67 protein-coding genes and 2 pseudogenes (2 of these 69 running past the window's edge) are annotated in these 57,671 nt (G+C 27.0%); 11 read left to right on the forward strand and 58 right to left on the reverse strand.

What is annotated here, in order from left to right; all coding sequences use genetic code 11:
• From ACYUEX_RS13765 to ACYUEX_RS13950, 38 genes and pseudogenes are all read right to left on the reverse strand, one after another.
• Window positions 1–373 carry the 5' portion of a DUF7674 family protein gene (locus ACYUEX_RS13765; RefSeq protein ID WP_460288698.1) on the reverse strand. It extends 8 nt beyond the left edge of the window, so 373 of the gene's 381 nt are visible here — the first part of the coding sequence; the start codon lies at window positions 371–373; its stop codon lies off the left edge, out of view.
• Window positions 374–449: 76 nt separating this feature from the next.
• Window positions 450–755 carry a hypothetical protein gene (locus ACYUEX_RS13770; protein ID WP_460288699.1) on the reverse strand — a complete coding sequence of 102 codons (306 nt, stop codon included), beginning with the start codon at window positions 753–755 and terminating at the stop codon, window positions 450–452.
• A gap of 255 nt (window positions 756–1,010) precedes the next feature.
• A complete protein-coding gene (locus ACYUEX_RS13775; protein WP_460288700.1) occupies window positions 1,011–1,559 on the reverse strand; it encodes a hypothetical protein in 549 nt (182 codons plus the stop codon).
• Window positions 1,560–1,781: 222 nt separating this feature from the next.
• Complete coding sequence (locus tag ACYUEX_RS13780; protein WP_460288701.1) at window positions 1,782–2,087, reverse strand: hypothetical protein; 306 nt, start codon at window positions 2,085–2,087, stop codon at window positions 1,782–1,784.
• A gap of 583 nt (window positions 2,088–2,670) precedes the next feature.
• Window positions 2,671–3,030 carry a hypothetical protein gene (locus ACYUEX_RS13785; protein ID WP_460288702.1) on the reverse strand — a complete coding sequence of 120 codons (360 nt, stop codon included), beginning with the start codon at window positions 3,028–3,030 and terminating at the stop codon, window positions 2,671–2,673.
• Window positions 3,031–3,149: 119 nt separating this feature from the next.
• Window positions 3,150–3,359: an EndoU domain-containing protein gene (locus tag ACYUEX_RS13790; RefSeq protein ID WP_460288703.1), complete on the reverse strand. Its 210-nt coding sequence runs from the start codon at window positions 3,357–3,359 to the stop codon at window positions 3,150–3,152.
• Window positions 3,313–3,468 (reverse strand): hypothetical protein, encoded by a 156-nt coding sequence (locus ACYUEX_RS13795; protein WP_460288704.1) that lies wholly within the window; start codon window positions 3,466–3,468, stop codon window positions 3,313–3,315. Before ACYUEX_RS13795 ends, ACYUEX_RS13790 begins: the two co-directional genes overlap by 47 nt.
• A gap of 235 nt (window positions 3,469–3,703) precedes the next feature.
• On the reverse strand, window positions 3,704–4,084 hold the full coding sequence (locus tag ACYUEX_RS13800; protein WP_460288705.1) for an immunity 22 family protein: 381 nt from the start codon (window positions 4,082–4,084) through the stop codon (window positions 3,704–3,706).
• A 14-nt stretch (window positions 4,085–4,098) separates the two neighbouring features.
• Window positions 4,099–4,422, reverse strand: coding sequence for a hypothetical protein (locus ACYUEX_RS13805; protein ID WP_460288706.1), 324 nt, complete (start codon window positions 4,420–4,422; stop codon window positions 4,099–4,101).
• A gap of 587 nt (window positions 4,423–5,009) precedes the next feature.
• Window positions 5,010–5,696 carry an SMI1/KNR4 family protein gene (locus ACYUEX_RS13810; RefSeq protein ID WP_460288707.1) on the reverse strand — a complete coding sequence of 229 codons (687 nt, stop codon included), beginning with the start codon at window positions 5,694–5,696 and terminating at the stop codon, window positions 5,010–5,012.
• Between the two features lie 23 nt (window positions 5,697–5,719).
• A complete protein-coding gene (locus ACYUEX_RS13815) occupies window positions 5,720–5,995 on the reverse strand; it encodes a hypothetical protein (protein ID WP_460288708.1) in 276 nt (91 codons plus the stop codon).
• 558 nt (window positions 5,996–6,553) lie between these two features.
• Window positions 6,554–7,015 (reverse strand): hypothetical protein, encoded by a 462-nt coding sequence (locus ACYUEX_RS13820; protein ID WP_460288709.1) that lies wholly within the window; start codon window positions 7,013–7,015, stop codon window positions 6,554–6,556.
• A 16-nt stretch (window positions 7,016–7,031) separates the two neighbouring features.
• On the reverse strand, window positions 7,032–7,526 hold the full coding sequence (locus ACYUEX_RS13825) for a DNA/RNA non-specific endonuclease (RefSeq protein ID WP_460288785.1): 495 nt from the start codon (window positions 7,524–7,526) through the stop codon (window positions 7,032–7,034).
• A gap of 108 nt (window positions 7,527–7,634) precedes the next feature.
• Entirely contained in the window at window positions 7,635–7,811 is a 177-nt protein-coding gene (locus tag ACYUEX_RS13830; protein WP_460288710.1) for a hypothetical protein, read from the reverse strand.
• A 67-nt stretch (window positions 7,812–7,878) separates the two neighbouring features.
• Window positions 7,879–8,274, reverse strand: a complete 396-nt coding sequence (locus tag ACYUEX_RS13835; RefSeq protein WP_460288711.1) for an immunity 22 family protein — start codon at window positions 8,272–8,274, stop codon at window positions 7,879–7,881.
• Between the two features lie 967 nt (window positions 8,275–9,241).
• Window positions 9,242–9,571 carry a hypothetical protein gene (locus ACYUEX_RS13840; RefSeq protein WP_460288712.1) on the reverse strand — a complete coding sequence of 110 codons (330 nt, stop codon included), beginning with the start codon at window positions 9,569–9,571 and terminating at the stop codon, window positions 9,242–9,244.
• A 13-nt stretch (window positions 9,572–9,584) separates the two neighbouring features.
• A complete protein-coding gene (locus tag ACYUEX_RS13845; RefSeq protein ID WP_460288713.1) occupies window positions 9,585–9,920 on the reverse strand; it encodes a hypothetical protein in 336 nt (111 codons plus the stop codon).
• 59 nt (window positions 9,921–9,979) lie between these two features.
• Complete coding sequence (locus ACYUEX_RS13850) at window positions 9,980–10,306, reverse strand: site-specific integrase (protein ID WP_460288714.1); 327 nt, start codon at window positions 10,304–10,306, stop codon at window positions 9,980–9,982.
• 488 nt (window positions 10,307–10,794) lie between these two features.
• A complete protein-coding gene (locus ACYUEX_RS13855) occupies window positions 10,795–11,373 on the reverse strand; it encodes a barstar family protein (protein WP_460288715.1) in 579 nt (192 codons plus the stop codon).
• Window positions 11,374–11,429: 56 nt separating this feature from the next.
• Window positions 11,430–11,798 carry a ribonuclease domain-containing protein gene (locus tag ACYUEX_RS13860; RefSeq protein WP_460288716.1) on the reverse strand — a complete coding sequence of 123 codons (369 nt, stop codon included), beginning with the start codon at window positions 11,796–11,798 and terminating at the stop codon, window positions 11,430–11,432.
• Between the two features lie 423 nt (window positions 11,799–12,221).
• On the reverse strand, window positions 12,222–12,710 hold the full coding sequence (locus tag ACYUEX_RS13865) for a hypothetical protein (RefSeq protein ID WP_460288717.1): 489 nt from the start codon (window positions 12,708–12,710) through the stop codon (window positions 12,222–12,224).
• 16 nt (window positions 12,711–12,726) lie between these two features.
• On the reverse strand, window positions 12,727–12,993 hold the full coding sequence (locus tag ACYUEX_RS13870) for a hypothetical protein (RefSeq protein WP_460288718.1): 267 nt from the start codon (window positions 12,991–12,993) through the stop codon (window positions 12,727–12,729).
• A 1,217-nt stretch (window positions 12,994–14,210) separates the two neighbouring features.
• Window positions 14,211–14,519: a hypothetical protein gene (locus tag ACYUEX_RS13875; RefSeq protein ID WP_460288719.1), complete on the reverse strand. Its 309-nt coding sequence runs from the start codon at window positions 14,517–14,519 to the stop codon at window positions 14,211–14,213.
• Window positions 14,520–14,901: 382 nt separating this feature from the next.
• A pseudogene (locus ACYUEX_RS13880) lies at window positions 14,902–15,327 on the reverse strand (SMI1/KNR4 family protein).
• Between the two features lie 25 nt (window positions 15,328–15,352).
• A complete protein-coding gene (locus ACYUEX_RS13885) occupies window positions 15,353–15,619 on the reverse strand; it encodes a hypothetical protein (RefSeq protein ID WP_460288720.1) in 267 nt (88 codons plus the stop codon).
• Between the two features lie 418 nt (window positions 15,620–16,037).
• A complete protein-coding gene (locus ACYUEX_RS13890; RefSeq protein ID WP_460288721.1) occupies window positions 16,038–16,502 on the reverse strand; it encodes a DUF6985 domain-containing protein in 465 nt (154 codons plus the stop codon).
• A 55-nt stretch (window positions 16,503–16,557) separates the two neighbouring features.
• Window positions 16,558–17,121, reverse strand: a complete 564-nt coding sequence (locus ACYUEX_RS13895; RefSeq protein ID WP_460288722.1) for an HNH endonuclease — start codon at window positions 17,119–17,121, stop codon at window positions 16,558–16,560.
• A 503-nt stretch (window positions 17,122–17,624) separates the two neighbouring features.
• The gene (locus ACYUEX_RS13900) at window positions 17,625–17,918 is read right to left on the reverse strand and encodes a hypothetical protein (protein WP_460288723.1); all 294 of its coding nucleotides are present in this window, start codon (window positions 17,916–17,918) and stop codon (window positions 17,625–17,627) included.
• Window positions 17,919–17,932: 14 nt separating this feature from the next.
• Window positions 17,933–18,352, reverse strand: a complete 420-nt coding sequence (locus ACYUEX_RS13905) for an RNase A-like domain-containing protein (protein ID WP_460288724.1) — start codon at window positions 18,350–18,352, stop codon at window positions 17,933–17,935.
• Window positions 18,353–18,724: 372 nt separating this feature from the next.
• A complete protein-coding gene (locus ACYUEX_RS13910) occupies window positions 18,725–19,177 on the reverse strand; it encodes a YrhA family protein (protein ID WP_460288725.1) in 453 nt (150 codons plus the stop codon).
• Window positions 19,178–19,194: 17 nt separating this feature from the next.
• A complete protein-coding gene (locus ACYUEX_RS13915; RefSeq protein WP_460288726.1) occupies window positions 19,195–19,458 on the reverse strand; it encodes an HNH endonuclease signature motif containing protein in 264 nt (87 codons plus the stop codon).
• Window positions 19,459–19,891: 433 nt separating this feature from the next.
• Window positions 19,892–20,305 (reverse strand): hypothetical protein, encoded by a 414-nt coding sequence (locus tag ACYUEX_RS13920; RefSeq protein WP_460288727.1) that lies wholly within the window; start codon window positions 20,303–20,305, stop codon window positions 19,892–19,894.
• Window positions 20,306–20,324: 19 nt separating this feature from the next.
• Complete coding sequence (locus ACYUEX_RS13925) at window positions 20,325–20,774, reverse strand: DNA/RNA non-specific endonuclease (RefSeq protein ID WP_460288786.1); 450 nt, start codon at window positions 20,772–20,774, stop codon at window positions 20,325–20,327.
• Between the two features lie 280 nt (window positions 20,775–21,054).
• Window positions 21,055–21,453 (reverse strand): Imm48 family immunity protein, encoded by a 399-nt coding sequence (gene imm48, locus ACYUEX_RS13930; protein WP_460288728.1) that lies wholly within the window; start codon window positions 21,451–21,453, stop codon window positions 21,055–21,057.
• A gap of 18 nt (window positions 21,454–21,471) precedes the next feature.
• Entirely contained in the window at window positions 21,472–21,966 is a 495-nt protein-coding gene (locus ACYUEX_RS13935) for a hypothetical protein (RefSeq protein ID WP_460288729.1), read from the reverse strand.
• Window positions 21,967–21,976: 10 nt separating this feature from the next.
• A complete protein-coding gene (locus tag ACYUEX_RS13940) occupies window positions 21,977–22,438 on the reverse strand; it encodes a hypothetical protein (protein ID WP_460288730.1) in 462 nt (153 codons plus the stop codon).
• A gap of 60 nt (window positions 22,439–22,498) precedes the next feature.
• On the reverse strand, window positions 22,499–23,335 hold the full coding sequence (locus ACYUEX_RS13945) for a hypothetical protein (protein WP_460288731.1): 837 nt from the start codon (window positions 23,333–23,335) through the stop codon (window positions 22,499–22,501).
• 24 nt (window positions 23,336–23,359) lie between these two features.
• On the reverse strand, window positions 23,360–23,596 hold the full coding sequence (locus ACYUEX_RS13950; RefSeq protein WP_460288732.1) for a hypothetical protein: 237 nt from the start codon (window positions 23,594–23,596) through the stop codon (window positions 23,360–23,362).
• Window positions 23,597–23,819: 223 nt separating this feature from the next.
• On the opposite strand from ACYUEX_RS13950, the gene ACYUEX_RS13955 reads away from it, so the two are divergent.
• Both ACYUEX_RS13955 and ACYUEX_RS13960 read left to right on the forward strand, forming a co-directional pair.
• On the forward strand, window positions 23,820–25,643 hold the full coding sequence (locus ACYUEX_RS13955) for an LTA synthase family protein (RefSeq protein WP_460288733.1): 1,824 nt from the start codon (window positions 23,820–23,822) through the stop codon (window positions 25,641–25,643).
• A gap of 187 nt (window positions 25,644–25,830) precedes the next feature.
• On the forward strand, window positions 25,831–26,163 hold the full coding sequence (locus ACYUEX_RS13960; RefSeq protein ID WP_460288734.1) for a hypothetical protein: 333 nt from the start codon (window positions 25,831–25,833) through the stop codon (window positions 26,161–26,163).
• 25 nt (window positions 26,164–26,188) lie between these two features.
• Here the strand turns inward: ACYUEX_RS13960 and ACYUEX_RS13965 are convergent, their stop codons facing one another.
• The 8 genes from ACYUEX_RS13965 to ACYUEX_RS14000 form a co-directional block, all read right to left on the reverse strand.
• The gene (locus ACYUEX_RS13965) at window positions 26,189–26,728 is read right to left on the reverse strand and encodes a YcjF family protein (protein ID WP_460288735.1); all 540 of its coding nucleotides are present in this window, start codon (window positions 26,726–26,728) and stop codon (window positions 26,189–26,191) included.
• A 60-nt stretch (window positions 26,729–26,788) separates the two neighbouring features.
• A complete protein-coding gene (locus ACYUEX_RS13970) occupies window positions 26,789–27,301 on the reverse strand; it encodes a GTPase (protein WP_460288736.1) in 513 nt (170 codons plus the stop codon).
• 82 nt (window positions 27,302–27,383) lie between these two features.
• Window positions 27,384–28,133 (reverse strand): hypothetical protein, encoded by a 750-nt coding sequence (locus ACYUEX_RS13975; RefSeq protein ID WP_460288737.1) that lies wholly within the window; start codon window positions 28,131–28,133, stop codon window positions 27,384–27,386.
• 231 nt (window positions 28,134–28,364) lie between these two features.
• A complete protein-coding gene (locus ACYUEX_RS13980) occupies window positions 28,365–29,687 on the reverse strand; it encodes a family 4 glycosyl hydrolase (protein ID WP_460288738.1) in 1,323 nt (440 codons plus the stop codon).
• A 28-nt stretch (window positions 29,688–29,715) separates the two neighbouring features.
• Window positions 29,716–31,272 (reverse strand): PTS transporter subunit EIIC, encoded by a 1,557-nt coding sequence (locus ACYUEX_RS13985; RefSeq protein ID WP_460288739.1) that lies wholly within the window; start codon window positions 31,270–31,272, stop codon window positions 29,716–29,718.
• Between the two features lie 194 nt (window positions 31,273–31,466).
• Window positions 31,467–32,207 (reverse strand): MurR/RpiR family transcriptional regulator, encoded by a 741-nt coding sequence (locus tag ACYUEX_RS13990; protein ID WP_411167577.1) that lies wholly within the window; start codon window positions 32,205–32,207, stop codon window positions 31,467–31,469.
• A 9-nt stretch (window positions 32,208–32,216) separates the two neighbouring features.
• Window positions 32,217–33,353 (reverse strand): NAD(P)-dependent malic enzyme, encoded by a 1,137-nt coding sequence (locus ACYUEX_RS13995; RefSeq protein ID WP_460288740.1) that lies wholly within the window; start codon window positions 33,351–33,353, stop codon window positions 32,217–32,219.
• 204 nt (window positions 33,354–33,557) lie between these two features.
• Complete coding sequence (locus ACYUEX_RS14000) at window positions 33,558–34,616, reverse strand: acyltransferase family protein (RefSeq protein WP_460288741.1); 1,059 nt, start codon at window positions 34,614–34,616, stop codon at window positions 33,558–33,560.
• Window positions 34,617–34,958: 342 nt separating this feature from the next.
• Between ACYUEX_RS14000 and ACYUEX_RS14005 the strand changes: the two genes are divergently transcribed.
• Window positions 34,959–35,357: a PTS sugar transporter subunit IIB gene (locus ACYUEX_RS14005; RefSeq protein ID WP_460288742.1), complete on the forward strand. Its 399-nt coding sequence runs from the start codon at window positions 34,959–34,961 to the stop codon at window positions 35,355–35,357.
• Between the two features lie 6 nt (window positions 35,358–35,363).
• On the opposite strand, the gene ACYUEX_RS14010 is transcribed toward ACYUEX_RS14005, so the two are convergent.
• From ACYUEX_RS14010 to ACYUEX_RS14040, 7 genes are all read right to left on the reverse strand, one after another.
• Window positions 35,364–36,029: a hypothetical protein gene (locus ACYUEX_RS14010; RefSeq protein ID WP_460288743.1), complete on the reverse strand. Its 666-nt coding sequence runs from the start codon at window positions 36,027–36,029 to the stop codon at window positions 35,364–35,366.
• A gap of 550 nt (window positions 36,030–36,579) precedes the next feature.
• Window positions 36,580–36,816, reverse strand: coding sequence for a hypothetical protein (locus tag ACYUEX_RS14015; protein WP_460288787.1), 237 nt, complete (start codon window positions 36,814–36,816; stop codon window positions 36,580–36,582).
• Window positions 36,817–37,123: 307 nt separating this feature from the next.
• Window positions 37,124–37,471, reverse strand: coding sequence for a hypothetical protein (locus ACYUEX_RS14020; RefSeq protein ID WP_460288744.1), 348 nt, complete (start codon window positions 37,469–37,471; stop codon window positions 37,124–37,126).
• A 173-nt stretch (window positions 37,472–37,644) separates the two neighbouring features.
• A complete protein-coding gene (locus ACYUEX_RS14025; protein WP_460288745.1) occupies window positions 37,645–41,922 on the reverse strand; it encodes a collagen binding domain-containing protein in 4,278 nt (1,425 codons plus the stop codon).
• A gap of 300 nt (window positions 41,923–42,222) precedes the next feature.
• A complete protein-coding gene (locus tag ACYUEX_RS14030; protein ID WP_460288746.1) occupies window positions 42,223–43,152 on the reverse strand; it encodes an AraC family transcriptional regulator in 930 nt (309 codons plus the stop codon).
• Between the two features lie 295 nt (window positions 43,153–43,447).
• Window positions 43,448–44,953 carry a carboxypeptidase M32 gene (locus tag ACYUEX_RS14035; protein WP_460288747.1) on the reverse strand — a complete coding sequence of 502 codons (1,506 nt, stop codon included), beginning with the start codon at window positions 44,951–44,953 and terminating at the stop codon, window positions 43,448–43,450.
• A gap of 149 nt (window positions 44,954–45,102) precedes the next feature.
• A complete protein-coding gene (locus tag ACYUEX_RS14040; protein WP_460288748.1) occupies window positions 45,103–45,684 on the reverse strand; it encodes a hypothetical protein in 582 nt (193 codons plus the stop codon).
• A 220-nt stretch (window positions 45,685–45,904) separates the two neighbouring features.
• Between ACYUEX_RS14040 and ACYUEX_RS14045 the strand changes: the two are divergent.
• The 3 genes and pseudogenes from ACYUEX_RS14045 to hisS all read left to right on the forward strand — a co-directional run.
• Window positions 45,905–46,116 (forward strand): annotated as a pseudogene (locus tag ACYUEX_RS14045) (IS1595 family transposase); the annotation flags it as partial.
• A 104-nt stretch (window positions 46,117–46,220) separates the two neighbouring features.
• Window positions 46,221–46,481 (forward strand): hypothetical protein, encoded by a 261-nt coding sequence (locus tag ACYUEX_RS14050; protein ID WP_460288749.1) that lies wholly within the window; start codon window positions 46,221–46,223, stop codon window positions 46,479–46,481.
• A gap of 313 nt (window positions 46,482–46,794) precedes the next feature.
• The gene (hisS, locus tag ACYUEX_RS14055; protein ID WP_460288750.1) at window positions 46,795–48,093 is read left to right on the forward strand and encodes a histidine--tRNA ligase; all 1,299 of its coding nucleotides are present in this window, start codon (window positions 46,795–46,797) and stop codon (window positions 48,091–48,093) included.
• Between the two features lie 44 nt (window positions 48,094–48,137).
• Here the strand turns inward: hisS and ACYUEX_RS14060 are convergent, their stop codons facing one another.
• The 5 genes from ACYUEX_RS14060 to ACYUEX_RS14080 all read right to left on the reverse strand — a co-directional run bounded on the left by ACYUEX_RS14060 (window position 48,138) and on the right by ACYUEX_RS14080 (window position 54,613).
• A complete protein-coding gene (locus tag ACYUEX_RS14060) occupies window positions 48,138–49,019 on the reverse strand; it encodes a Cof-type HAD-IIB family hydrolase (protein WP_460288751.1) in 882 nt (293 codons plus the stop codon).
• Between the two features lie 111 nt (window positions 49,020–49,130).
• Window positions 49,131–49,793: a hypothetical protein gene (locus tag ACYUEX_RS14065; RefSeq protein ID WP_460288752.1), complete on the reverse strand. Its 663-nt coding sequence runs from the start codon at window positions 49,791–49,793 to the stop codon at window positions 49,131–49,133.
• Window positions 49,794–49,808: 15 nt separating this feature from the next.
• Window positions 49,809–50,297, reverse strand: coding sequence for a hypothetical protein (locus ACYUEX_RS14070; RefSeq protein WP_460288753.1), 489 nt, complete (start codon window positions 50,295–50,297; stop codon window positions 49,809–49,811).
• A 15-nt stretch (window positions 50,298–50,312) separates the two neighbouring features.
• A complete protein-coding gene (locus tag ACYUEX_RS14075) occupies window positions 50,313–54,023 on the reverse strand; it encodes an AAA family ATPase (RefSeq protein ID WP_460288754.1) in 3,711 nt (1,236 codons plus the stop codon).
• A 383-nt stretch (window positions 54,024–54,406) separates the two neighbouring features.
• Window positions 54,407–54,613, reverse strand: a complete 207-nt coding sequence (locus tag ACYUEX_RS14080; RefSeq protein WP_322388505.1) for a DUF1657 domain-containing protein — start codon at window positions 54,611–54,613, stop codon at window positions 54,407–54,409.
• A 237-nt stretch (window positions 54,614–54,850) separates the two neighbouring features.
• Here ACYUEX_RS14080 and ACYUEX_RS14085 point away from each other — a divergent pair, with 237 nt between their 5' ends.
• The 5 genes in view from ACYUEX_RS14085 to spoVAE are tightly spaced (at most 23 nt apart) and all read left to right on the forward strand, a layout consistent with a single transcriptional unit that may run on beyond the window.
• Window positions 54,851–55,057 carry a DUF1657 domain-containing protein gene (locus ACYUEX_RS14085; RefSeq protein WP_411167557.1) on the forward strand — a complete coding sequence of 69 codons (207 nt, stop codon included), beginning with the start codon at window positions 54,851–54,853 and terminating at the stop codon, window positions 55,055–55,057.
• Between the two features lie 12 nt (window positions 55,058–55,069).
• Window positions 55,070–55,930 carry a DUF421 domain-containing protein gene (locus ACYUEX_RS14090; protein ID WP_460288755.1) on the forward strand — a complete coding sequence of 287 codons (861 nt, stop codon included), beginning with the start codon at window positions 55,070–55,072 and terminating at the stop codon, window positions 55,928–55,930.
• A gap of 12 nt (window positions 55,931–55,942) precedes the next feature.
• Complete coding sequence (gene spoVAC, locus ACYUEX_RS14095; RefSeq protein WP_411167555.1) at window positions 55,943–56,422, forward strand: stage V sporulation protein AC; 480 nt, start codon at window positions 55,943–55,945, stop codon at window positions 56,420–56,422.
• Entirely contained in the window at window positions 56,423–57,424 is a 1,002-nt protein-coding gene (spoVAD, locus tag ACYUEX_RS14100) for a stage V sporulation protein AD (protein WP_460288756.1), read from the forward strand.
• Between the two features lie 23 nt (window positions 57,425–57,447).
• On the forward strand, window positions 57,448–57,671 hold the 5' portion of the coding sequence (gene spoVAE / locus ACYUEX_RS14105; protein ID WP_411167554.1) for a stage V sporulation protein AE. The gene runs 130 nt beyond the window's last position; only the first 224 of its 354 coding nucleotides appear in the window; the start codon lies at window positions 57,448–57,450; the stop codon falls past the right edge of the window.

Here is a 57,671-nt window from a genome sequence, read left to right on the forward strand (position 1 = left end):
TGCTAAAAAATCGTTCTACTGCACTGCTTGATTTTTTTGTTTCCTCCAACATATAATTATAAGCATTGTTTAATACTTCTTTTCCTTCATCAATGAGAGTTTCTATTATTGTAAATTCTAAAACTTCTTGAATTAATACATCATCATTTTTAGCCATTTCTTCAAAAAAAATGAATGTACGTCTTATTACTTCTTTATATTTATCATTTTCTTTTTTTAATAATTCTACCAAGTACGGAACTATTATTACTCCAAAAACAATATGAACACCAGTCTCTTCATCAATTAAGTTTTCTTCTGCTTTGGAATTATATTCTTCTCTTAACTCTGGTATAGCTTTAAATATATCTTCAATTAATGAATCATATTTCAAGTTAGTTCCCTCCTAATGCATTTTTTAAATCATTTAATAACTCATTTGTTAGCTTAAAATCTGACGGACTAAGATTTTAAGCATCCATTATCTTTTGTAAATACTTTTGCATATCGGCACCCTTTTGCATATGAGTGTTACCATTTATCCCCAGATTCATTCCACTCTCACGCTCAAATCTTATTACATCTGCTGTTCCACCATCACCAATAATTGACTCATCTCTATACAACTGTTTTATAGCATTTTGTAACTTTGAATTTTCTGCAGATTTAAGTAACTCCTTTCCTCTATTTGTGCCAATCCATTCTTTATACTGTGATGATAATGTCTTACCTTTTTGTCCAACATAGAAATCAGCTTCAGCCGCCCCCTCAATCAAATGAAAATTGATTAAAGGCTAAGGTGATAGCCTAACTACCACCTTTAACTTGCTATTCTCTCATGTCTATATTTCATCACATATTCTGTCTTATTTTTCATCATTCCAAAGATTATATTTACTAAAATTGTGCTCGTGTGATCAGTTGTTAAATTCGGCATCTTTAACATACTATAAATCGCATGAGCATTATTTTATTTGAATAAAAATATATTAAACATTCTATTTACTCGCATATCTAGTTCTAATTTTATATTAAATAATTGTATTTTCAATTTCAAATCTATCATAAAATATTAACTCTTCTACAGAAAATTTTTCTCCATTTATTAAATTAGTACTATTATTATCTTTATTAAGTACTATCTCATTAAGTTGAGAATAATCAACTTCTACATATCCATTTTTTTCTAAATATTCTTTTGTAATTTCATATAAATCAGCTTGATTCTTAATATAAGGTTGCGGTCCAAATCCATCTAGTACAGGACTCATTTTATATTCATCATAGTTTTCAACCTCAAACTCATGATGAATATAAAAAACAGGTATAATCTTAGATATTTGTAACAGAGTCTTATATGATACTTTTAATTTACCATTCTCATAATTACTATATTTAAAGTACCATATTTGAGATGGAGCACCATCTATATCTTCTTCAATTATATCATTAACATATACTTCTGTTTTGGTATAAAACTCCTTACTAAATACTATTTTGCTTCTACATCTATCCTTAAAATACTCATAGTCCTTATCTATATATATCTTATTAAAAACATCATTTAATAACTTTTCCATCTTTATCACCTTTTACTTTATTTTAATCATCCTATTTTTTTAATATTTAACTATCAATATTAATTATTTATATATTACTTCACTACCATTAGAACCGCATTCCTCTAATATATCTCTTAGAATATTACAATCTTTTAGCATTATCTCAAACAAATGACTCCATCCATTAAAAATAATTTGTTTAGGTAATTCAGTTTCTCTTAAAAAGTTTCTTAATGCGTCCTAATTCATTCCATAATATTGTGAAAAACTAAATTTATCTTTTATATTGTGATGTAATTCTTTTAAAGAATTTATATTATTACAGTCAAATTCAACCTTTTCTTTTCTCCCATATCTTTGCTTTAATAATTTTATAATTGGATTTTCTACTTCACTAGTATCAATAACTTTCTCAATATAACACTCATTAATATTTTTAAATTTGCAATTTAAATGTTCCTCTAATATGTTTTTTAAATTAATTACCTCTTCCTTATTATTGTAATTAGTTAAGATAATTTCATAATATAGGTTATCATCAAACACTTTACTTAATTCCTCTTCATTTTGATATACCCATTGTTCAAATTCATCATTAGTTAAATAATCTTTTACCTATAAACATAAAATTTCTATTTTTCCATTAACTTCTCTCAATATAGCATTATTTTTAACTACTTTTAACCATTTACCATTTTTAGTGTTATGCAGTTAGATTATTAACATTAATTTCCTTAAATCTGTTAACCTTATTTTATCATGCCACTTCTTTTATTTCTACATTAGGCATTATTTATTCAGTTTTTTCTTCAGCATCCACTATCAACTTATTTAAATATAAAAAATATCGACACTATTCTAGTATCGATATTTCTGTTACAACGATATTTTCTTTTACTTTAGGTTGAAAAGGGAATATGATGGTAGAGTTTTAAAAGTATTTTATAATCCATCAAGCTAAAATCTCTTTTAAAAATTATCTGCCACTCTTCCACCTTTGCCCCTTACTAACTACATTATTTAGATTATGCATATAATTAATATTATATAGATAATTAATTTGTCTCATTCTATTTAGTTAATAACTTTTATGCATTTAGATTTCCTGGAATTATGCATTAAAAATATATTATCCATATGGATTTTGATTTCTAAATTCCCCCAATTTGTTTATCCATATATCTACTAATTCTCTTAGTTCTCCAGTTTCAATTTCACACCAATTACCCATTCCATCATCAGCTAGATTATCATAAACTGTAGTTTTTTCTTTTCTTATCTCTAGTCCACATACATTTCCATTTAGCTCTTCATATTCACTTTTTCCATTCAATACATTTTCTAATGCTTCTATTGCATAAGCTGGATATCCTTGAACATCTGACATTAAAAAAGTTGCAACTAGTTCTACCTCTTTCTGTAAATTTATTATTAAATCATTTTGTTCATTATTAAAACTTATCCCATTAAATTCAAAAGTGTATTTCATAAATTTTATTCCTCCTAATATTTTGGAAATGCTGATATTATTTTACCTGTAGAACTATCTATATACATTTCTACTATTATGCCTGAAGATATTTGTCCTCTGAAAGTATTTCTAGTTCCTTAAATAAATTGTCTAGAACTATAAGCTTCATTTATTGAATCTACAATATTTTGTTGAGTATATGATTTAGAGAAAAATGTTGATGTTCCTCCATTTCCTACTTTAGGCACACTATTAACCTCTACTCTAGCTGTATATACACCAAATTGATTAGGAACTGACTCAGTACCTTGAATTATATTCCCCTTTGCTGTTGGGCATTCCTTCATAATGAAAGCCCACAGTCTTACCACTAGCATTTAATTCACCTTCTAAAACATGTTCTAAAGCTCCATTCTTAAAATTACCTGTATTATTATCATATACATCATCAGCCACCCCTTTGGAGCAGAGTTTGTCTTATTACATTTTACCCATTAAATCTAGTATTTCCAATGCTTCTCTCAGAAAAAACTAGAAACTAGCCTACTTTATTTTTCAGCTAGTTTCTCTATTTTAATCACACTGCATTATTAATATTATGCAGTGTGATCTCTCCTGCCTTTTATTGATTTAACTATATTCTGCTATTATTATTTTTATGTAGTTAATCTATTCTTTATTATACATCTTATTATTTTGTATAATCTACAAATCCTATATAATTTAGTTTATTTTCTCCATCTATATAGTTTTCTGAATTACAATCATATTCAAAATCATACAGAAGCACTATTGAATTATACATGGATTTATTATATTCTTTATCCAACTTCGGTATTATCTCATAATCATTAGAAAATCCCTCTAATAAAGCTTGTAGTTCATCTGATTTTTCTTCCATAAAATCTATTTCTGAAAAATCTATATTATAATAATCTATATTAAATTGAATTTTAAATTTTGATGGTATTGAATCTCCATTATCTGTATATTTAATCTCCATAAATTTTCTAAAACTATCTTCATCACTAAAACATCCTAACCACAATGATACTTTTCCTTCTTTTTGCATATATAGCTCCTCTTCTATTTAAGTTGTAAACCCTTAGGTAATAACTCTATACCGCCATCCAATCTATAATTTGCCCAGTTATTTAGTCTTATTATGAATGTTTCATAATCAGTCGAATTATCTATTATTTTTAATAATTCATTATGAGCTGTCGTTGAACCTCTACCTCCATGAACTCCTTTAGGATTTACGGATTTAACATCCTTAGTTAAACTTCTTAAGTCTTTAATTTGCTCTGCTGTTACATTCCAATTTTTAAACTCAGGAGTTCTGGAAACTAAATGCCATTCATGTAATCCACCTGGTTGTCTTAATCTATCCTCTATTGTTTGCCTCAACTTATGGTCTTTCCATATCACTTCTAATTCTTCAGAAGTTAATGAATTAAAAAATTTATTAAATTCATCATTTCTTACAGATGGTATATCTTTAGATGTTAATCATAAGGGCTGCTAACCCCCTTGAGGCAAAGTCTACCTTTTCTATAAACCTAGTATTTTCTATGCTTCACACTGTTTTTTAACTACTTTTAATCACTTACCATTTTTAGTTTTATGTAGTTAGACTTTTAACATTAATTCCCCTTAATCTATTTACTTTATTTTATCATGCTACTTCTTTTATTTCTACATTCTGCATTATATATTCAGTTTTATCACTACAGAAAAAAAGGTTAATGCTCCTACTACTGAAGCATTAACCTTTTAATTGCTTAACTACATTATTACAATTATACAGTGAATAGTACTATTATTTTTTTATCTAATTTATAACTTTCTGAAATTTATTTAATAATGCATTCACTACGCTATTATTTATACAGTAAGTTATTCATTTTATTTATCGGGTTTACTACACCTCTTTAAATACTTATTTTCAAATTAAATTACTCTTAGTTTTACAGAAAAATAAACTAAAACTATTATTACTCAAATCCAATAACTATCCATTCATCTACTACATCCCAAAAGTTAATATTATATCTAGGTTGATTGTTTGAGAACCATAAAGTAGCATTATTATTGTCACAATTAGTATAGTCAATAGCAACATAACCGACCATACCACTCTTGAAAAATCCAAATGTTGTTCTTAAATCAATTTTAATTGATTCTTCTAAATCCTCTATAATCCCCCATTCATCATCATTGAAATAGGTTACAGATTGTCTAGTTACTAATCCCATTGACTGACTTGCATAGAAATAAAATCCATCATGAACATTTTCATAGAATCTTCGAATCGAATCAGGAATCTTACTCCAACTCATTTCTAATTCAGGATTATTAAATTTCTCTTCAGTATTTCCTCCTTCATAATATTCAATCTCCCCATCTGATGTTTTTATGCTGTACAAAATGGAGTATTTACCATCATACTCTATCAAATCAATCTCCACAATATTTTCATACAAATAAGATATAGTATTTCTTAATTCAATACCTGAATATTTTTCCCATATACTTAAAATTTTTTTTATTCTACACTTAATATCTTTTTCCATAAAAGCCATATGCCACTCGCTTGGTATTGATTTAGAGTTAATTTCCTTGATATTTATTAATCGAATATTCCTATGATATTTTCTTAAGAATTCTAACTTATTTTCCATAATATTAACCAACTCCTTAATTGCTAATTTCTACTATTATTTAATTTAATAAAATCATCAATTTGACATTGTAGATTTATTTTGAGTTCATTTTCTTTTAATATCATTTTTTGTCTAAAATTAAGGTCAACTTCAATATTTTCTTTTTTATAAACAGTCCACTCTGAATAAGATTTAGCACCCTTTGACTTATTTGCTGCCTCACTCAACCCAGTAAAATTTTCAGGGTTATTCAGAACCTGTAGTTGTTGTTCTTTTGTTAGTTTTTCAAACCCATCCATTCTAGTTATTGTATCCATTGATACAATATGATCAGCTTGCAATGTTCCCGTAATCTTTTCACCTGGAAGAGCTGGATCAGGTGTTCCTATTATTTTATCAATATCCTTATTAACTTCTTTTTGTATTTTTCGTGATGGGGTTTTACCTCTTAATTCATTATATAGTTCATCTGAAATTCTTCTTTCCCCATATTTAGTTTGTGTAGCCCCCTTGGGGCAGAGTCTGTCTTTTCTATCAACCTAGTATTTTCAATACTTCACATTACTTTTTAACTACTTTTAATCACTTACCATTTTTAGTGTTATGTAGTTAGATTATTAACATTAATTTCCTTCAATCTATTAACCTTATTTTATCACGCTACTTCTTTTATTTCTACATTCAGCATTACAAGAAAAAAAGGTTAATGCTCCATTTACTGAAACATTAACTCTTTTAAACTCTTTCACTACATTATTACAACTATGCAGTATTAAATTTTCTTACTTTTATTGATTTAACGCTATTCTGATATTACTATTTTTTATGCAGTTAGTTCAACTATAAAAATGCATTAATTTACTTTATAATACTTACTATTTACTATTTTCCAATTGAATTCTTTCAAGCCACTCCATAGCAATATCATCAGCAGTCTTAACTGGGTCATTAGAATAGACTAAATCATATTCATATTCTGCTCTCAGACTATTTTTTAATACATCATAAACTAACTTTATTTCTCTGGGCATTTCTCTTTGATATTCTTTGCATAATTTCAGCATGCTCTTTATATCAGTATTTAAAATTTTAATCACGCTTTTTTGTCTCTCAACAGATGTATCATATTTTTTTTCTGTATTTATTAGAGCATCATTTAATTTATGACGTTCTAATACCTTTCCATTAATATTATAAAAATAATCACTAGATAAGACTCCTTCTTCAAAAGAACCGTAGATATATATTTTTTCTGCACGGTTATCTACATATTCCAAACATATAGATACCATATCAGCTTGTAATTCACTGAAATAATCTTCAAATACTTTACTCATTACATTAATCTCCTAACTAATTTAATATATCTCTCTCAAAATATTTACCATCTATTTCATACTGTACATTAAATTCTGACGGTCGCAAACCATCTCCATCATATTTAATTTCAACATTCACTTTTACCTGTTTTCCTTCTTTAATAACTGTAGCACATTGATTTTCTATTTTCTTATATTGACTTAGGTTAACATTAGACGATTGTGAAACTAAATTATCCAACTCAGGTGAACCACCAAATCTATCACCAGCTAAATGTCCTGCATGGTCTCCAGCTAATTTTCCAGGTGTATCAGGATTATGTGCTAATCTACTTTCCCTTTCTGTTAATTTTAGATTATCTGTCTCAAATTTACTTATCCTTCCCATTTCATCAGTTTTGTATAAATAATCATATTCTCCTGCTTTATACTTAATATTAGGTTTTAGTTTACCTGCTTCATTAAATGGTTTAACTTCTAAATCAGCTTTACTTACCCCCTTGGGGCAGAGTCTATATTTTCTATCAATCTAGTATTTTCAATGCTTCATACTATTTTTAAACTACTTTTAATCACTTGCCATTTTTAGTGTTATGTAGTTAGTTTTTTAACATTAATTTCCTTAAATCTATTAACCTTATTTTATCATGCTACTTCTTTTATTTCTACATTCAGCATTACAAGAAAAAAAGATTAATGCTCCAATTATTGAAACATTAATCCTTTTAACCTCTTTCACTTCATTATTACAATTATACAATAACTTTTTCTCCATAAACTTTTCATTAATTATTGTTGTTAAAAAGTTTATCATCTTAAAATCATAGTTACTTGTTTTTGTAGTCAGTTATTAAAAATTTTGCAGTGAACTATTTAATTTTTTATTTAACATATCCGACTAAACCTATAAATTTAAATTCATAGTCTTTATTATTTACACTCTTCACATTTTCATCATATTGAAAATTATAAAGCAAAATTCCTGCATTGCATTTCGCTATTGAAACACCATCAGTTATTTTCTCATATTTGGGTATTACTATATCATCATATGAACACCCTGAAATAAGTTCAGTTATTGAAGTAACATTCTGTTCAAGACATACTTTCTCAGTATAATCATCATCAAAATCATCTATATCGATATTAAAATCTTTTGAAAATTGAGATGGTAAGCAATCTCCATCATCTGTATAAACAAGTTCAACATATTCTAAAAGTTCATCATCTGATTTTATGTTACCAATCCATAAAGATACGTATCCTTTTCTTTCCATTATTTACTATACTCCTTTACTTTAATCTAAGACATTCTGGCAAAGAATCTACTCCACCTTTAAGTCTATAATTAGCCCAATTATTTAATCTACTTTTAAACATATCATAATCAATTGAAGAGTCAATTATATCTAGTAATTCATTATGAGCTTTTGTAGAACCAAGTTGACCATGTTTTCCTACTGGATTTACGAATTCAACATCACTTATCGCAGTTCTTAAATCTCTAATCTGTTCTGCACTAACTTCCTAATTCTTGAATTCAGGTGCACGTGAAACTAAATGCCATTCATGCATTCCTCCTGGCGCACGTAACTGTCTCTCAATAGCTTTTCGTGTTGATTTATTCTGCCACATACTATCTAATTCATCTATGCTTAATGAATTAAACCAGTCATTAAATTCACCAATCTTTACCGTAGGAACCTTTACCTTTTCAACAGCTTCACTTACCCCCTTGGGGCATAGTCTATCTTTTCTATAGACCTAGTGTTTTCAATGCTTCACACTATTTTTAAACTACTTCTAATCACTTACCATTTTTAGTGTTATGTAGTTAGTGTTTTAACATTAATTACCTTAAATCTGTTAACCTTATTTTATCATGCTACTTCTTTTATTTCTACATTAGGCATTACATATTCAGTTTTTGATTTAACATCTACTCTCAATCTTAAAGAAAAAAATATCGACACTATTGCAGTATCGACATTTCAATTACAACGATATTTTCTTCTACTTTAGGATGATAATGCGATAAAGACTTTAGAAAGTATTTTTTAATTTTCTCAACTAAAATTACTTTTTAAATTTATCTGCCACTCTTGCCCTTTTGCCCCCTATTCACTACATTATAATAATTATGCAGTATTATTAATTTATATATCCATATAAATTAATCAGCTTGTAATATCATTTCTCAATATTAAAATTTCCAGTGAGTTTTTACCAAGTCTTACATTGAGTCTACTTTAGTCTTTTCCATAACAACTCAACTCCTATTTGCTTTTTAAATTTTACTTTTAATATGCTTTTACTTTTGTCATTCATTATCATTTCATCACCTATTTTATTAATGCTTTCAACATTCTCAATCTTACAAGTAAAAACTATTAATTCTTGAAAAGTTATTGTTACTTCACAAATTTTCCTATATACATCCATGAACATAACTATTTCAAATCCTTTATCATCCTTTAAAGAATAAATAAGTTCACCAGCTTCAACCTCTCCAACACTAATAGGTTCATTACAAAATAACTCTAATAACTCATACTCATCATATTTAATAAACATATATTCTACTCCTTTACTTCGGCATCACTGTAATTACATCACCATTTCCATTTACTATAACTTTAACACTGTCAGTTTCATGGACGAATGTATCTACTTTGTTTTCTGAAACTGCTTTTGTATTATTTATTGCATCTTCTATTACACTTGATGGTATATTTCTAGGCTCAACATACTTATTGACAAAATCTGAATATTTCTTAGTTCCAGGTGTATAACCTAACTCTTTTGCCTTTTGAGTTGCCCTTCCATATAGTTCTGCTCTCACCTCTGGTGTGTTTGGTGCCATTCTTTCCATAGCATGTTGTGAATACTTTCTTCCATTAATTGTTCCTCCACCAACTGACATATCTCAAACACCTTGTTCAGCTTTACTTACCACCTCAGACAATTTAATATCTCTTTGCTTTAAATTACTATTAAAGTTCTTCTGTGTTTCTGTTTGCTCAATTGTCCCTTGCTTACTTGAGTTTCTATTAAAGAACAATACCTTACAGCAGATAAATTAGTTGTAATATAAAATTTTGAATAACCACTTTCTTGTATCTGCTCCACATAAGCCTGCAAGTGTTTATCCTCTATCTTATTTAGATTTTGCTTTTTAAAACTTTCTGATAAAAACTTAGCAAAATGATTCATTCCATCTTCATATCTATATCTAGTTTTGATGCTACCTTGACGAGTATGACTAAATACCTTATCAATTTGATTGTTTAAATTTCTATAGATATTCAAGGTTTAGTGATATTGCATAAATTATTTCTAATGAATTTCAAATATATTTTTGGACATAATTATCCCAATGACAATTACTACTTTTTCAGTAATTTTTCTTTTGATAAATCCTATTCACATTAGTAATATCAATGTTTTAGTATATATCCCTTCTATCGTCTCAATTAACAATTGAGACGATAGAAATACCTATTGAATTCTAAGTTGTTTAGCAATGATGCTACATACCTAAAATTTAAGCGAAACTATAATTTCTCTAGCAGTAATGTCAAGCCAGAAAACTCTGCTTACTAAAATAGTCTGACATTCTTCCATTTTAATGATTAAATTCCTTTTAAAATACCTTGTTAAAATAATATAAATTCCATATTCTAAGTGCCTCCTTAATAATAAATTAATACCAAATATCCTATTTATAATTTATCTAATTATTCTTTATATTTTCAATAAATTTTTACTTTATTTATCTGTATCCAAAATATATTTAACTAGTAATTATATATTACTTCACATTCATTAGAACCATATTGTACTAATATATCTTTTAAAATATTTGAGTCCTTAGGCATTATCTCAATCAAATGGCTCCACCCATTAAAAATTATTTGTTTAGGTAATTCAGTTTCTCTTAAAAAGTCTCTTAATGCATCCCAATTCATTCCATAATATTGTGAAAAACTAAATTTATCTTTTATATTGTGGTGTAATTCTTTTAAAGAATTTATATTAATACAGTCAAATTCAACCTTTTCTTTTCGCCCATATCTTTCCTTTAATAATTTTATAATTGGATTTTCTATTTCACTAGTATCAATAACTTTATCAATATAACAATCATTAATATTATTAAATTCATTAGTATAATTGCTATTTAGATATTCCTCTAATTTGTTTTTCAAATTAATTACCTCTTCCTTATTAATGTAATCAGTCGAGATAATTTCATAATATAGGATATCATCAAATGATTTACTTAATTTCTCTTCATTTTGATATACCCATTGTTCAAATTCATTACTAGATAAATAATCCTTTGTGTACATGCTTAAAACTTCTATTATCGTCATAATACCTCCTGAATATTTAGTACAAGATACAGAACTAATCTGTATCTTGTATTTTATTATTTATATGTGCCAATCTTAAATACTGACTCATAATGATCATAAGTTCCATATATTAAACCATCATTTGAATATAATATTCTATAACCAGGGTTATTATTTCTTCCCCTATTATAATCTATTCCTACATCAGTCTCATGCCAGACTCTACCCTGTGCATCAGGTAGTACTTTAGTATCATTTTTAAAAATATCACCACCATATTTTTTACCTGGTGCATAATTATTTAACGCTTTACCTCTTTTCCATCCTGCATTAAGTGCCTCTTGTTCAGTTATATACTCACTAGGTAACTTACCAGTTGTTCTTAGACTTTCAACAACATTATTGCCTAGTTCTGTTACTTTATATTGTTCTTTTAGTTTCATATAGTTAACTACATTATGTGCTTCAGGATTACCCGTCCCCTTGGGGCAGAGCCTGACTTTTCTGTCAAGCTAGTGTTTTCAATTCTTCACACTATTTTTTAACTACTTTTACTCACTTACCATTTTTAGTGTTATGTAGTTAGATTTCTAACATTAATTTCCTTAAATTTATTACCCTTATTTTATCATGCTACCTCTTTTATTTCTACATTAGGCATTACAAGAAAAAAAGGTTAATGCTCCTTTTACTGAAACATTAACCTTTTTAACTTCTTTCACTGCATTATTAAATTATGCATTAAAATATTACTCATACTTTATTAGTTTATATATATTATTTAAGTTGTTTATTTTATGCATTTAACTACTATCTTTTATTGTAGTTAATATTAGAGTATATTTAAATATCTCTTTTTCTTATCTTTAAAATTCTTTAACCATTATAGCTTCATCCTTATATTCATCTAAATCAGCTTTTAACCATGAACTTTCATTTTCTCTAACTACATGAAATCTCATAGTAACGTATCCCTCACTAAAACTAAGAATTATACAAAACTTATATTGCGGATATTCCGTTTTTAATTTGTATTCCCATGTATCCATAATAATTTCAGCTAATTGTAGAACTGCAACTTCATTAGAATAATCAATATAATCATTTATTCTTATTTCGTTGCAACTAGCCTCATAGCCTGTTCTATCTGTAAACATAGAAAGTATTCTTTTGAAATTTACATTTTCTATCTTAATTTCATTATTCATATCGATTATAATGCAATCATGCACCCCTTTAAAGTTTGGAATCATTATTTTAGATAGATTATCTGTATTTATTTTAATTACTTCTTCTTTTTTAATTTTTGCTTTTTCCAATAAATCTATCATATTTCTATTAGTTCTAATCAACATAATTCACCATCCTGTTTTACTTTAACTTATCTTCACCTAAGAATTTCAATCCTTTATTTATAGCATTAATAACATCTTTGTCTTTTAATAATTTTTGTATCTTTTTAGGTGCTAATTTACCTGTTTTCTGATTATAAAATTGCTTTTTTTCAATATCAATTCTTTCAGTTTTTCCATTCTGCCAAGTTGTTTTACTTTCAAACTTAGTTCCATTTTTTCCTAAAATCTTTTCAGCATCAACCGCCCCCTTTATACCATCACCAATTTCATTAACATCGTCCATATTTTTAATAATGAATCATTATATAATTTGTCTTCTATATCTCGATAAAAATACTATATGATATTGAAACCTCAATTTTGTATGTGGTTAACTTTCTATGTCATTACACATACGACACCTCCTATGATTTTTTGTTTTGTGATTGTCAGTTTCTTTCATTCTATCATAGGAGTTCTTTTTTTGCTCAGAGCTAAAGCCATTTTATCCACTGGCATAGCCAGTGGTTATCAAAGAAATTAAAAGAGATAATTTAACAATTATCTCTTTTCCCGTTGATTATTTAATTTTCTTTTTTCATTGCAATTCTCAACTAAATAATTTTTACTTACTTTTGGTTTAATTAAATTTATAGCATTTTCAATTTCTAAAATAAAGTTCTTCTTTTCCTCTTCATCTTTCGATATATCTGTATAGTATGCCTTAGCTAAAGTCTTATATAGTTTCTTATATTTACTTTTATCTTTCTCATTGTGGTTACTATCTTTATTACTCTGATAACTACCATATGAATTATAATTATTGTAGTTACCTTTAAAATTTTCATAATAACTACGTTCCCACTCTTTAGATACTTCATATTGATTTTTTATATTCTCTAGCGTCTCCTTATTCCTAAGTGTTTCAACTATATCATAGCATTTATCATAAGAGTTTTGTTCATATATTTTCTCAAAATATATTCCTCACATACCAACAATGCCTTATTACTTGATAGCATTGAATTAGATCTAACAACTTTCTCTAATTCATAATCTTATAATTACTCCAAAATAATTTGCGAGTTCAGAAAAATATCTAAAATTGTTTACATTTTCAGAAGTTTAAAAAAAATTAAGAGTTAATACAAATACAGTTTATGGTCTTATAAGAAACGGTCATATAAGTACACTAAAACTTGGAAGCTTAAAAATAATTTCTACTGAATTAGAGAGATTTCTTAATTATGCTAATGGTAAAGACTTTACAGATTTATATAATATAAAAGATCTAGAGTTTAATAAAAAATAGAGCAAAGATTTTCATCTCCACTCTGAATAAAAAATTAAATTAAGTTAATACTATTTTATTTATAATACTTTTAATAGTGCCTATATGATTTTTAGTACAGCTTCCGATTTCCTCCCAAATAAATCATGTGAGCACTATTTTTAAATACAATCTATTTTGCTAAAAATTATATCTTATTAGTTTTGAGTTTACTACTTCTTAATGTGCTATTAATTTTCAACATCAATACTTTGTATAGCTTTTCTAACTATTTCGTGTAACTGATCATACTGCCATTCGATATCTCCGATAACTAAGTGAAGTTGTATAAGCTCACCTAATAATTTTCTGTCTTCACCATCTTTTAACTTATCTATATTTTCTAATATAGTCTTAAATCTATTCATAATCTCAGGTAATTCATTAATATTTTCTTCTTCTTCTTGTTCTTCCTCACTCGAGATAATAGAATTATTTCTTTTATTATTTATATCTTTTATTAATGTAAAAGTATTTGTAATATTATTTTCTATACACATATCGTTTATTTGAGCTTCCTTCCCATTGAATTTTTTATTTTAATATCATTTAAAGTACCATATAAATTTAAAACTGCTATTATATTCCCTCTCTTATCAAAGACTTCTAAGTGATCCTTATGAATATTATCTAAATATAATCTATCTCCTTTTTTAAATATGTATTATCTACCTTTTCATAAATTATTTGTTTAGGTAAATCTGATATTTCATTACCAGAATACAAACCACTCCCCTAAATCCCACCTTTAAGATATTTCTCTGCTTCTTCTAAAGTATACATATTTTCATCATCTGTATAATCTAGCCACTCGATTTTATCTTTATCCTTAATTTCAATCATGGTTTCTTCAGTATCACTATGACGATTAGTTTGAATATACTATGATAAAAAATTAGGTAGATTTTCTATCCATGTCTTAAAACTATCACAATATTCTTCAACTTTCCCTTTATCATCATAGTAATAATATACTTTTGAATCTAATCTGCTTATGCAAAAATAATCTCCATTTCCTATTTCATAGAATGGTATAATATTTGCATTCCAATTACCATTTCTCATTTCATGATTATATACATCTTCTATTGTATCATTTCCATTATTATTTCCATTTTATACATTATAAATATCCCCTGGAAATGACCATACTGACATCAATTCAATAAAGTATCTAAATTCATCACTAAATGAGCAATTAAACTTATTACTTAATTCTTGCCACTCCTCAGCTGTTGGTTTATCTAATGTATCTGTTTCTTTTTCTAATATAGTTGCTAATATAGATTCTATTTCATTATATTCCATCCGCTATCACCTCTATTTTTTATTTTTATATCCCCTCTCCTGGTAATATATATTCACTACCACGTTTCTTCCAATATTCCCTTATTTCTTTAGCTCTTTGAGCTGGAGTAAGTTCTGACGGTTCGGTATGTCTTGTATGATTAGCCTCTATATTTCTATCTCCATGAGTAGCTTTAGTTGTTGGACCTCTACCTTTTCTCATTCTTTCAACTTCATCTATTGTTTTTGGTTCATATCTTACTGGTGGTGCTGTAAAATCTAGGTCTGGATTAGGATAATTTGATGGACTCATAGGTTTAGTTGGGTCATATGCCCTACTACCATTGTTACCAACCCCCTTGGGGCAGAGTCTGTCTTTTCTATCAACCTAGTATTTTCAATACTTCACACTATTTTTTAATTACTTTTACTCACTTACCATTTTTAGTGTTATGTAGTTAGATTCTTTAACATTACTTTCCCATAATCTATTACCCTTATTTTATCATGCTACCTCTTTTATTTCTACATTAGACATTACATGAAAAAAGATTAATGCTCCAATTACTGAAACATTAACCTTTTAACTTCTTTAACTGCATTATTTAGATTATGCAGGTTATTAAAATGAATTTTTTATAGATTTACATTTAAAAATTTTATTTTCCTTTTTATGAATCTAATATTTACAACGTAAAGTACTTAATTATACTTAGTGAATTTTATTAACTTTAAATAGCTATATCTTGATATCCAACTTCAATAACTTGTTCATCACTTAATCTAAGCCCTACCCCATTTTCTTCATCCCATGTACAATCGAAACTTATACCTATACTTCTTCCACCATAAATATTAGCATAAGGAACCTTTATTCCAACTAAAGTAATATAATTTAATAGTTCTTTAGTTGATTTTATTTCTGGATAATGATCATTAAATTCAATATCATATCCTAATTCCTTACGTTTTTCCTTATAATAATCTAAAATAAACTTTAAAAGCGTTTTCTGAATCTCATTCCAATAATTAATTAACACTTGATAAGCTTCATATTGCCCGTCTTCAAATTTGCCATCATCATCTCCAGCTATAATTAACATAATATCAACTTCTTTATTTAAAAAATTAATCCTACTGTTTCTAGACCAAATATACTCATATTCTATTTGCCCAAAGATTGAATCATTAATCATTATAAATCACTCCTATATATTTAAGTGTACCTACTTGTACACTATTTAAATTTATTTATTTTTTATATGCACCTTCATTAATCTCTCCAACCCCTCCAAGGTGCCCAAAAGTTGAATTAATTTTTGTTGGTACAAGCTGAATTGTTTTCGTATCATTTAATTCATGCCATGTTAAGTTATTTTTCACTCTATATTTTTCAATATCAGACGGTTTAATACTCCCAGCTACCATATCAAATTCTTTTGCTAATTCAGGGGATTTGTTGAGCTGTTTCGCTAATTCCATATTAGCTTGTTCAAAATTTAAGTTTCTCTCCTTGTTTCCATTTACCCCTTTTCCTCCTAGCATATAATTTATCTCAACTTCTGCTTTTGAAAATGGTGAAAAATCCGGAAATCCGTTTTTGTATTCAATACCTTTAATTCCAGCATTATCTAATATCTTCTTTAATTCTGTATCTGGTGGTGGTTTAAGGGTACATAAATATTCATCTCTGCCTCCTTCAAAAACTGCTTTTATATTAACATCAGCAGGCGTTTGATTAATCCTTGATTCATATGAACTTGCGAATTCTTTTTGCTTGAAGGCAGAAGGAATATCTGTTTTAGCTTTACCCACCCCCTTGGGGCAGATTCTATCCTTTCTATGAACCTAGTACTTTCAATGCTTTGCATTACTTTCTAACTACTTTTTATCACTTACCATTTTTAGTGTTATGTAGTTACTTTTTTAGCCTTAATTTTCCTTAATATATTAACCTTATTTTATCATGCAACCTCTTTTCTTTCTACATTAGGTAATGCACATAAAGAAAAAAATACCGTTGTAATTGAAGTATCGACATTTCAGTTACAACAATATTTTCTTTTACTTTAGGTTGAAAGGGGGATAAGGTGGTAAAGATTCTAGAAAGTATTTTTAGTTTCATCAACTAGAATTTACTTTTTATTTTTATCTTCCACTCTTCCCCCTTTGCCCCTTATTTACTGCATTATTTAGATTATGAATTAATAAATATAACTAAACTCTATTGTTTTATATTCCTATAGCTATTATTAACTTTTATGCATCCAAATCATTGCATTTTATGCATTAAGTTATTTATATTTAATATTTAATATTTATGATTTCTCCAATTTTTTCTTTATACGGTTTAATATATTAATAATTAACAATATATACTGGCTTTTATCTTCATAAAATATTGATGTATTTTCTCTTACTACATTAATCTTATTTTCATCACTAGTATCTGAATTAAGAAATATTGTGATGAATTCAGTAGCATATATAAGATAATCCCTACCCTCCTCATCTAAAATTTCCTCGATTGCATCCTCTACTGATTCAATATCTTGATGAAAATTTCCTCTTAAAAAATTTATAAAATCATCTCTCATTTCACTTTCTAACATATGTCTTCCTCCATTTATTTAGTTGGATACCCTGTTAGTATATAGTATCCACCTTTGCCATCTTTTTTTAATACAATCATTCCATTGTACATATCTTTTGCTGAACTTTCCCCTCTCTTAACCCCAATACCTATTAAATCTTCTTCTATCCCTTTATAGTCTAATACTAACTTATTTCCTTTTTTACTATCTGATAACCATTCATTAATTTTAATCTTATTATTTTTATCACATAATATTTTATAACATACATCTTCAGCTATATTTTCATCAGAAAAAGAAGATGAACCTGATATTTTAGGTTGGTTTTTCAACCTTTCCAATAATTCTTGTTCAGATTTCCCTACATGTTTTTCTAATAGATGACCTCCCATTGATTCATGTACATCTAATCCCCCATTTAAAGTATCTTTTATCTTTTTAGGGTCTGCCACCCCCTTGGGGCAGAGTCCATCTTTTCTATTATTCTAGTATTTTCAATGCTTCACACTATTTTCTAACTACTTTTACTCACTTACTATTTTTAGTATTATGTAGTTAGATTTTTTAACATTATTTTCCCATAATCTATTCCCCTTATTTTATCATGCTACCTCTTTTATTTCTACATTAGACATTACATGAAAAAAGATTAATGCTCCAATTACTGAAACATTAATCCTTTCAACTTCTTTCACTGCATTATTAAATTTATGCAGTTTTAAATCTTCTTACTCTTATTGATTTTACAATATTCTAATATTACTATTTTTTATGCAGTTAATTAATTCTTTATTATGCATTTAGCTATTTATCATTAAAAATAATTAGACTAAACTACTTTCTAAAGCATTTTCAAGCATATCAGTAAAGTCGCTAAATTCTTGTTCTAATTCTCCAGATGGCTTATCTAATTCTACGTAAGTATTTTCCCTAATATTATAACAATACCAACTCATATTGCTATCCCCAAAAAACATATATTCTTTTTGTTCATCATTTTCATACCATATTTCATTTGTATCTATATAGCCTTTAACTCTTTGGTTATTTATTTTATCAACTATATTCTCGTCAATACCATATAAAACTAATCCATTATACTCTAACCCATTTATTACAGATAAAAAATCAATATATCCTTTAGGTAAATCATATTTAAACTTATTCTTTACTTTTTGTTGAAAAAATTCTAATTCTTTTAATGAACATCCTTCATTCAGATATCTATTTCTCTTTTCTCTTCTTAATTTAATTACCTCTAACTTTTCTTTCCACATTTATCTATGCCTCCTATCTATTTTTTTAATGGATATATACTTCCTTCTGGTATTGGAAATTCAATCTTTTTAATCTCCCCTTCTTTTAACCCTCTAACTATAGAATTTTGATAATTTGTTATTACCTTATGATATGGTTCATTTTTAATTAAAACTAAATTTTCAAAGGAATTATCTCCACTATCATCTAACGGTAATTTATGATGTACCTGCCATCCTTCTGGAACAAATCCATCTTTTATATCTAATATATCAATTTCACTTAAACCTGCATCTTTCAATAGTTGTTCATTATCTGATAATTTTATTAAGAAATTCTTTCTTTCAGTACTGTCAAAAGCTTTTCTTAAAGCCTTTCTTTCCTCTAGACCTCTTTTGACATATGTTACTTCTTTTGTTTTAACATTCTTTAATGTAACATCTTCCCCTCTTAATTTACCAGTAAAATCAGGATTACTTACCCCCTTGTGGTAGAGTCTACTATTTTAAACATCTACCATCATTTTATCACTCTAAAAAGCAATGAACTAGCCTACTTATTTTTCAGCCAGTTCATTTTGTGTCTTTCTCACTGCATTATTAATATTATGCAGTATTAAATTTTATTACTTTTATTGATTTAATTATCTTCTGATATTATTATTTTTTATGCATTTAACCTATTCTTTATTATGCATTCTATTTGTTACAATATATAACTTAATATAACTTAAATTATTTATTTTCCATAAACCAGTTCATAAAAATTTCTCTTGCACTAATTCCTGTTTTTACAGAACAAATTGATTCATATTTACAATCTACATTATACTTACCAGTGTTCACCTCATAATACATTTTCATTTCACTAGGAATCGGCATAGTATAGTCATTACATAGTTTTTTAATTCTTTCTATGTCTTCTGTTCCTAATTTCAAAAATTTCATAATTGAAGAATTATTAATATCTAATTGATTTAAATTCTTCAATTCCTTTCCAACTTTAAAAAAAGCATTAAACATTTTACTTTTTTCTTCAATTGAAATATAAATATATATATTATCCACAGTATTTCCTGTAAGCTCTAAACATAACGAAACAAATTCTGATTGTAAATCCATAAATTCATCTTCAAATACTTTCTTCATTCTCTATTCCTCCAACTAATTATTGTGTTATCGTCTGAAAAAATGGCACTCCATCTATCGTATAAAATACATCAAATGAAATAGGACGTTCTCCTCCCGATGAATACTTTATATTTATATCAACAGTTACTTTCTGTCCCTTTTCTAATGCCTTTGCCCATTGGTTTTCAATAATTTTATACTCACTAAGATTTACTTTTCTAGCTTGTGATACTAAATTATCCAGTTCTGGAGAACCTCCAAATCTATCTCCAAACAAATGACCTGCATGGTCACCTTCCTGTTTACCTAGAGTATTACCCTTATGATTCAGTCTCCCCTCATGATTCTTTAAATCTAATTTGTCTGTTTTTGCATTTGTTATAAGCCCATCTTGATTGGTTTCATAAATGTAATCATGCTCTCCAGTCTTATATGTAGAATTTGGCTTTAGCTTACCATTCTGTATATGACTTCCATCAGTGATTATATTATCAGCTTTACTTACCCCCTTGGGGCTGAGTCTGTCTTATTATCTTTTAGTGGTAGAGTCTACTGTTTTCAACATCTATCAATATTTTATCATTCTAAAAAGTAATTAACTAGCCTACTTATTTTTTTAGCTAGTTCATTTTGTTACTTTTTCACTGCATTATTACAATTATGCAGTCTTTTGTTTTATTTCATTAATTAGTTTTTATAATTTTACGAATATATATTATTATGAAGTCAAATATATCATTATTTTGTAGTTAGGCTCTTCATACTAATTACTTTTTACTTACTATAGTATCTATAATATATGTTAAATTATCATATACTTCTTTTTCTTTAGCATTTTTATAATCATAATAAGCTTGTATACCTCTATGAATAATAGTATACATAGTTGGATGATATTCTCTATTAGTACTATTAATTAATGTTTGTGTAAATTCACTTGCTTGTTTTTCTGAATACTTAAACTCATTTATTAATATTCCTATAGTTACACCATGAACTGTAGCTGGTTCAACTTTTTCTTCCATTGCATAAGCATTAATCATGCCAAATGCAAATGCAGATATTATTTGTCTTTCAACCTCTGATGTTTCTTCTAAATTAATTTCTAATATTTTAAATAAATCATCTGCCATTCTCGAAGAATACATTGCAAAATTATTATTCATATTAGCTCCTCCACTCCTTTAATAGATTATTATTTTACCGTTAGGATATACTCCTTTCCATCCGCAAGGAATATTACCATTTTCATAGATTTTGAGTATTTCTCCATAGAAAATTGGCTCCATATAATCATAATAAGTATATGCCATTATTATCATAAGCATATCCCACTCTATCTGAGTTATTATTTCTGATTCATTTAATTTAAATTCATTTGTATTATTTATTATATTCTCCTTAATCTCAGGCAATATATTTTCCTTTATATCTTTTACTATATTATTCCACACTTGATGATATTTATCTGGATAATTCTTAAACAAGTAAGATGTCAATCTGTTTTTTTCTTCAATACCTATATTTTCCCACCTAGTACTACTGACATGCTTGATTACACTTTTAACATCCTTTGCATAACTCTTATCATATATAAGTGGTATTTCTAATTTGCTACTACAATTTTCAAACCATTTAATTCTTTTTATTCTATTAACAACATCTTTATTTATTTCCATCATAAACTCCTCACTTTAGATTTATTCTTCCTGGCATTCTAGGCACATCCATCTTACTTGTCAATCCATAATTAAATTGTTGATTGACCGCTTCCCTCATAGCCTGAATACTCTGTTCTTTACTAAGCCTCGCACTCTGCAATGCCTCATATAATGCCTTATTATACTCAACCATTTGTGGTTGTGAGCCGTATAGTTCTCCACCCTTTCTATATTTACTCCAAAAGCCCTCCATGCTTTTATGTGCATTATAGTGCGGACTTCCTATATCGGTAAATATATTTCCTTCTAACTTTATTGCCATTCCATCTTCTCTTGGAATTACATCTCTAAATGCTGCATCTTGATTTAAATGATGTGATTGTCCTACTATATCCTTATTATTTTTCAATGTTCCATGTCTTTGGATTATAATATCATCAGCTTGTGTAACCCCCTTTATATCATCGCCAATTTCATTAACATTACGCATATTCCTTAATAATGAATCATCAATTTTCTCCAAATTTTTTACTGGTTTAGAATTAACTTTTTATAAATTTCCAAGTCCACTTCCTACAGTACTATTTTTACTGTACTTTATAGACTTTACTCCCGAAATACCAATTGTAAATACAGATTCAAAGAGCATACCTCCCACAAAGTCCCCAGCTAAATCTGCCCATTTCGGATCAATTCCTTTTATTTTTAAAAACTCTGCATTATCTTCACCAAATAATCCGGCTGTTCTATTATATAAATATGCTGCTAGATTACCTTCAAGATTTTGAGAATTACCTCTATAAATATTATTCCTTATGTCCCTAAGATTTATTTCATATTTACATTTTGAAGCTTCTATAGTTTTTATTCTATTAATATTTTTTTCACTCTCTATTCTTTTCTCTAAACAATAATTAAAAAAATTTGATGAATAATTCGGGTTTAATAACTTTTGATATCTCTCTATCTCAGGATCTATATATATTTTTTCATTAACATTTCCGTTTGGATATAAGTGTGTTCCTCCTATAACCCTATAATCATCTTTAGGACTAGTTGGAAACTGATACCCATAAATAATTTTCATTTTATAGTTTCTTGATATACCTCTTGCTAACCTATTATCAAGATCTTTCATATTATTAACATGTTTTTCTATTCCTCTTGCTAGTGAACTTACTTTTCCCTTTTCCTCATTTAGTTTTCTACTTAATCTTATCAATGCTTCAATTTCACTATTAGCTGATCTATATTCTCTACTTAAGGAATATAATTCTGCTTTAGCACTATTTATATATGATATCTCTTGTAACATTTCCCGTGCTATATTATTTAAATTATTTGCAGCCTGGCTACATAATTTATAATCTATACTTATACCATACATTATAATTTAACTCTTACCCTTTTTCTATAATATATTAATTAATTTTTTGCTCTTTTCTTCTTCTATCCTAGTTTCATTTGCTATGTATGATAATTGTTCTTTTAAGAACTCTATATCTGAAATATGTTTCTTAAAACCTACTTCCCAATCTGCATACAGAATATCAAAAAACGCCTTTTTTGCCTCACCTTCAAAACTACAATTCCTTAAATATTCTAAATTAGTATTCAATCTATTTAATCCATCTTTTAGCTGTTTCACAGTATTTTCATAAATTTTTTAAATCATTTTCTTTTTCAACAATAACTTCCTTAATATTATCTAGTGCCTTTACTAAATCATCTAATTGTTTTAAATAAACAGTTATTTTAAATAAAAAATTCCTGTTTTTTTAATATAATAATTATTAATATAGATATAATTTAATATTTGATATAAAATAAATTAGACAAGAAATAAACATACATGTTTTGGAGGATACTATATGAGAGAAAAATTAAAGAAAGTAGTATTAAATAATTGGCTTTTTATATTTATGCTATTAGTTATACAAGTAAAATCAATGCTTTTATTATCAATGCTTAGAACTCCTAACTCATCAAGCATAAACTTTGCTACTATGTATTTTGGAGTCCCTGCTATTGGAACACACCTTTTAATAATAGCATTAATATTAAGTGTTATGTATTTATTTAAATACAAGGGGAAGGTTAAAGCAGCACTAATAATTGATGTAATTATTACAACTTTATTTATAGCTGATATATGGTATTACAGAAATAACGGTACATTTTTATCAATTAGACACATTTTACACCCAGAAATATTTAATCCTACTGGAAAAAGTTTACTTAATTTCAGAGCTGTAGATTTAATATTCTTTATAGACTTTATAGTTATCTTTATTTTATTTAGATTAAATAAAGTAAGGAATTATAAGGATAATTCAAAATTAAGTTTAAGAATTTTAAAAGCATCTACAGTATTTTTAGTAAGTGGTTTTATGATTTTTATTTCTCACTATACTATAGATATAAAAGGAAAAATTCCAGGGCAATCCTTATTTAGATTATCTTGGGCTCCTTTCCAAACCTTTAGTGATATGAGTCCACTTGGATATCATGGTTTTGATTTAACTTACTTTACAGGAAGAAATAAAGAGTTAACTGATTCAGATATTAACGAAGTAAACACATGGCTTAATAATAACAAAGAAAATATTCCTGACAATGAATACAAAGGAATTTTAAAAGGCAAAAATTTAATTGCTATTCAAGTTGAATCATTAGAAAACTTTGTTATAAACAAAAAAGTTTATGGTCAAGAAATAACTCCTACTTTAAACAAGCTATTATCACAAAGTTTATATTTTGATAATATATATGAGCAAAATAATTCAGGGACGAGTTCTGATGCAGATTTAATGGTTAATACATCTATTTTCCCAGTAAGAGAAGGTAGTACTTTTCCAACATATCCTTGGACATCATATAATAGTTTACAAAATATATTAAAGAGTGAAGGTTATACTACAATTTCAACTCATGCTGAATTACCTGGAAGTTGGAATTGGGCAGAGCCTCATAAATCTTTTGGTACTGATAAACTATGGGATATAAATGAATTTAATGTAGATGAAATCATTGGACTAGGACTTTCTGATGAGTCTTACTTAAAACAAATCTCATCTAAGCTAAAATCTGAAAATGATCCTTTTTATACATTTTTGGCAACCCTTACAAGTCATGGACCTTTTGAAATACCAGAGGATAAGAAGTTATTAGACTTACCTAAGGATTTAGATGAAAATATGTTAGGGAAATATTTTCAAAGTGTTAGATATACAGATGAAGCAATAAAAATGTTTATAGAAGAACTAGAAAAAAATGGTCAATTAGATAATACTGTCCTAATGATTTATGGAGATCATTGCGGTGTTCATAAATTCTATCAAGATGAAATAAAAAATGCTCCTTTAAATGAAGATTGGTGGCAAGAAAATTATAAAAAAATACCTTTTATAATTTATAATAAAGATATAGAAGGAACAACTATTTCCAAATCAGGTGGACAAGTAGACTTCCTGCCAACTATATCTTATCTTTTAGGGGTAGATAGATCTGAATTTGATAATACTTCTATGGGAAGAGTTCTTGTAAACACTAATAGAGATGCAACTATTTTAAATAATGGCGATATTATGGGTACTCCAAAGGATTCAAATGAAGAAAATCATTTAAAGGATTCATTTAAAATTGCAGATTTTATTATCGAAGGTAATTATTTTAAAACAATAGAAAGTAATTAAAATTTAAATGTGCTAATGATTTTTAATAATCATTAGCACATTTTTATTACTTATATATGTAATTATGGTATAATATATGTAATTTATATACAGTTAGTATATCTTATTAAAAGAGGTGATAATCATTAAAAAGCTTTTAACTCTAATGATTCTAAATATAATTATAATAATATTATCAGATAACTATATGTCTATTTTTTTTATTAATTTATTTTACATTCCTTTTTTATATGGTGATTTTTTAGAACAAATAAATAAATTTATATCTAAAAACATAAGCTTTAAAGAAATTATAATATTGTATTTAAAACATTTTACCTTTGCTCCTATAGATTTAGAAATAATGTTTCAAAATTCAATGGGCTATCTACTATTAGACTTATTTATAAGAAATTTAATTAAAGGACAAATAGTAAATTATACACTAGCTATATTAATATTACTTTTATCTATTTTACTAATTATATGGGCTAGTAAAAATATAAAAAAATTCTATATTGATAAATCAATAGAAATTTAAAAGGGTAGCTGAGCTACCCTTTATTTTATTTCCTATTTTTAAAATGCTTTTTAAGTTCATCATGCATCATCTGTGATATTTCCTCGCTTTTAGTTACCTTTCCCTCATATTGGTTTATTGCTACTCTCTTCATAACTTCTATATAAGAAAAGGCTAAAGCCGTAGTTAATACGCTAGCAGTTGTACCACTAATAGCTCCACCAATGGCTGTACCTGCCACTGGGATAAACTTTAATAGGTTTCCAACTATTGTTTTTCCTGCTATAGTTGCACCTGCTATTCCCCCAACGCCTGAGGCTATAGCTACCAATAAATCTTTATCAACTTTAACACCAAAAATCGTAGTTATATGTGCAAGCATTCCAACTTGTGCAGGAATAAGTATTGCTGAATCAGAAAAAGGTATTGGAGAGAACCCTACTCCGAATGAAGTACCTACATAACCTAAAGCCCATTTAGTAGCTGCATCTACTTTTCTTTTTATATCTACCTTCTGGGCATTATTAAAAGCCCGTCTTATTCCTTGAGGCAAAACTTCATATGTCTTTTCTACAAGTTCTTCCAAGCCAAAGCTAGGTATTTCAATACTTCCGAACTTTATTGGATCAGCAAGTACTCTTTGAATTCATCTTATATTTAAATTTAAATTATCTATATATTTTTCAAGCTCAATAGAGTTATCACTAAAGCTTTGTGTTAAAACTATAATAACTGGAACTTTTTCAGATAAATCCTTTATCCATTCTATTTCAAAATTTTCTATTCTATTTGATAAAGAATTTACACAATACCAAACGATATGTATTAAATCATCAGAATTTATGTCTTTACTTTTATGTATTCTATCTATTTCAGTATCAATATCATTTCTAACTTTTTCTTGAATAGTTTTATCTAACTCTAGGCCTCTACTATCATATAAATTTATAGGAACACCTTCTTTAGTTATTTTCTTCAAATGTTCAGTAACTGGTCTTCCTATTCCTGTTTTAGCTAAGTTTTCTCTAAAAATACTGTTTATTAAAGTGCTTTTTACAACTCCAGTTTTTCCAATTAACATAATATTAGCTGGTGTTATTTTATTATTTTCTTCATTTATTTTATTAAATAAATCATTTATAAAATTATAGTTGTCCATCTAAACACCCCTATTTTATTATAGCATTTAATACAGAAAGCTGTAACTGTAAATTAACTTCTTATAACTATATTTATTATATCTATTTTCTAAATTTAATATAGGAGATTAATATAGTAAAAAACATTCCCATTACAATAAAAATGGAAAACATTATTCCCTTTCTATTTTTATTACTGTCTAAAGTTTTACTGCTATTTACTATCTTTTTATTTTCTTCATCCCTATTTAATTTATACTTGGAGTTCTCTAAGTTTATATTATCTTCTTTATATTCTTGATTTACTTTAGAATCATTACTTAATGTTTCTTTTGATTCTCCAAACTCTTCTTCTATCGCCTCTTCTATATTTTCAATAATTCCTTTATTATTAATATCCCCTAAAACTTCTTTTGTAATTCCTTGCATATTATCTTTACACAATTCATAATATTTGTTTATTTCATTAACATTACCTTCAAATATTATGTCATTGGTATTTTTATCTTTAATAGAGAAATTACCATTTTTAAAACTAAAGCCTATACTTAAATTTAACTTATTTGCAATTGAAGTAACATCTTTATACATATTCAATATCTCACTTAACTTAAAATCCTTTATATTAGTTTTATCTTTAATATCCTCTGCTAAGTCTTTTCCTTTATCTAATATATCTTCAATATCATTTTTATTTATTTCTAAATCATTTATATATTCAATAAGATTTTCACTATTTACACCTATAGATTCTAGATCTTTATATGTATTTGCAGAAACTCTTATTCTTTCAGCTATTAAAAATATACTTATAGCGAAAATCACTATTAAAATTTTTTTACTAGTTTTCATATAAATATACCCCACATCTTCTTTTATTAAGAGTATTGACGTATGCCCCCTATTTTTAATCATTTCATAAGACTTTTTTTAATTTTTATATTTATAAACTAAAAAATATCATTAATATTTTCTTTATCTAAATAGTACTACTATATAGTATTAACTTTAGTAATATTAGAAAAATAAAAAATAGAGCCTTCTAAAAAGATAATTTCATTTTTAGAAGGCTCTAATATTATATTAAGTTAAATACCAATAATCTTTATTCTTATCCATTAAATCATCTAATACAGCTTTAGCCTTTTCAGGATTTACAATTGTTCTATTTAAAGTTAATGCTTGTAATGCTTTAGTATAATTTTTTTCTAAGAAAGCTTCAACTGTAAGAAGTTCATATGCATGTTGTGCTTCCATTAATCCCTTATAAAATGGCTTTATTTCTCCATATTTATAAGGATGAGCTCCATCTTTTCCTACAGTTCCTGAAACTTCAACTATAGCATCTTTACTAAAGTTAGTTATTATATCATTATTTCTACTCATAAGAATAAATTCATTATGAAGATCATATGCTATTGATTCAGCAAGTTCAATCATTAAATCTCCAAATACACTATTTGTTATTAATTCTATATCTTCAACTGAATCAGTATTAGTAGCTTTAGCACATATATCCCAAACTTCTTTTTCTCTTGAATCCTTTGCTTCATCTGCTCTAGTATAATTAGGGTCACTTTCAGCTACTATTTCTTCAGGGAAGAAGTAATATTGAAGATATGTTGTTGGAATATATTCATCAAAGAAATTCATATATTTATTTACTCTTAAGTAAGTATCTAACCAAGACTTAGAACGTTGTTCTGCATTATAAGGTTTAAAGTCATAATCTCTTAAGTATGTTCTTAATTGATCAAAATAGTCTTTACCATCTATGTCTTTAAGCTCTGTAAACCATCCAAAGTGATTTAATCCAAAATAAGTAGCTCTTAAATTCTTTTGTTCAACTCCTAAAATTTTTGCATAAGATCTCATAAGTGAATATGGTTGATCACACAAATTTAATATTCTCTTATCATCTGGGAACACTTTATCTAATCCTAAAGCTACTATTGCAGCTGGATTTGTATAATTTAATATCCATGTATCCTTTGAATGCTTACGTACTTGATTAACCATTTCCACCATTGCTCCAAGGGATCTCATTCCATAAGCAAATCCTCCTGGTCCACAAGTTTCTTGTCCTACTAATCCGTGTTTTAGAGGAATTTTTTCGTCAAAGCTTCTCATTTCATTTTTCCCTACACGCATTTGACAAAATACAAAATCAGTTTTTTCATATGCTACATCTGGATCAGTAGTAAAAATAACTTCTGTTTCCTTGCAATAAGTTTTTAAAACTAATCTAATATAGTCCTCCATTTTTGATGTTCTTTCATTATCTATATCATAGAATATTACTTTTTTTAGTGGAAATCTATCCTTTAATTTAACTAAGCTTCCTACTAAGGCCGGAGTTCTTGCACTTCCTGCTCCAGTTATTGTAATTATGTTACTACTTCTCATTTCTATCCCTCCACTGTATTTTTTTATTTTACATATTTTCTAATTCTTCATCTACTGCATTTCTAACAAATTCAACTAAAGGTCCATAAACTATGTGAATATGCTTAGCTGCTGGGAAGAATATTCCCGTACAACCAGAACTCTCTAAAATTTTACGATCTACTTCTTTAACGTCTCCTAAGTCTATTCTTAAACGAGTTATGCAGTTATCTACATTTTTAATATTTGATTTTCCACCTAAACCTTGTATAACAATTTTTGCTATTTCATCATATCTCTTTTCTTTTATAAGTGTGTTGTCTGCTGATGGAGAATCTTCTCTTCCTGGAGTCTTTAAATCAAATTTTATTATTGCCCATTTGAATACAAAATAAGTTACAACTGCTAGTATCAAACCTATTATCACAAAGCTAACCCAATGAGTATTTTCATAAAGTAATCCAAATATTGCAAAGTCGAAAATAGTACCTCTTATATATCCTATTGCTACACCAGCAAAAGATAATGCTACTGCTCCTATTCCTATTATGCATGCATAAGCTACATACAATAATGGTGCAATAAATACAAATGAAAATTCTAATGGTTCTGTAACATTACCTAAAAGAGCTGTTACAATACAAGTTATCATTAAAGACTTAACTAACTTTTTATTTTCTTTATAAGCTGTTTTATACATTGCTAGTCCTATAGCTGGGAAAGCAAATAATGTACATAGCATTTGTTGTTGTGCCATAAATCTTGTTAATGAAGGCATCATGCTCCAATATTCACTAGTAGGTCCTTGTTTGAATAATACTTCATTTAAAGTAGGAACAACACCAACAAAGGTTTCTCCATTTATAACATAAGAGCCTCCAGCTTCTGTAAATCTAAATAAAGCATTCCATAGATGGTGAAGTCCAAAAGGAATAAATAATCTTTCACCTGCTGCTGTAAAGAATGGTCCTACTGGACTTAAGAAAACTACAGATAACTTAGTTAATAAAGCTACAAATATTTCCCATATAAATGGTATTGTTAAACCAATTGCAACCATTATTCCCATTGTTATTATAGGAACTGATTTTTTACCTGAAAAGAATGCAAATGCAATTGGTAATTCAAGTTTATAGAATTTATCTGTTGCCCATGCTGCAACTAAACCTGTTATAATTCCGCCTAAAGCGTTTACATTCATGGTTTGTATTCCTAATACTTTTATTTGACCAAATTGACTCATAACTTCTGGTGCTGCTAACTTTCCAGTTACATTTAACCATACATTCATTGATACAATTAAAATTATATATCCTATTGTTGCTGCAAATACTGAGATCCCCTTATCTTTTTTTGACATTCCATATGCAACACCCATTGCAAACATTAATGGAATATTATCAAAAACAGCACCTGCTATAGTTCTTATGTTAACTAATATAGTATTAAGAACTTGATTACCTAAGAATGGGAATCTTGCAATCATATAAGATTGAACAAGGGCTCCCGTTATACCTAGAATCATTCCTACTGGCGCCATAACTGCAATTGGTAGTAATAATGTTCTACCAAATTGTTGAATCTTTTGACTAAACTCTTTTGACATTTCGCCTTCCTCCATTTATTAAATTAAATATATTTTATGAATACCTTTACTTAAAAGAGCGCTCTTCTCAATAAACATTTTACTTTCTGTTAGAAAATGTTGCAATAACTATAAGTGATACTCTTTTCCTTTATAAAGTCTCAGGTCACAAGAAGTGAACTAGGTCACAAAAAAATAGCCCGCATACATACGAGCTATTTTTTATTAAACTCTTTAATTGAATTTACTAGCATTTCAATTACAATAAACATTCCTATTCTAGATATACTATCGTTAAATTTAGTTTCTGTCTCACTAGCTACACAATGTAAGGTGTAATCACTAATTCTTGATAGTTCGTTATTTCCAAATGATGTTATAGCTATAGTTCTACACCCTTTAACTTTAGCTATGTTAGCTACCTCTAATATCTTTTGAGTAGTACCTGATAAGGATATTAAAATAACTAATTCATCACTTTCTAATGTACTTCCAACTAAGGTTAATAAGTTATAATCCTTAACAAAAATACATTTAATTCCCAAAGTCAATAGGATATGATTTAAATAGTAACCAGCAGCCTTGCTTGTCCCCCTTGCAAAAACGTACACAGTTTTAGCTTCTATAACTTCTCTAGAAATTTTTTTATATAAATCTGCTTCTATGATTACAAAGGTTTTCTCGATATTTTGTCTTAGTCCATATTGTAAGTCTTCTAAAACCTTTATATCATCTTCGGCATTATTATTTGACTTTAAATAATATTTCAAATCAGAGAAACCCTCAAAGCCTAGTTTTTGTGACAAATTAATAATTACAGTTTTAGAAGTAAATGTCTCCTTAGCTAAATCACTTATTTTCATTTTTATTACTTTTTGTTGATTAGTATAAATATATGTAAACACCTTCTGCTCACTATTAGTTAATTTGTTAAATAATTTAGCTAACTTCTCCATAAAAACTCCTTACTTTTTAAAACTACAAATTACCTCACAAACTAAATCTACAATTTTCTTATCAAATACGCTTGGAATTATATTATCAGCATTTAGCTCATTTTCATTTATACAATTAGAAATTCCTTTAGCAACTTCTAATTGCATTTCTGTAGTAATTTTATTAACACGTGCTTTTAAAGTTCCTTTAATTATTCCTGGGAACACTAATAAATTGTTTATTTGATTAGGATAATCACTTCTTCCAGTAGCTATAACCTTTACATTAGCTTCCTTAGCTACTTCAGGCATTATCTCTGGAGTTGGATTTGCTAAAGCAAATATTATAGCATCTTTACTCATTGATTTTGCCATTTCTTCTGTTAGTATATTTCCAGCACTAACCCCTATAAATACATCTGTTCCAACTAATACTTCTTTAAGTGTACCAGCTTTATTTTTGTTAAATTTAATAGCACATTCTTTTTGATATTTATTACTTGAATTATCACTTGTGATTATACCATATCTGTCACAAATTACAACATTATGAAATCCAGCTTCAAATATTAAATTAGCTATAGCTATTCCTGCAGCCCCAGCTCCATTAACTACAATTTTAATATCAAAGCCTTTTTTTACAACTTTAATAGCATTTAAAAGTGCTGCTAAAACTGCAATAGCTGTACCATGTTGATCATCATGAAAAACTGGAATATCACAAATTTCATTTAATCTTTCTTCAATTTCAAAACAACGTGGTGCACTTATATCCTCTAAATTTATTGCACCAAAACTACCTTCTATAAGCTTTATTGTATTTACTAACACATCTACATCATTATCATTTATACATATAGGAAATGCATCAACTCCTGCAAATTCTTTAAATAAAAGACATTTACCCTCCATAACAGGCATTGCAGCTAAAGGCCCAATATTCCCAAGTCCTAACACAGCACTTCCATCAGTAATTACACCAACTAAGTTTCCTCGTCTAGTGTATTTATATGAAGCTTCACTATCCTTTTCGATTTCTAAGCAAGGATAAGATACACCAGGAGTATATGCAACTGCTAAATCTTCATTGCTATTTACAGGACACCTGCTTATAACTTCTATTTTTCCTTTCCATTTTTCATGGGCTTTCAAACTTTTTTCTTTCATAAAATCACCTTCCTTCCTATGTATAATAGATTTTTTTTTATTACTATTCAATAGAATTGGATGATTTAAGACCTAAGTATTTTTTGTAAATAAAAAAATAAAAGATAGCAATTTGCTACCCTTTATAATAAAGATAATAAACCTAGCTATTCTCTTAATTTATATCTCAATTATTAATCTCATTTTCTATATCTTACTAAGAAATCAAGTATTATACATATTAGATTCTACATATACAGATACCTTATTAGGAATTCCTAGAAATAAGAATCTTATTAAAGGTATTCGCCTAACTATAAAAATTGAAAATGGTAGTGATAAACTTCCAATAATAAAATTACTTATAAAAAATATATTATAACTATCTAATTTTATTACCTTTGTTATAAAAATCATAGATGCTACTTGGAAAAACCATGAGAAAATATAAATATCCATTGAATAATTTCCTAATTTACTAAATATTAATTTTAAACTATTATATTTTTTTATAAATATTGCAAAATATAAGGCTAGTATTATCCCCAATATCCCGCAAATGAGCATATATATATTCATTAAAATCTGATTTAGAATAATTCCCTTAGTAATAATTGTTGAATATATAGCAATAATAGCTGCTGAAACTATTATTATGTATTTATTACACTTATAATTTATTTTGTTTTTTAAATCATAAACTTTTCTAATATACATTCCAATGAAATAGTATATTAAAAAAAATGATACTCTATTTAATGCTAGAAAATATAAATTCTTTGGAGTAAATATATTTATTAATATTCCTATAACAACTATAAATTTCCAAGAAAACTTATCTAGTATTGGTGAAAGTACACTAACTATAAATAATGCGTATAGAAACCATAAAGCGCCCATAATAGCATTTTCGGGATATACAGCTGTTGTTTTGAACATTTCAAAAATATTTTGTATATTTACTTCTTTATTAATTACTACTTGAGCAATTATCATCAATCCATTTGTAATTAATGATATAGTTATAAATGGAATCATTAATCTATTAAATTTATTTTTAATAAATTTAATATAATCTTTTTTTAAGTTCATATTAAAAGATTTAACTGAAAGAAATCCTGATATCATAAAAAATAATGGCATATGAAAAGCATATATAAATTGAACAATAAATTCATATGTACTAGGTCTAGGCAAAAATGAATTTGTTGCTGCATGTCCTATAAATACCAATAAAATTGCTATACCTTTAATTATATCCACTTCATCTATACGTTTTTCCATTTTTCTTCCCCCAATTTTATTATTTCAGTTTACATAATACTAAATAAAAATATATTAGTAAAATTTTTATATTATACAATGAAGTGTTCTAAGAAGATTAGACATATAGAACTTATTATTTCTTTTATTTTCTTAGTATCACTCCTAAATTTATATAAAACCAATAATTTTTTCCATAATATTAGCTATAATGTAATAGGTTAACTAAGCTATAGCAAAATCTATCATAATAGTTATCTAATCTAATAGATAACATTTAATAAGTTATTTGAAATCTATATATTATATTAATAAATTTAGTTATTATTAATATACATTATAATTTATAAGGGGAGATTTAAGTTGTTAGTTTATATATGTTGTGCTGGAGGGCTTACTTCTAGTTTGTTTTGTTCAAAAATAAAAAATGCTTCTACTGAAGATACTATTCTTATTGAAGATATTATGAATGTTATATTAAATTATAAAGAATATAACGAGAAATATAATCTTATCCTTGCTTATGGTCCTGCTGAATTTGTAAAAGAATCCTCAGTAAATGATTATAGTTTAAATAATCTTATTGATTTAATTTTAATATGCCCTCAAGTTAGATTTTTATTACCTTCAATAAAGAAAATCATGGAACCTTATTCAATTAAATGTGATGTTTTAGATATGAAAACCTTTGGAACTATGAATGGAGAAAAAGCATTAAAGGATATAATTGAATATGCTAATAATTTAAAAAGTCAAGGATAGCAAATGCTATCCTTGACTAATATTATATACTTCACGTAACTTATCTTTATAGTCTATTGGATAAATTATATTAGACCTTATTAAAACAGTATCAATTTTATTTACCTTTAATTTATATATTTTATCTACAGGTTTATATATAAGGTTAAACTTGTCTTTTTCTAAGTGATATTCTTTAGTTTTAAAAGCAATTCCTTCTAGCTTAATTAAACTATTTTTATAATCATAAATGAAATTAGAAGAGGAATATGGAAGTAAAAATAACATAATTAAAATAATTGTTAAAACTATTAGCCAAAAAACTGGGTCAAAAATAATATTAGATTTATTTATATTATCAGATTTGATTATATTTCCTATATTAATAGAAATTAATATGATCCAAAACCATTGTGGGTACATATAGCATACATTTGTTGAAAAAAGTATTTTTTCTTTATTTAATTCTTCTATTAATACATTTAATAAAGGCTTTTCATCATTTTTTATATTTGCTATTTTGTAAATTCTAATTCTTTTTCCATATAATATTCTTAAAAAATAGTCATCATCTATATAAGCTGCTCTAACCTTATTTAAGTTTAAAGTACTCTTATATAAAAATCTATAAAAGATTATTTTATCATTTTTTATTTCAATATATTTTTTATTGTGATAGTCATGTATTACCATATTTTTCTCCTAATTTATAAATTCAAAATATATATTACTCTATAATTATTTTAAAATAACATTACAATATTGTAAAGTTTTTACATAAAGACTTTATTATTCTATCTTCCTCCAACGACACACCATAACTTGGTTCTTATACTTTGAAATATATAATAAAAAATGAATGTTGTTTATTGGATTGCATATTACACCTCAAATTACATTAAGAACTCATGTATTTATTATGAATTAGGATTTTTGTATTTTACACAATATTATGGAGAAGTATAATATCGATAAATTAGTTCTTAATAACTATATACTAGTTCAAGTGACCACAATGTATTATCGTCGATATTTTTATTCCATTATTTCCCAGAAAATATATTTAATTATCTAGACCTAAACTATAAAAAGCTTTGTTTTAACAATACTTTAGGAAGTTATATATTTGTATGTTATGTAACTAAATATAAAAGTAGAGCTAATAAAAATATTTATTGACTCTACTTTTTAAAGTTAGTTTCTCTGTATTAATTATTTTATAAGAATATTAGGACAATATCTTCTAATTATCTCCACAGCCATTTACTACTAAATCTGCTCCTTCAGATGGTCTATGTTCTATCATGTATTTATCTTCTTCTACCATCCATACTTTTTCCCATATATCCTTTACTGATTCTCCATCACGTGCAATTCCTCTTCTCAGTCTCAATTCTCTTGGACAATCAACGAAAATTTTAAAATCATAAAAATCTGCTAATTCTTTTCTCGTTGAATATACACCTTCTATAATTACAATTCCACCAACAGATACTCTATGCCAATCACTTAATGAATCGGAACACCACCAATTAAAAGGGTTGACTGCTTTCTTTGTAAATTTTCCATAGTAATTAATAATTGTTGAAATGATTTAAATGTTCCTCTAATACTCTTAAAATTCATATCTTATTAATCCCTCCATTAAGATACATCCTTAACCGTGGCTCTGTTAAATATTTTTGTTGATATGATAGTTCCGTAATCACATACAAACAAATTTTTAGAATTTCATTCTTTCTGTAGTAAATATCCTAATATAAAATTTATTATAATTCTAATAATATTTAGTTAAGTGTTTTTACTATTTCTAATTCATATTTATTTAATATCTCTAAATCAGGTTCACTATAAAACTCTAATAGCTGACTTAATATAATATTAGTTTCAGTCTTATAGCTTAACACCCTAGCTTTAGCTTCTCTTCTAAAATCACTCCAAGTCCAAAGGTGTGCCGTTCCTTCAATTGCTTTAACTTCACATATGTAATTATTAGATTTTAAAATATACTGTGCTATTGATAATTTTCTATTATCTTTATCAATTATAAATTCTTGAGAGTAAGATTTTATAACTTCTTTAGTTTCTTTATCTAAATTATAATATTTAATATATAAATCTTTAAACTTTCCCATTGAAATACTCCATCTTTTTAATTTATGTCTCTGTTAGGTATTTTTGTTTATATTATATAAAGTGACTTTCATATCGATACTTTCCTCTAACACAGCCTAATTTATATACATTATATCATTTCAATTAATAAAATAGGCTTAATAATATTTTTTAATACTATTAAGCCTGTATATTATTTATTTTTTCTTAAATATAATCCTAATGATATTGTTGCTAAAGCCAAAACATATAATCCTGCAGTACTTCTGCCTCCAGTTTTAGGCAAACCCTTATTTTTTTTTGGGGTTATTGTAATATCTTTATTAGGTTTACTTGGTTCTTCAGTTTTTATAGAATCTTTTGAGTTTTTAATTTCTAATTTTATATCTTTATTTTCTTCATTTATAGTAATTTTTTGTTCCTTTTTATCTAAAACATATCCCTTTGGAGCCTCTATTTCTACCAGTTTATATTCTCCATATGGTATATTTATAAATTTAGCCTCACCATTTTCCCCTGTTACTACTGTTGCAATTACCTCTTCCTTTAAATTTCTAAGTTCAAATTTAGCACCTTGTAATAATTTTTCTTTATTATTACTATCTACCTTCTTTATAGAAATTGATCCTAGTAATAATTCAGGTTCCACTGGAATTAATGGTATTTCTTCGTTTTCAATATTTAAGTTAATATCCTTAGCTTCTTTATCTATTTTAATTTCTCTTTCATTATTTTTTAATAAATATCCCTTTGGAGCTTCTATTTCTACTAGTTTATATTCTCCGTATGGTATATTTGTAAATTTAGCTTCACCATTTTCCCCTGTTACTACTGTTTCAATTGCCTCATTGTCTAAATTTCTAAGTTCAAATTTAGCACCTTGTAATAACTTTTCTTTACTTTTGCTATCTACCTTCTTTATAGAAATCGATCCTAGTAATAATTCAGGTTCCACTGGAATTGATGGTATTTCTTCGTTCTCAATATTTAAGTTAATATCCTTAACTTCTTTATCTATTTTAATTTCTCTTTCATTATTGTCTAAAACATATCCCTTTGGAGCTTCTATTTCTACTAGTTTATATTCTCCGTATGGTATATTTGTAAATTTAGTTTCACCTTTTTCTCCTGTTACTACTGTTTCAATTACCTCATTATCTAAATTTCTAAGTTCAAACTTAGCACCCTGTAGTAATTTTTCTTTATTTTTGCTATCTGTTTTTATTATTGAAATACTACCTAATTTATAGTTTTTAACTACAAGATCTAATTTTTCTTTTGAGGTTATAGATACTTCTATATTTTTCTCTTCATCCAAGAGCTGATATCCTACTGGAGCCTTTACTTCCTGAAGTGTGTATCTTCCAAATTTTAATTTAGGAACTTCTATAACACCATTTTCATCAGTAACTGCCTTTCCTATAAATCTTTCTTTTGAATCATATAAGTCAAACTCTGCTCCTGCTAGCTTCATTTCTTCATTATCAGCATCAATTTTCACTATTCTTAGACTACCTACTTCTCCACTTCCAGTACCTGATCCATCTGTAATTCTAACTACTATTTCTTTTTCAAATGGTTGGTTTTCAGTTGTAAATCCATCACCTTCGAAATAAACACTATTTGATATTTTAGAATAATCTACATCTGTTATTATCTTAGTCTCATATTCCACATAGTACATAGTATCAATTGGTTTTAAAAATTCAAATTTAAATATTTGTTTACCACTTGTCAAATCTGGTGGGCTAACTGTAACCTTATAGTCAGTATATAAACTATTATCTGAAGCTTTATAAACTTTAAAACTATCTTCTATAACTTGATGCCCTTCACTTAATGTATCAACTAAAGTTGCATTTTCTATTTCTGATAAACTCTTATTTACAGCTATTTTCCATTTGATGTTTTTTCCTATTTGTTGCCCTTCTTTTTCTACAAACTTATCATGATCTGTATAAATTACCTTTCCTGAATAATCAACATCACCTACAGTTGCGGTGTTTAGGTATTCTGATTGAGATTTACCTATGATTTTTGTTTTAAATATAATCCTATAAGGACTACTCACACTATTTATTTCTATTTTAAAGCTTTTTTCATTTATTTCTTTTATTGTATATTTGCTACTATCTACCTTTTTCCCAACCTTCATATTACCATTTGCTTCAACTGAATACTCATAAACTTCTATAGAATCCTTATCTATTACTTGATTATCTTTTATAGTATCTAAAATTTCTATACTTCCTAGATTTTTAGATAAATAATTTAAATTGATTGTCCAAGTAATTTCTTTTTTGTCTCTATCTAAAACCCCTGATTTATTACCATTATCACTTGCTATATTGCTTATTGTTTGAGTTGCTGATTTAGTTATCGGCGTTTTTATATTGCTTCCTGTAAATACAGCTTCATTTACATACTTTGTTTTATTAGCTATATTCAAATGTATTTCAGGATCAAAATTTGTTCTATAAGTTATTGTATATAAAGCATCCTTAACATCTTCTAAAAATATAACCTTAAATCCTTTAGTTAAATTATTAGCTTCTATAAGTTCTAGCTTATAATTAATATCCTTTTTTAAAGTGGTATTACCTTTCTTTACTATAAAAGTATCACTAATTAATGATAATCCTCCATTTGGAAATGTATCTGTTACCACTAAATCTTTAATAGGCTCTTTTAATGGATTTATAGTTATTTTCCATCCCATTGTCTTTTTAGAATAATCTATACTACCATCTGATGATTTTGTAAAACTATTTGTAATTGTAGGTCTTTTAATAATGTTTCCTGTTCCAACTCCATTAAGAAAAGCTTCATTGCTAAAACTTACTTCATCAATGTTTGTAATATCAGTTCTATAGACTAATCTATAGGCACTATTTATACTTCCTAAATTAACCTTAAAACTTGTATTTCCATTTTCATTTTTTATATCTTCTGCTATATATCCTGATAAAGCATCTCCATCTATAGTAGCATTTCCATTGTTATCTAACTTTAATTTATAAACCTTAAGTGAGCTTTTATCAAAGCTCAAACCTGGTTTAATAGTATCCTCTACTATAGCTTGATCTATTGATTCTTCCCCAGTATTTACATCAATTGTCCATATAATATACTTTTCATTATAACCTATGGTTTCTTTACCACTTTTACTTATTAAACTTCCTCTTCTTATATTTACTGTGTAGGATACATTTTGACCTGAAAAACTAGCATTATTTGAAAAACTAGTTTTAGTTTTATCTGTAATACTTGTATCATATTCTATTTGATATGAATCAGATATATTTCCTAAATTCACCTTAAATAAAGATGGGTTTTCATAAGGCTCAAAACTTAAAGTATATTCAGATGGATTTACTATAGTCTTATTTAAAATACTTCCGTCATCATTTAAAGTTAATTTATATATCTTTATGGAACTTTTATCTAAAGATAATCCTGCTTGCATTGTATCTTCAACAATAGCTTCATTTATATTGGACATTGATTTATTTATATCAATAGTCCATTTAATTCTACTACTATTAAATGTCTTATCTGCTTCCCCCTTTTTACTTAGATCGCTTCCTTTATTTATAGTAACTTTCCCAGTAGATTCTTCTCCATTGAAATTTGCTTTATTAGAAAATAAGGTTTTGCTTCTATCAATTATTTTTGTGCTATAAGATATTCTATATGCACTATTTATACTTCCTAAATTTAGTTTAAAACCATTTTTTGTCTTATCAAATGTATATTTACTTGAATCTACTATATCCCCTAAAGTTGTACTTCCATCTAAATTTACATTTAATTTATATACCTTTAGAGAAGCTTCTTCAAAACTTAAGGATTCATCAAAAATATCCTCAATTAATGCATTATCCACTTTTGATAGTGTTTTATTTACATCTATTGTCCATGCTATTTTATCTGAATTTACTGGTTTATTAGCTATACCACTCTTTTCTACTGAAGATGCTATATTTTCTGGCTTAAATCTTATTACTATTGTTTTTTCTTCTTTATTAGAAATTGGGAAGGTAATTTTGACTGGATTTTCTCCTTTAATAACTTCTTTATTAAACTCACTATTAAATTGTACTGTTCCTTTTACATTTGAATGAGTATTTGCATAATCATTAAAAACAAGTCTTAGTTTACCATCCATGTTTAGATAAAATTTTCCTACTGATTCTCCATCTCCTATATAAAGATCACCTTCAACAGTATTATATATACTAAATACTTTAGGTACTTGTATTTCTGTATAATCTCCAGCCTTAACCTCTTCTCCATTGCTTATTTCCCAGTTATAAAATAAGGATACTTTAGCTCCTTGGTCCATTGGATATTCAGTATTTTCATCAATTATATTGCCCTTTGAATCTTTCAAGACTACAGATTTGATAGTATCTATTGCCTTATTTTCATCTTTAGTTAAATTATCATTAGCATATGCAGGGAAAGACATTTGAATAAGAAAAAATATGGTAACAATAATCGACATTATCTTAGGTTTAATTTTTTTGTTAGAAATCATTACAAAATCCTTTCATATTTTATCACGCATATGAATTGTAATTTATTCCCACAAATTCATCTATATTGTTTTTGCTATTATATATACACTTTTTTGCTATAGGATAATTATTTTTAAAAGAAACTAATTATTTTTATATAATATATTTATAGTATTTAAAATTGGGGATTTGTCAGATATTTTTGTTGATATGATAGTTGCGTGATCACATATGAGCAGGTCTTTAGAATTTTATATATCACTATTACATAGACTTAAATATGAAAATATATTTCTTAAGATCTCTGTTTTATATTCATTTTTATATTCTTCTATATTAGAGTTGCTACTTAGATATTTATTATTTTTTCTATATTCTCTAGGAGAGCATTTATAAATATTTTTGAAAAGCTCATTAAAGGTTCTTGTACTTGAAAATCCACTTTCATATGCAATTTCTGTTATAGAATTCTTTGTCCTTAATAGTAAGTTTAATGCTTTGTCTATTCTTGCATTATTTATATATTCTTGAAATGATATTCCTATATTCTTTTTAATAAAATGAGATAAATAATAAATACTTAAATTCTCTCTATTGGCTATTTCAAGTAAGGTTATTTTTCTATCTAAATTCTCATTAATATACTTTAAAATATTTTGAATTCTAGCTAAATCTTTAGTTATACTTTCCTTATTTTCAATATCATAAGTAAAATTATTTATTAAATGTGCTCCAAGTAAATTTATATCACTTCCAACTATAAACTGATAACCCCTTCTTTTTTCAGTTAATTCCCATACTATTTTAGCTAAATAATACCTTATAACATCAAATTTTTTTTGCTCATCATTGCTATAAATAAAAGATTTACAATCGAACTTAGTATTATTAAATAGAGTATATATTAAAGAATAATAATCACTATCTATATTAGCTTCTAGTATAATATTATCTTCCTTAGTTTTTATTAAATTATGAACTTCATTAGTATTTAATAAGATAAGGTCTCTTTCTTTAAGAAAATATATATTGTTACCAACTCTAATATTAAGGCTCCCTTTTAAAATTAATATAATTTTTATTTCTTTATGACATTGAAGTTTACTTTCGTAAATACTATATATATAAATTTTAATAGGTAATCCATCTTCTATTTTTATTAGCTCATTGCTATAGTTCATATTTACCTCTCTTTTTTCATTACTTATACTATATGTATCTTCTTATTTAGTTAAATATAGAGTTTAATTTAACAAATCTATATTTTATTAATTACCTATGTTACATATTTCATATATATTATTTACTTAAATTTATATGTTAAAATAAGTATTATTTATATCTTTTATTTTCTAGTACTTTAAATTTTCAATATATATTTTTTATTGGATTTTAATATTTATATGATTAAAATATTTTATATGAAAAGGTGCTGTATCAAAAGTTGTTTTGATACAGCACCTTAAAATTCTTGTACTATTTTATATCATATATTTTATAATACTTATTTTTTAAATAATCTATAAAATATTTAGGATTAAGTTCTTCTCCAGTTATATTTTTTATAATTTCTCCTGGAGTATATAAAGAACCATGAATATGAACTTTTTCTTTTAACCAGTTTGTTATTTCAATAAAGTTACCCTCTTTAACAGCTTCCATTACATTTGGCTTTTCTTCTAATAGTTTATAGAACATTTGAGCCCCATATAAATTACCTAAAGCATAACTTGGAAAGTATCCAAAAGAACCATCTGACCAATGCATATCTTGAAGTATTCCTTCGCTATCAGTTTTAGGCTCAACTCCTAAATATTCTTTGTATTTTTTATTCCATAAATCTTTAAGTTCAGCTACTGTTATTCTGTCATTAATTAATTCTTTTTCTATTTCATATCTTATTATAATATGAAGTCCATATGTTAATTCATCTGCTTCTGTTCTAATTAAAGATGTTTCAACATAATTCATAGCTTCATAAAATTCATCTAAAGTAACATTTTTAAAGTCTTCAAAATACTCTTTAGCTATAGGCAATAGATAAGAACAGAATTCTTTGCTTCTTCCTAATATATTTTCATAAAATCTTGATTGTGATTCATGTATTGCCATAGAAGCTCCAGTTTGAAGTCCTGTATTTTCTAAATTATCACTTATATTTTGCTCATAAATACCATGTCCACCTTCATGAATTGTACTAAATAAAGCTGAGGCAAATTCATCTCCATGATAATTAGTAGTTAATCTTACATCTTTGTTTCCAAAGTTTGTTGTAAAAGGGTGAACACTTTCATCTAATCTACCAGCCTCTAAATCAAAACCTATTTTTTCTAAAATATATAATGATAAATCCTTTTGCTTTTTAGTATCAAAACTTCCAAATAAGAAATCATTATTAATCTTTTTATTGCTAGCTTTAATATTATTTAATACTTCTATTATTCCATCTCTTAACTCTGCAAATACCTTATCTAATTTTTCAATTGTAAGTCCTAACTCATATTTATCTAAAAGGGTATCATATTTATCATTTTTATATCCCCAATAATTAATGAATTCCTTTTGGAATTCAACTACCTTTTCTAGATGAGGCTTGAATATCTCAAAATCATTTGCATCCTTAGCTTTTTCCCAAGCTAACTCTGAATTGCTACAAACACCAACAAAAGCTATATATCTATCTTGTGGTATTTTTTTTGTTTCATTATAGTTTCTTTCAAGCTCTTCTAACATTCTAAGTTCAGTAAGATTCATTTCATTCTTATATTGTGATAAATCCTTTATAAAATCTCCTACCTTAGAGCTAGTAATCATATTAAAGCTTTCTCCTGATAGATATTCTAAAACTTTAGATCTTGATTCTCCTGCTTTAGGTGGCATATTTGTTCTCATATCCCAATAAATTAAGTTTATTGCTTCATTTAACTTTTCATATTGTCCTAAATACTCTTTTAGTTCTGTAATTTTTTTATTTAATGCCATATTCTATCCTCCATTGTATAATATTCACTTATATATAAATATACCATAAATTAACTATACTAATAAATAAATTTTAAATAAAAAAGAATATGCCTTAAACTCATATTCTTTTTTGTTTAAATATTAAATTTATAAATCCTTATAATGTTCTAATTTTCTGTATTAGTATTAGCAGGATCAAATGTAGCTGGATCTATATTCATAATTAACTTAATCATTTCATTTTCATCAGTAATTTTCCATTCATTATCTGATTTCTCTAAAGTTATATCTCCAGTTCTATCTGTAAATTTAACTTCATTTAAACATTCTAACATAATATCATCATATAATTTGTTTTGCTCTTCTTCTGTCATTTCAGTACCAGAGAATGCTTGTGATAAAGCGCTTGTAAACATCTTTTGAATTGATTGAGCCACTACTCCAGCAATATCTGGTCCATTAATTTTAACATTAACAGTTGCTTTATCTCCATCTACACTTTCAGAATTTATTGTATATGTGATTTTTTGAATTTCACTAACCACTTTTTTATAAGAATTGCTTTGAGTATCTTCATTTTCTTTTTCTACCTCGTCTAATAAGGTAGAAATAGTTTTTTCATCGGCATTTTTTATTCCATCTAAATAAGTTTTTACTGTATCTGATGGTGAGTTACTTTTACAACCGTAAAAAGTAGTAACTGATAGCATTAAAGCCATTACTATTGATATTTTTTTTAGTAGTTTCATATATTTACCCCCTTGATAAATTTCATCAATATTTTACTATAAATACTAAATTAAATCAAATTTTTCCATAATTTATTTAAATTATCTTTTTTTGAAAATTTAGTGACTAAATTTTCTTTTAATTATCTATAAAAATCTATTGATATTTTTCATACTCTATATTGATACTATTTATTATTAAAAAATGTGAATACTTTTTATTTTTAACTATGTTATAAATGAATGTAAGCATGTAAAAGGAGGAGAACATAAAGAAGTAATGTACCATATTCAACACATTAATGCTGCTCATATCAGGTTAAAAAAGTTGATTAATGGCTTTAATAGTGTTGTCTCTAAATATATCAATAACTATATGTGTTGGTTCAATGCAATGTAGCACACGCTTATACTAATATAATAGATTTTAAAGAAATAGAACTATATTTGTTTAGTCATTTTCTTTATATTGGAATTAATGCTATAATTATCATATATCATCACCATAACTTAGTACACGCTTATAGTAAATTAACAATTCTTAAATGGAGGATTTTATGAAAGAAAAAGAATTTATAAGATGGCAAAAGTACCGTAAAATAGGACAGTTAAAGTTCACATTATTATGGTCATTATATTTTATTGTTATGATTAATATAGTTATTTTTGTTGTTTATACTATCAAAGGTAAGTTCACTTTTGAAATTGGAGACTTTCTTATAAGAGTGATAATAGGTGGTTTATCCGGTATATTTTCAGGTACAATGATGTGGAAAAGCAATGAAAAAGATTATGTAGAACATCTAAAAAAGATATGATATTCTTTTGCTTAAATCTTTTTAATTCAATTAAAAACTTAAATCAGTCTAATATCGTTGAATGAAAATAATAATTGATATATAATATATTTATCAAATTTAGGAGGAAAAATTATGAAAGCACTAAGTAATTTAGTTAATTTAATACATCATCATCGCTAGAGGGACTTCATCTTTTTAAAGGATGCAAGTCTATTTCCTTAGGCTTGTATCTCTAGGCTATGATGTGTTTAGTGCAATCATATTTAGTAAGCCATGTAGGATATTTGCCTACATGGCTTTTTGTTATTTTAAAATAAAGGAGAAATGTAATATGAAAAACAATAAAGTTAAACCAAGTATTTTACCAGGATTTATGGAACTACTACCTATAGATCAAAGAAAATTTAATGATATAGTAGAGAAAATCACAAAAATATACGAGGAAAATGGATGTCTTCCAATAGATACACCAATTATTGAAAAAGCTGAAGTCTTACTTGCTAAAAGTGCTGGTGAAACAGAAAAGCAAGTTTATGCATTTCAAAAGGGATCTAATAATTTAGCATTAAGATTTGACTTAACAGTTCCCTTTGCTAGATATACTTCTCAATACTATAATGATTTGCTTTTCCCTTTTAAAAGATATCAAATAGGAAAAGTATATAGAGGAGAAAGAAATCAAAAAGGACGATATAGAGAATTTTATCAATGTGATGTTGATATTATAGGAAAAGACACTTTAAGTATTAAAAATGATGCTTTAGTCATAAGTTTAGCATCAAAAGCCTTTAAAGCTATAGGATTAAAAGATTATAAGTTCCAAATAAGTAATAGAAAAATATTATCTGCATTGTTAAGTTCACTAGATATAGAGAATCTAGTTGAAGTTATGATTTTAATAGATAAGTACGATAAAATAGGCAAAGAAACATTTGAATCTGAATTAACTAAATTAGTTAGTGATGAAAAAGCGAAAATAATAAATAAAGTTATAAATATAAGTGGAACTAAAAATGAAGTTTTAGATGAATTAAATTCATTAAATATAAAAGATGAAAAATTTATATTAGGATTAAATGAGCTTAAGGAAGTTACTACTACTCTAGAAATACTTGGAGTAAATGATAGTGAATATATAATAAACTTAAAAATTATAAGAGGGCTAGATTATTACACAGGTACAGTATTTGAAACTTTATTAACTTGCAATGAAGAATATGGTTCAATTTGTTCTGGTGGTAGATATGATAACTTAGCAGAAAATTATACTAATAATATATTGCCTGGAGTTGGAATATCCATTGGATTAACTAGACTATTCTTTGTTTTAAAAGAAATAGGTTTTATTGAAAACTATACTGTTTCTTCTAAAGTTGAGTATTTAATAATACCAATTGGAGATACCTTAAGTTATTGTGGTGAAGTATATAAAAAACTAAATTCCTTTGGAAGATCTGTAGAAATATATTTTGAAGATGATAAATTAAAGAAAAAAATGAATTATGCTAATAAACTTGCTATACCAAAGGTTATTCTTTTAGGTGAAGAAGAAGAGACAAATAGAACTATTAATATAAAAAATATGAATACTGGAATACAAGAAACAATAAAATTTGAAGATATCATTTAAAGCAAGGAGATGTAGTTATATATAACTGCATCCCTTTACTAGTATTACTTTATCATTTTATCCATTTCATCATTAATTACATTATAGATAGCTTTAGCAACACCTAAATTATCATTACTATCTGTTATGTACTTAGCTATAGCCTTAACTTCTACTATAGCATTCTTCATTGCAACAGTTTCCTTAAATATTTCAAACATTGAGTAGTCATTAAAGCTGTCTCCAATGATCATAACATCCCCTATTGCTATTGACATTTTCTTAGCTACTTTCTCTAAAATAATCCCTTTTTGAGCATTTATATCAGTTATTTCTATATTATCTCTAAATGACGAGGATATTTCTAATCCTTCAATTTCTGCCATAGCTTTTTTTATCTTATCTATAAGTTCTATATCCTTATGGAAAGCCACAAACTTTCTAACTTCTACTCCACTCTCAAAGAATTTATTTATATCATCAATATACTGTAAGCATGTTAAAAAGCCTTGGTTCTGAGCCATTTCTCTTGCCTCATCTTCTGTTAAAGCAGGATTTAAGATCATAGTTCTAAATACAATTTCTTGAAAGGCCTCTTCTTTTGTAGATGTAGTAAACACTCCATTATTTGTAAATATACGAGCTGATAGTTTATTTTTATTTAATATCTCTATTATCTTCTTTGCATTTTCTTCTCTTATATTGATAACATCTAATATATTCCCATTCTCATCTCTATACTCTGCTCCATTTAAAAGAACACACTGAGCTTTTATATTATGTTTATCTAATAGTTCCTTAACACTTTCATAGTCTCTACCAGTAGATATTGTAAAAATTATACCAGCCTCTTCAGCTTTTCTAATTGCTTCAACTGTTTCCTTATCTATATCATGATCATTATTTAGTAAAGTTCCATCCATATCTGATGCTATAAGCTTTATCATTTTGCTGCTCCTCCTTGAACTATTGTTACTCTATTAGATTATCACACTTTTTTAATAAAATGAAAGAGCCTAACTCATTATAGAAAAACTGATTATTTTAACTGAAACAAATTATCTGCTTATAATTGTATAAGTATTCATAGCATTAAGTGGAACAGTGTTTAAATATGTTTCTCCTGTTTTATTGAAGTGAACAGCATAAGTTATCCCATTATTACTTCCATCTCTTACCCCTTGTACTTGTATAACCGCTTTATCAGGAACACTTATTTTTGCAGGTTTATGCCTTATAGAAAAAGGTGCTCCTTGCTCGACTCCATCAATAAAAACTTGTACATAATCATTATCTTCCTTCTCTGCAAAATTCCATATTGATATCTCTATATTTCCATACCCACTTGAAACTTCTATAGAAGCATCTTTTGCATCTAGCTTTAAGGCATCTTTACTTAATACATCACCGACATTTACATTTTCTACAACTCCAGATGTTAATTGATCTTTATAATCCTTATTTACTTTTTTTGTAAATGAAAATGATATAAAAAGAATTAGACATACTACACCAATAATTAGTCTGAAATTTTTCATAGAAGAATTTATATATGGATCTTTCTTTTCTTCTTCTAAAACTTTAAGAGTCTGGTCTTCAATATTCTCATTTTCTTCTATAACATTGTCTTCATTTATATCATTTTCTTTACTCGAAAATTTAACACTAGACTTATCTACTTCATTCAAATTATCTGAATCATTTTCTTTAAATCTTCTCATAATAACCACCTTTCACTAGACGATCTCTGTATTATAGTTTTGTATTTTTTCTTCTTTTTGCATCATAACTTTTGAAAGAGGTTTTTTCTTGTAATATAATGAAACAACTGCTCTCCAAATCACTATAAATCCTACAAATGAGCATATTCCTATTATCTTTCTAGATGTTGTTAATGATATATAGCTCCAATTAAGTATCTCTGTTCCTATTCCAATAAATATGCTTGCTATTAGTAAATATTTAATAGTTTCAAATAAAGATGGAAAAATCATATATATCCTTCTTAAAGCCCTAAATCTTAAAGAGAAATACATAATTGCTGTCATACCTATAAGTAAACTAATATAGTCACCAGTTACAGTATATCCTGAAGTAATTATCTTAAAAGCATCTGAGGTTGCCTTTATTGGAAATATTATAGCCATTAATATTAATAAAGGCATGCATATTATTCCATAAGCGATAGTTATTAAATTACTTATTAATTTAGATATAAATTTCATATTATCACCTCTTTACTATAAATCAACTTTAGATACATCACATGCTTCAATAGTGATAAGATTATCTTTTGTCAAATTATTAATTTTTTCAAGTCTTACTGCTTGGTTTCTAACAGTTTTTTCAAATATATTTCTTACATATCTTCCATTTCCGAAGTCAGGTACTCTGTAAGCCTCTTCAAAAATATTACCCATCTTATTTATAGCTTCCTCAGTTAATATATATCCTTTACCCTTAAATAAATTATCTGCAATAATTAATAAGTCTTCAACTGAATAATCTTTAAACTCTATAATATTTGCAAATCTAGATTTTAAGCCTGGATTTGTTTCTAGGAAATCGTCCATATCATTACTATATCCAGCTAATATTACTAATAGATTATCTCTATTATCATCCATAACTTTTACAAGTGTATCTATAGCCTCCTTGCCAAAGTTACTTCCAATACCTCCATCTTGAGATAATGAATAAGCTTCATCTATAAAAATTATTCCTCCAAGAGCAGACTCCAACTTTTCTTTAGTTTTTATTGCTGTTTGTCCTACATATCCAGCAACTAAACCACTTCTATCTGTTTCCACAAAGGTTTTACTATTTAATACTCCAATATTATATAGAACTTCACCCACTATTCTTGCCATTGTAGTTTTACCAGTACCTGGGTTACCTTTGAATATCATATGAAGAGTTTGTGATTCATCTACAGGCAGCCCTAAGTTCTTTCTTTGTTCTTGTATTTTTAACTGTGCTTGAAGGCTTCTTATAAAGTCTTTTACTTCAGTCAGTCCTACAACTTTATTTAATTCTTCCTCTAGATTAAATTCATTTGTTGATTTTACATAAACTCCGAAATCTTCTTCAGTTAATAATATTGCTGAATCCTTATCAATTATATCCATACCAGCTATTCTTGAAGATTGTTCTCTTATAGCTTTTTCTATTATATTTCTTACCATTCTACCATTTCCAGATTGTAACCCACTTTTTTGTTTTTCTTTTCTTATAGCATCTTCAAGTTCATCTTCAGAATTTCCTGCAAGTACAAACCCCTTACTCTCTATCATTAACTTACCTATTTGAAGTAAGTGAATTACTTCATAATCTTTAAAGTTTACATTTAGAGGGAATCTTGATCTTAACCCTGAATTTGTATTTAGGAAATCTTTCATTTCTTTATCATAACCTACTAGTATAACTATTATATCCTCTCTGAAGTCCTCTATAAGCTTAACTAAAGTATCAACCGCTTCTTTACCTAAGGGATCATTTTCTGAAGACATAAGAGAATACGCTTCATCTATAAATAATACTCCACCTAAAGCCGACTTAAACACTTCTGCCGTCTTTTTAGTTGTTTCTCCTGCATATTGACCTACAAGAGTACTCCTATCAACTTCAACAACTTGACCTGATTTCAACATTCCCATTTTACTCATAAGATTACCTATTAGTCTTGCCACGGTTGTTTTACCAGTACCAGGATTTCCAGTAAATATCATATTAAGAGATTGAGATGATTCAACATTTATACCAAGTTGTTTTCTTTTTTCCTTTGCTACTAGTTGTTTTTCTAAATTCCTTACAAATTCTTTTACATCATCTAATCCAATTATTTTATTTAACTCTTCATCTAAATCAAATTCTTCCTTCTTATCAAGATCAAAATCTGTTTCTATAAGCTTATTTATATTATCTTGATTTATACTATCCTCATCTAAAGTTGCTAACCTTTTTGATTGATTTGTAATTGCTTGTTCAATAATATTTCTTGCTAATCTTCCATTTCCGCTATCATTTTTACCCTTTATTTGTTTAGTCTCAAATAACTCTACTAATCTTTCATCTAAGATATCATCTATTATATATCCATTTGATTTAGCTATTATTTTAGAAATTTCAAGTAATTCTATAGGTGTATAATCTTCAAAATCAACAGTATAATTAAACCTAGATTTAAGTCCACTATTTATCTTTAAGAAATCTTCCATTTCCTTAGTATATCCTGCTAAAATTACTACTAAATTATCTCTATTATCTTCTATAGCTTTAACTATAGTATCTACCGCTTCTATTCCGAAAGTATCATTTTCATCTCTAGCTATGGAATACGCTTCATCTATAAATAATATTCCACCCATAGCTAAATTTACTTTCTTAATAGTTTTTTGTGCTGTTTCACCTACATATTGACCTATTAAATCATTCCTAGATACTTCTACTAAATGTCCACTTGTTAAATACCCTAACGCTTTTAAGTATTTAGCCATTATTCTAGCCATTGTAGTTTTACCTGTACCCGGATTCCCAGTAAATATCATATGAAGTGAAATCTTAGCTTCTTTTGACCCTTTACTTTTTCTTATATTTTGTACTCTTATATTATCTTCAAGCTTCTTTATAAAATCTTTTACATTTTTTAATCCAATAATGTTATCTAGCTCTTTATTTAAAGCATCTAAATTGTCTAATTCATTAGGTTTTACTAAAGATTCTAGTACTATAGAATTTAGCTCGTTAAAAATAACTAAAGACTCTTCTTCCTCTTTTAATCTATATGCTTGTCCACTATTAATTTCACCATTTAGGTTTAACTCAACTAGAGGGCCGTATATATTGTTTTCAATATACTCAGACAATCCATGCGTTCCAATGGTCCTGTCAAAATTTTCAATTACGTTGTTTAATACTGAATCTTCAAATTCTAGTAACATATTTAAATTATTGTTTATCTTAGTATTACAATCATTTAGTATAAATTTACATATTGTAGAAAGATCTTTATCTATAAGATATTCTGTATTTAAAATATCCCTAATTTTTTTCATAAAATTTCCTGAAAAAGTATTTCTAATATAGTCCTCATTTTTTTCAGTTATAAAAATTAAGTACTTCCCATTTGCTTGTATTTCACCTGTTGTATTTAATGTAAGATTTCCTTTTCCTGTAACATCCACCATTTGACCTAATTGTTCTATATATCTTCTGTTAAGTTCAAGCTTCTCATCTATTACAAGATTACTAATTAAATCAAGAACACTTTGATGGCACTTATCAAAATTATCAAATACAATAATTCTATTGCTTCCATAAAGCCCATTGTAAAGATCAGTTAAAAATAAATTTTCCGCATCCTTTTCAATCTTATATTCGGAAAGATCTATTGATAATACTTCGCTACTTTTTAATATCTTATATTCTTTTAAGAATCTTGATATTGCTTTTATAGATAAATGTCTTCCAGAACCTTTAGGCCCTGTTATAAATATTGTATTACTTATACCATCTTCTTTTCCATAGACAAATGGTCTTCTAAATGCAATTGCTAATTTAGATAAATAATCTTTTTGTCCAAGCACATAGTCTGAAAGAGTATTCTCTACTAAATTAAAGACATTATCTAATTCTAATTTATTTACCTTAGTATTTCTTTCTATATTAATATCTTTTTTTACTGTACTTGAACAAACATTACCAGATACTTTTGTAATATTCTGTTCCTCTTTATTTATTAAATTAGAAACATTAGACATATTAACGTTGGATTTTTGACTCATAGTATTCTTCGCATTTACGACAGTATTATTTACTGCTTTCTTCTGCTTCTTAATAAATTGCTTATCTAATATTCCTTTTTCTTTTATATGATCAAATACCTGAATTTCTGGAAATAAAACTCTAACTAGTTTAGAGCCAGATAATGATTCATCTTTTAATTTAGACATTCACTTTCCCCCTTAATAACTTTATTAAGCATCATAAATATATTCTATCATAACATAAATTTTTATTCACTTTTTTCCTTAATATTTAAATATATATTAATTTTGAAATTTTTTACATACTGTTATTCTGATCACAAAATTATGCACACTATATTCATATCTATACTATTTAGGAGATAACTTTAATAACTAAATATCTTACAATAGTTATTCACAATGAATATAAAAATATAATTTCCTAGAAAACAAAAAACAGCTAGCATATATACTAACTGTTTTTTAAGTATAATAATATCCTCGACAAAATCTTATCCGTAATTTTATATATAGATAATCTCTTATATATAGGATCAACAAATAATATAAAAATATCTATTATTTTATTATTGTTTATTATATTGAGGTTCTTCTTGTTTTACAAAATCAAGTCTTGATTGAAGGCTTTGCTGCACACTCTCCATTGTAGTTGCAAGTTGATTAAACATTTGTTTTGCATCTTGATTATCTGTGTCTAAAGAAAATGTCTTCATATCAGCAGCCAATCCTTTTGCACTAGCTAATGCTGTTTCAAGTTTAGTTCCTGTTGGCATAAAAATTCCTCCTTTATAATTTTTTATTGCAAATATATTTTGTTCATAATCAATTTAAATATTCAGTTTATTTATAATGAAATATATTCCTTTTAAAATCTAATCTATAATTATTGAACTTTATCAATTAGCTTTTAACAATTGAATAAATATTTATATTAAGAAATGAATTAAAATTAGGCTTATTGGTTAAAGTAAGTTAAGAAGTAATTTAATAAATATAAAGGAGACTTTTATATGACTGCTATTTCAAAGGTAAAACAGACATTAGCTACATTAAAGGGAGCTGAATCAACTTTAAGGATTTACTCATTACAAGAGCGTGATAAAGAGTCTAGAGCTATTTATGATGAGACATATAAAGAAATAAGCAAAATTAAAACAGATTTAGAAAAAAGAATAGGATCTATGGAGTTTGAAGAACCCCAATACAAAGGCAACTAAGTGAGGTGGCATATGAGTTCTTGGTTAATAATATTATTTAATTCAATAGTTTTATTTTTTTTAGCAATAGTTATAACAAAATATATGAAAAAGAAAACTTTATCTAGGGCTACTCCCTTTGACTTTATTTCTTATGCTGTAATCGCTATTATAATTACTTTAATTTCTTTAAATATAATTGATAATATTTACTTTGGACTAGTTGCACTAGCTGTTTGGGCACTGATGCCTATTGTCTTAGATTTTGCTTCTATGAGAAGTAAATCAATTTATAACCTAATACATGGTAAAGAAAGAGTATTAGTTAAAAACGGCAAAGTAATGGAAGATAACTTATCTAAAGAGAGAATTACAGGGCAAGAGTTCCTACAAGAAATGCGTTCGAAAAAAGCATTTAGCTTAGCGGATGTTGAATTTGCTGTAATGGAAACAAATGGAGACATAAATGTTAGCTTAAAAGCTGATAAGAAACCTGTTACTCCATATGATTTAGGAAAACAAGTATCATCTAAAGCTGAGCCACAAACAGTTATTTTAGATGGAAATATATTAAATGAAGGGCTTACTAATGCTGGATTAAATAAAAGCTGGCTTACAACTCAGCTAGAAATGAAAGGTGTTTCCATTGAAAATGTTTTTCTTGGGCAAGTAGACTCTTCTGGAGACTTATATTTAGATATTTTCGATGATATGATACAAATCCCTAAAGCACAGGTTAAAGAAATGCTATATGCTAGTATTCAAAAAAGTCAAGCAGATCTTATGTCATTTTCTTTAGATTGCGACAATGAAGGTGCAAAAACTATGTACTTACAAAGTGCTGAAAAATTAGAAAAAGTAATGCAAAAATTAGAACCATATTTATTACGTTAGAGGGTGAGATAAATGTCAAATATGAAAAAGAAAAAAATGACCACAACTCAGCAGCAATATGATGCATTAGTAAATAATATAGAGCCTAAAAGACCTATTGTAACTAATTGTATTAGAGCCTTTCTAGTAGGTGGTGCAATATGTACAATTGGTCAAGGATTACAGTGGATGTTTATTAATTATTTTAATTTTGATGAAAAGACATCAGTAGGGCCTACTTCTGTAGTTTTAATATTTTTTGCAGCTTTATTTACTGGTCTTGGGATTTATGACCATCTTAGTCAATGGGCCGGATGTGGATCTGCTGTTCCTATTACAGGCTTTGCTAACTCTATAGCATCTGCTTCAATTGAGCATAAAAGTGAAGGATTTGTACTTGGAGTAGCTGGAAATATGTTTAGGCTTGCAGGTGCAATTATAGTTTATGGAGTTTTTTCTGCCTTTGTAGTTGCTACGATAAAAATGACAATAAAATGGTTGGGGGCGATGTAAATGCTTAAAGGACATCAATCTTGGATTTTTAATTCTAAACCTACAATACTATCCTCTTCCGCTGTTGTTGGTCCCTTTGAAGGTAATGGTGCTTTAGCTAATGACTTTGATATAATTTATGAAGACTTGTGGCTTGGGCAAGATAGTTATGAAAAGGCGGAAAGAGCTTTACTTGAACATTCTTGCCAAAGAGCAATACAAAAAGCAAATTTACAAAAAGAAGATATTAACTTTTTTTTAAGCGGAGACTTAATGAATCAAATTATATCTAGTAGCTTTGCTGCAAGAACTTTAGAAATACCTTTTTTAGGGATTTTCGGAGCTTGTTCTAGCTCCATGGAAGGCTTATCATTGGCAGCTCAATTAATAGAAAGCAAAGCAGCTAAATATGTTATAGCAGCTGCAAGTAGTCATAATGCAGCTGCTGAAAAACAATTTAGATATCCTACAGAATACGGAGTACAAAGACCACCTACTGCTCAGTGGACAGTAACTGGAGCTGGAGCTGTTGTTCTTGGTCAAAAAGGTAATGGCCCAAAGATAACCTCTGCTACCATAGGAAGAGTTGTAGATATGGGGATTTCAGATCCTTATAACGTCGGTGCAGCTATGGCGCCAGCAGCTGTAGATACCATTGAAGCTCATTTTAGAGATTTGAATATTGATGCTTATCATTATGATCTTATTGCTACTGGCGATTTAGGAAAAGTTGGTCATGAGCTTGCTAATGCTTTATTAGAGAAACATGGTATAAATATGCCAAAACATATATTTACAGATTGCGGACTTTTAATATATACCAAAGAACAACCAAGTTTCTCTGGTGGCAGTGGCTGTGGTTGTTCTGCTGTTGTAACCTATGGACATTTACTTAATCGTATGCGCAAAGGAGAATTAAAGAAAATACTAATTGTTGCAACAGGTGCCTTAATGTCTCCTGTCTCCTTTCAACAAAAGGAAAGCATCCCTAGTGTTGCCCATGCTGTTTCTATAGAAATGTAAAAAAAGAAGGTGTGATTTAAGTTATGGAAAAATTTATTTTTGCATTTATAATAGGTGGCTTAATTTGTGTTATTGGGCAACTTATAATGGATATTTTAGAAGTTACTCCTGCACATACAACTTGTACACTGGTTGTAATTGGTGCAATATTAGGTGGTTTTGGTTTATATGATCCTTTAGTTAAATTTGCAGGTGCAGGAGCATTCGTACCTATAAGTAGTTTTGGAAATACCCTTGTAACAGCGGC

This window comes from Clostridium sp. CTA-7 (assembly GCF_054768095.1).

Coding starts and splice junctions, on each gene's coding strand:
- ACYUEX_RS13885 (WP_460288720.1), bottom strand. CDS start 15,619: ATGAGTCCATCAAATTATCCTAATCCAGACCTAGATTTTACAGCACCA.
- ACYUEX_RS13900 (WP_460288723.1), bottom strand. CDS start 17,918: ATGTTAGAAAGTGAAATGAGAGATGATTTTATAAATTTTTTAAGAGGA.
- ACYUEX_RS14070 (WP_460288753.1), bottom strand. CDS start 50,297: ATGAAATTTATATCTAAATTAATAAGTAATTTAATAACTATCGCTTAT.
- ACYUEX_RS14010 (WP_460288743.1), bottom strand. CDS start 36,029: ATGGTAATACATGACTATCACAATAAAAAATATATTGAAATAAAAAAT.
- ACYUEX_RS14060 (WP_460288751.1), bottom strand. CDS start 49,019: ATGATAAAGCTTATAGCATCAGATATGGATGGAACTTTACTAAATAAT.
- ACYUEX_RS13865 (WP_460288717.1), bottom strand. CDS start 12,710: ATGTTGATTAGAACTAATAGAAATATGATAGATTTATTGGAAAAAGCA.
- imm48 (WP_460288728.1), bottom strand. CDS start 21,453: ATGAATAATAATTTTGCAATGTATTCTTCGAGAATGGCAGATGATTTA.
- ACYUEX_RS13890 (WP_460288721.1), bottom strand. CDS start 16,502: ATGATTAATGATTCAATCTTTGGGCAAATAGAATATGAGTATATTTGG.
- ACYUEX_RS14000 (WP_460288741.1), bottom strand. CDS start 34,616: ATGGAAAAACGTATAGATGAAGTGGATATAATTAAAGGTATAGCAATT.
- ACYUEX_RS14020 (WP_460288744.1), bottom strand. CDS start 37,471: ATGGGAAAGTTTAAAGATTTATATATTAAATATTATAATTTAGATAAA.
- spoVAC (WP_411167555.1), top strand. CDS start 55,943: ATGTCAAATATGAAAAAGAAAAAAATGACCACAACTCAGCAGCAATAT.
- ACYUEX_RS13860 (WP_460288716.1), bottom strand. CDS start 11,798: ATGAAACTAAAAGAACAATATAAAGTAACAGAACTAGGCAATAATGTT.
- ACYUEX_RS13845 (WP_460288713.1), bottom strand. CDS start 9,920: ATGTCAGTTGGTGGAGGAACAATTAATGGAAGAAAGTATTCACAACAT.
- ACYUEX_RS13840 (WP_460288712.1), bottom strand. CDS start 9,571: ATGTTTATTAAATATGATGAGTATGAGTTATTAGAGTTATTTTGTAAT.
- ACYUEX_RS13810 (WP_460288707.1), bottom strand. CDS start 5,696: ATGGAAAATAAGTTAGAATTCTTAAGAAAATATCATAGGAATATTCGA.
- ACYUEX_RS13775 (WP_460288700.1), bottom strand. CDS start 1,559: ATGGAAAAGTTATTAAATGATGTTTTTAATAAGATATATATAGATAAG.
- ACYUEX_RS13820 (WP_460288709.1), bottom strand. CDS start 7,015: ATGAGTAAAGTATTTGAAGATTATTTCAGTGAATTACAAGCTGATATG.
- ACYUEX_RS13790 (WP_460288703.1), bottom strand. CDS start 3,359: ATGAAGGAATGCCCAACAGCAAAGGGGAATATAATTCAAGGTACTGAG.
- ACYUEX_RS14085 (WP_411167557.1), top strand. CDS start 54,851: ATGACTGCTATTTCAAAGGTAAAACAGACATTAGCTACATTAAAGGGA.
- ACYUEX_RS14065 (WP_460288752.1), bottom strand. CDS start 49,793: ATGAGAAGATTTAAAGAAAATGATTCAGATAATTTGAATGAAGTAGAT.
- ACYUEX_RS14040 (WP_460288748.1), bottom strand. CDS start 45,684: ATGAAACTACTAAAAAAAATATCAATAGTAATGGCTTTAATGCTATCA.
- ACYUEX_RS14050 (WP_460288749.1), top strand. CDS start 46,221: ATGAAAGAAAAAGAATTTATAAGATGGCAAAAGTACCGTAAAATAGGA.
- hisS (WP_460288750.1), top strand. CDS start 46,795: ATGAAAAACAATAAAGTTAAACCAAGTATTTTACCAGGATTTATGGAA.
- ACYUEX_RS14025 (WP_460288745.1), bottom strand. CDS start 41,922: ATGTCTTTCCCTGCATATGCTAATGATAATTTAACTAAAGATGAAAAT.
- ACYUEX_RS14030 (WP_460288746.1), bottom strand. CDS start 43,152: ATGAACTATAGCAATGAGCTAATAAAAATAGAAGATGGATTACCTATT.
- ACYUEX_RS13785 (WP_460288702.1), bottom strand. CDS start 3,030: ATGAAATACACTTTTGAATTTAATGGGATAAGTTTTAATAATGAACAA.
- ACYUEX_RS14075 (WP_460288754.1), bottom strand. CDS start 54,023: ATGTCTAAATTAAAAGATGAATCATTATCTGGCTCTAAACTAGTTAGA.
- ACYUEX_RS14080 (WP_322388505.1), bottom strand. CDS start 54,613: ATGCCAACAGGAACTAAACTTGAAACAGCATTAGCTAGTGCAAAAGGA.
- spoVAD (WP_460288756.1), top strand. CDS start 56,423: ATGCTTAAAGGACATCAATCTTGGATTTTTAATTCTAAACCTACAATA.
- ACYUEX_RS13955 (WP_460288733.1), top strand. CDS start 23,820: ATGAGAGAAAAATTAAAGAAAGTAGTATTAAATAATTGGCTTTTTATA.
- ACYUEX_RS13995 (WP_460288740.1), bottom strand. CDS start 33,353: ATGAAAGAAAAAAGTTTGAAAGCCCATGAAAAATGGAAAGGAAAAATA.
- ACYUEX_RS13935 (WP_460288729.1), bottom strand. CDS start 21,966: ATGGAAATAAATAAAGATGTTGTTAATAGAATAAAAAGAATTAAATGG.
- ACYUEX_RS13970 (WP_460288736.1), bottom strand. CDS start 27,301: ATGGACAACTATAATTTTATAAATGATTTATTTAATAAAATAAATGAA.
- ACYUEX_RS13815 (WP_460288708.1), bottom strand. CDS start 5,995: ATGGATACAATAACTAGAATGGATGGGTTTGAAAAACTAACAAAAGAA.
- ACYUEX_RS13910 (WP_460288725.1), bottom strand. CDS start 19,177: ATGTGGAAAGAAAAGTTAGAGGTAATTAAATTAAGAAGAGAAAAGAGA.
- ACYUEX_RS13800 (WP_460288705.1), bottom strand. CDS start 4,084: ATGCAAAAAGAAGGAAAAGTATCATTGTGGTTAGGATGTTTTAGTGAT.
- ACYUEX_RS13920 (WP_460288727.1), bottom strand. CDS start 20,305: ATGAAGAAAGTATTTGAAGATGAATTTATGGATTTACAATCAGAATTT.
- ACYUEX_RS13870 (WP_460288718.1), bottom strand. CDS start 12,993: ATGGACGATGTTAATGAAATTGGTGATGGTATAAAGGGGGCGGTTGAT.
- ACYUEX_RS13975 (WP_460288737.1), bottom strand. CDS start 28,133: ATGAAAACTAGTAAAAAAATTTTAATAGTGATTTTCGCTATAAGTATA.
- ACYUEX_RS13830 (WP_460288710.1), bottom strand. CDS start 7,811: ATGATAAACTTTTTAACAACAATAATTAATGAAAAGTTTATGGAGAAA.
- ACYUEX_RS13980 (WP_460288738.1), bottom strand. CDS start 29,687: ATGAGAAGTAGTAACATAATTACAATAACTGGAGCAGGAAGTGCAAGA.
- ACYUEX_RS13945 (WP_460288731.1), bottom strand. CDS start 23,335: ATGTATGGTATAAGTATAGATTATAAATTATGTAGCCAGGCTGCAAAT.
- ACYUEX_RS13960 (WP_460288734.1), top strand. CDS start 25,831: ATGTCTATTTTTTTTATTAATTTATTTTACATTCCTTTTTTATATGGT.
- ACYUEX_RS14035 (WP_460288747.1), bottom strand. CDS start 44,953: ATGGCATTAAATAAAAAAATTACAGAACTAAAAGAGTATTTAGGACAA.
- ACYUEX_RS13875 (WP_460288719.1), bottom strand. CDS start 14,519: ATGTGTATAGAAAATAATATTACAAATACTTTTACATTAATAAAAGAT.
- ACYUEX_RS14090 (WP_460288755.1), top strand. CDS start 55,070: ATGAGTTCTTGGTTAATAATATTATTTAATTCAATAGTTTTATTTTTT.
- ACYUEX_RS13835 (WP_460288711.1), bottom strand. CDS start 8,274: ATGGAAAGAAAAGGATACGTATCTTTATGGATTGGTAACATAAAATCA.
- ACYUEX_RS13985 (WP_460288739.1), bottom strand. CDS start 31,272: ATGTCAAAAGAGTTTAGTCAAAAGATTCAACAATTTGGTAGAACATTA.
- ACYUEX_RS13940 (WP_460288730.1), bottom strand. CDS start 22,438: ATGCGTAATGTTAATGAAATTGGCGATGATATAAAGGGGGTTACACAA.
- ACYUEX_RS13990 (WP_411167577.1), bottom strand. CDS start 32,207: ATGGAGAAGTTAGCTAAATTATTTAACAAATTAACTAATAGTGAGCAG.
- ACYUEX_RS13855 (WP_460288715.1), bottom strand. CDS start 11,373: ATGACGATAATAGAAGTTTTAAGCATGTACACAAAGGATTATTTATCT.